Origin of the sequence: Flavobacterium zhairuonense (assembly GCF_004352915.1) — a bacterium.
Lineage (GTDB): Bacteria > Bacteroidota > Bacteroidia > Flavobacteriales > Flavobacteriaceae > Flavobacterium > Flavobacterium zhairuonense.
In genome coordinates this window covers 230,686-288,356 of the sequence record NZ_SJSY01000074.1, presented here as the reverse complement: position 1 = coordinate 288,356, position 57,671 = coordinate 230,686, and the positions used below count along the sequence as shown (strand labels likewise).

The 57,671-nt window shown below is 33.2% G+C and carries 58 protein-coding genes and 1 pseudogene (2 of these 59 only partly in view); 27 read left to right on the top strand and 32 right to left on the bottom strand.

The features are described 5' to 3' along the window. A protein-coding gene (locus EYY60_RS15610; RefSeq protein WP_132990246.1) for a HipA family kinase crosses the window boundary here: on the bottom strand, positions 1 to 29 show its start. The gene continues 754 nt to the left of window position 1, outside the view; the window shows 29 of its 783 coding nt (coding positions 1–29); its start codon is at positions 27 to 29; the stop codon falls past the left edge of the window. Between the two features lie 169 nt (positions 30 to 198). Further along, complete coding sequence (locus EYY60_RS15605; protein ID WP_132990245.1) at positions 199 to 1,047, bottom strand: NAD(P)H-hydrate dehydratase; 849 nt, start codon at positions 1,045 to 1,047, stop codon at positions 199 to 201. A gap of 234 nt (positions 1,048 to 1,281) precedes the next feature. Between EYY60_RS15605 and gcvT the strand changes: the two genes are divergently transcribed. The 4 genes from gcvT (at position 1,282) to EYY60_RS15585 (ending at position 6,037) form a co-directional block, all read left to right on the top strand. After that, on the top strand, positions 1,282 to 2,364 hold the full coding sequence (gene gcvT, locus EYY60_RS15600) for a glycine cleavage system aminomethyltransferase GcvT (RefSeq protein WP_132990244.1): 1,083 nt from the start codon (positions 1,282 to 1,284) through the stop codon (positions 2,362 to 2,364). A 305-nt stretch (positions 2,365 to 2,669) separates the two neighbouring features. Continuing rightward, positions 2,670 to 4,700: a S41 family peptidase gene (locus EYY60_RS15595; protein WP_132990243.1), complete on the top strand. Its 2,031-nt coding sequence runs from the start codon at positions 2,670 to 2,672 to the stop codon at positions 4,698 to 4,700. Positions 4,701 to 4,978: 278 nt separating this feature from the next. After that, entirely contained in the window at positions 4,979 to 5,692 is a 714-nt protein-coding gene (locus EYY60_RS15590) for a YebC/PmpR family DNA-binding transcriptional regulator (RefSeq protein ID WP_026729302.1), read from the top strand. Positions 5,693 to 5,833: 141 nt separating this feature from the next. Continuing rightward, a complete protein-coding gene (locus EYY60_RS15585; protein ID WP_132990242.1) occupies positions 5,834 to 6,037 on the top strand; it encodes a hypothetical protein in 204 nt (67 codons plus the stop codon). 78 nt (positions 6,038 to 6,115) lie between these two features. On the opposite strand, the gene EYY60_RS15580 is transcribed toward EYY60_RS15585, so the two are convergent. The 4 genes from EYY60_RS15580 to EYY60_RS15565 form a co-directional block, all read right to left on the bottom strand. Beyond that, on the bottom strand, positions 6,116 to 7,015 hold the full coding sequence (locus EYY60_RS15580) for a LamG domain-containing protein (RefSeq protein ID WP_162847896.1): 900 nt from the start codon (positions 7,013 to 7,015) through the stop codon (positions 6,116 to 6,118). A 389-nt stretch (positions 7,016 to 7,404) separates the two neighbouring features. After that, on the bottom strand, positions 7,405 to 8,331 hold the full coding sequence (locus tag EYY60_RS15575) for a LamG domain-containing protein (RefSeq protein ID WP_132990241.1): 927 nt from the start codon (positions 8,329 to 8,331) through the stop codon (positions 7,405 to 7,407). A 375-nt stretch (positions 8,332 to 8,706) separates the two neighbouring features. Then, positions 8,707 to 9,747: a PLP-dependent cysteine synthase family protein gene (locus EYY60_RS15570; RefSeq protein WP_132990240.1), complete on the bottom strand. Its 1,041-nt coding sequence runs from the start codon at positions 9,745 to 9,747 to the stop codon at positions 8,707 to 8,709. 72 nt (positions 9,748 to 9,819) lie between these two features. Continuing rightward, positions 9,820 to 11,880, bottom strand: a complete 2,061-nt coding sequence (locus EYY60_RS15565) for a S9 family peptidase (RefSeq protein WP_132990239.1) — start codon at positions 11,878 to 11,880, stop codon at positions 9,820 to 9,822. A 145-nt stretch (positions 11,881 to 12,025) separates the two neighbouring features. On the opposite strand from EYY60_RS15565, the gene EYY60_RS15560 reads away from it, so the two are divergent. Beyond that, entirely contained in the window at positions 12,026 to 12,346 is a 321-nt protein-coding gene (locus EYY60_RS15560; protein WP_132990238.1) for a YbaB/EbfC family nucleoid-associated protein, read from the top strand. A gap of 137 nt (positions 12,347 to 12,483) precedes the next feature. Here the strand turns inward: EYY60_RS15560 and EYY60_RS15555 are convergent, their stop codons facing one another. Next, positions 12,484 to 13,503 (bottom strand): threonine aldolase family protein, encoded by a 1,020-nt coding sequence (locus EYY60_RS15555; protein WP_132990237.1) that lies wholly within the window; start codon positions 13,501 to 13,503, stop codon positions 12,484 to 12,486. Between the two features lie 368 nt (positions 13,504 to 13,871). On the opposite strand from EYY60_RS15555, the gene prfB reads away from it, so the two are divergent. The 8 genes from prfB (at position 13,872) to hemN (ending at position 21,713) form a co-directional block, all read left to right on the top strand. Continuing rightward, a protein-coding gene (gene prfB / locus EYY60_RS15550) for a peptide chain release factor 2 (protein WP_132990236.1) occupies positions 13,872 to 14,970 on the top strand; the annotation gives its coding sequence in 2 pieces (ribosomal slippage) (positions 13,872 to 13,934 and positions 13,936 to 14,970; 1,098 coding nt in all). A gap of 94 nt (positions 14,971 to 15,064) precedes the next feature. Beyond that, complete coding sequence (msrB, locus tag EYY60_RS15545; protein ID WP_132990235.1) at positions 15,065 to 15,511, top strand: peptide-methionine (R)-S-oxide reductase MsrB; 447 nt, start codon at positions 15,065 to 15,067, stop codon at positions 15,509 to 15,511. Between the two features lie 338 nt (positions 15,512 to 15,849). Beyond that, the gene (gene lpxD, locus EYY60_RS15540; protein WP_132990234.1) at positions 15,850 to 16,848 is read left to right on the top strand and encodes a UDP-3-O-(3-hydroxymyristoyl)glucosamine N-acyltransferase; all 999 of its coding nucleotides are present in this window, start codon (positions 15,850 to 15,852) and stop codon (positions 16,846 to 16,848) included. 152 nt (positions 16,849 to 17,000) lie between these two features. Then, positions 17,001 to 18,629, top strand: coding sequence for an acyl-CoA carboxylase subunit beta (locus EYY60_RS15535; protein WP_132990233.1), 1,629 nt, complete (start codon positions 17,001 to 17,003; stop codon positions 18,627 to 18,629). Positions 18,630 to 18,752: 123 nt separating this feature from the next. After that, the gene (locus tag EYY60_RS15530; RefSeq protein ID WP_132990232.1) at positions 18,753 to 19,175 is read left to right on the top strand and encodes a DoxX family protein; all 423 of its coding nucleotides are present in this window, start codon (positions 18,753 to 18,755) and stop codon (positions 19,173 to 19,175) included. Between the two features lie 117 nt (positions 19,176 to 19,292). Further along, positions 19,293 to 19,640 (top strand): hypothetical protein, encoded by a 348-nt coding sequence (locus tag EYY60_RS15525; RefSeq protein WP_132990231.1) that lies wholly within the window; start codon positions 19,293 to 19,295, stop codon positions 19,638 to 19,640. A gap of 111 nt (positions 19,641 to 19,751) precedes the next feature. Beyond that, a complete protein-coding gene (locus EYY60_RS15520) occupies positions 19,752 to 20,228 on the top strand; it encodes a hypothetical protein (RefSeq protein WP_132990230.1) in 477 nt (158 codons plus the stop codon). Between the two features lie 120 nt (positions 20,229 to 20,348). Next, positions 20,349 to 21,713, top strand: coding sequence for an oxygen-independent coproporphyrinogen III oxidase (hemN, locus tag EYY60_RS15515; RefSeq protein ID WP_132990229.1), 1,365 nt, complete (start codon positions 20,349 to 20,351; stop codon positions 21,711 to 21,713). A gap of 4 nt (positions 21,714 to 21,717) precedes the next feature. Here hemN and EYY60_RS15510 read toward each other — a convergent pair whose 3' ends face one another. The 8 genes and pseudogenes from EYY60_RS15510 to EYY60_RS15475 form a co-directional block, all read right to left on the bottom strand. Then, the gene (locus EYY60_RS15510; protein WP_132990228.1) at positions 21,718 to 22,419 is read right to left on the bottom strand and encodes a sulfite exporter TauE/SafE family protein; all 702 of its coding nucleotides are present in this window, start codon (positions 22,417 to 22,419) and stop codon (positions 21,718 to 21,720) included. A gap of 95 nt (positions 22,420 to 22,514) precedes the next feature. Further along, complete coding sequence (locus EYY60_RS15505; RefSeq protein ID WP_132990227.1) at positions 22,515 to 22,964, bottom strand: FixH family protein; 450 nt, start codon at positions 22,962 to 22,964, stop codon at positions 22,515 to 22,517. A gap of 12 nt (positions 22,965 to 22,976) precedes the next feature. After that, positions 22,977 to 24,395 (bottom strand): cytochrome c oxidase accessory protein CcoG, encoded by a 1,419-nt coding sequence (gene ccoG / locus EYY60_RS15500; protein ID WP_132990226.1) that lies wholly within the window; start codon positions 24,393 to 24,395, stop codon positions 22,977 to 22,979. A gap of 5 nt (positions 24,396 to 24,400) precedes the next feature. Further along, the gene (locus tag EYY60_RS15495) at positions 24,401 to 25,342 is read right to left on the bottom strand and encodes a cbb3-type cytochrome c oxidase N-terminal domain-containing protein (RefSeq protein ID WP_132990225.1); all 942 of its coding nucleotides are present in this window, start codon (positions 25,340 to 25,342) and stop codon (positions 24,401 to 24,403) included. A gap of 1 nt (position 25,343) precedes the next feature. Further along, positions 25,344 to 25,537, bottom strand: a pseudogene (locus tag EYY60_RS15490) (CcoQ/FixQ family Cbb3-type cytochrome c oxidase assembly chaperone). A 7-nt stretch (positions 25,538 to 25,544) separates the two neighbouring features. Continuing rightward, a complete protein-coding gene (gene ccoN / locus EYY60_RS15485; protein ID WP_132990223.1) occupies positions 25,545 to 27,731 on the bottom strand; it encodes a cytochrome-c oxidase, cbb3-type subunit I in 2,187 nt (728 codons plus the stop codon). Between the two features lie 2 nt (positions 27,732 to 27,733). Further along, a complete protein-coding gene (ccoS, locus tag EYY60_RS15480; RefSeq protein ID WP_026729281.1) occupies positions 27,734 to 27,925 on the bottom strand; it encodes a cbb3-type cytochrome oxidase assembly protein CcoS in 192 nt (63 codons plus the stop codon). A gap of 116 nt (positions 27,926 to 28,041) precedes the next feature. Further along, a complete protein-coding gene (locus EYY60_RS15475; RefSeq protein ID WP_132990222.1) occupies positions 28,042 to 30,429 on the bottom strand; it encodes a heavy metal translocating P-type ATPase in 2,388 nt (795 codons plus the stop codon). 194 nt (positions 30,430 to 30,623) lie between these two features. Between EYY60_RS15475 and EYY60_RS15470 the strand changes: the two genes are divergently transcribed. Continuing rightward, positions 30,624 to 31,304, top strand: coding sequence for a Crp/Fnr family transcriptional regulator (locus tag EYY60_RS15470; RefSeq protein WP_132990221.1), 681 nt, complete (start codon positions 30,624 to 30,626; stop codon positions 31,302 to 31,304). On the opposite strand, the gene mazG is transcribed toward EYY60_RS15470, so the two are convergent. From mazG to def, 3 genes are all read right to left on the bottom strand, one after another. Further along, positions 31,305 to 32,075 carry a nucleoside triphosphate pyrophosphohydrolase gene (gene mazG / locus EYY60_RS15465; RefSeq protein ID WP_132990220.1) on the bottom strand — a complete coding sequence of 257 codons (771 nt, stop codon included), beginning with the start codon at positions 32,073 to 32,075 and terminating at the stop codon, positions 31,305 to 31,307. Between the two features lie 97 nt (positions 32,076 to 32,172). Further along, a complete protein-coding gene (locus EYY60_RS15460; RefSeq protein ID WP_132990219.1) occupies positions 32,173 to 32,655 on the bottom strand; it encodes a DUF5606 family protein in 483 nt (160 codons plus the stop codon). Positions 32,656 to 32,713: 58 nt separating this feature from the next. Continuing rightward, positions 32,714 to 33,304, bottom strand: coding sequence for a peptide deformylase (gene def, locus EYY60_RS15455; protein WP_132990218.1), 591 nt, complete (start codon positions 33,302 to 33,304; stop codon positions 32,714 to 32,716). A 203-nt stretch (positions 33,305 to 33,507) separates the two neighbouring features. On the opposite strand from def, the gene EYY60_RS15450 reads away from it, so the two are divergent. Beyond that, positions 33,508 to 35,730 (top strand): FUSC family protein, encoded by a 2,223-nt coding sequence (locus EYY60_RS15450; protein ID WP_132990217.1) that lies wholly within the window; start codon positions 33,508 to 33,510, stop codon positions 35,728 to 35,730. A gap of 41 nt (positions 35,731 to 35,771) precedes the next feature. Here EYY60_RS15450 and EYY60_RS15445 read toward each other — a convergent pair whose 3' ends face one another. From EYY60_RS15445 to EYY60_RS15425, 5 genes are all read right to left on the bottom strand, one after another. Then, a complete protein-coding gene (locus EYY60_RS15445; protein WP_132990216.1) occupies positions 35,772 to 37,265 on the bottom strand; it encodes a malate:quinone oxidoreductase in 1,494 nt (497 codons plus the stop codon). Positions 37,266 to 37,391: 126 nt separating this feature from the next. After that, positions 37,392 to 37,808 carry a Holliday junction resolvase RuvX gene (gene ruvX / locus EYY60_RS15440; protein WP_132990215.1) on the bottom strand — a complete coding sequence of 139 codons (417 nt, stop codon included), beginning with the start codon at positions 37,806 to 37,808 and terminating at the stop codon, positions 37,392 to 37,394. A 23-nt stretch (positions 37,809 to 37,831) separates the two neighbouring features. Beyond that, positions 37,832 to 38,113, bottom strand: a complete 282-nt coding sequence (locus EYY60_RS15435) for a type II toxin-antitoxin system RelE/ParE family toxin (protein ID WP_132990214.1) — start codon at positions 38,111 to 38,113, stop codon at positions 37,832 to 37,834. Beyond that, a complete protein-coding gene (locus EYY60_RS15430; RefSeq protein ID WP_132990213.1) occupies positions 38,109 to 38,348 on the bottom strand; it encodes a hypothetical protein in 240 nt (79 codons plus the stop codon). Before EYY60_RS15430 ends, EYY60_RS15435 begins: the two co-directional genes overlap by 5 nt. A 152-nt stretch (positions 38,349 to 38,500) precedes the next feature. After that, entirely contained in the window at positions 38,501 to 39,130 is a 630-nt protein-coding gene (locus EYY60_RS15425) for a PAS domain-containing protein (protein WP_132990212.1), read from the bottom strand. Between the two features lie 286 nt (positions 39,131 to 39,416). On the opposite strand from EYY60_RS15425, the gene EYY60_RS15420 reads away from it, so the two are divergent. Together EYY60_RS15420 and EYY60_RS15415 are read left to right on the top strand one after the other, a co-directional pair. Beyond that, complete coding sequence (locus tag EYY60_RS15420; RefSeq protein WP_132990211.1) at positions 39,417 to 40,232, top strand: 2,3,4,5-tetrahydropyridine-2,6-dicarboxylate N-succinyltransferase; 816 nt, start codon at positions 39,417 to 39,419, stop codon at positions 40,230 to 40,232. Between the two features lie 128 nt (positions 40,233 to 40,360). Further along, positions 40,361 to 41,110: a glycosyltransferase family 2 protein gene (locus tag EYY60_RS15415; protein WP_132990210.1), complete on the top strand. Its 750-nt coding sequence runs from the start codon at positions 40,361 to 40,363 to the stop codon at positions 41,108 to 41,110. Here EYY60_RS15415 and EYY60_RS15410 read toward each other — a convergent pair. Beyond that, positions 41,102 to 41,827, bottom strand: a complete 726-nt coding sequence (locus EYY60_RS15410) for a polysaccharide deacetylase family protein (protein ID WP_132990209.1) — start codon at positions 41,825 to 41,827, stop codon at positions 41,102 to 41,104. The two genes, EYY60_RS15415 and EYY60_RS15410, sit on opposite strands and share 9 nt — an antisense overlap. A 63-nt stretch (positions 41,828 to 41,890) precedes the next feature. Between EYY60_RS15410 and EYY60_RS15405 the strand changes: the two genes are divergently transcribed. Together EYY60_RS15405 and EYY60_RS15400 are read left to right on the top strand one after the other, a co-directional pair. Continuing rightward, positions 41,891 to 42,640, top strand: a complete 750-nt coding sequence (locus EYY60_RS15405) for a glycosyltransferase (protein ID WP_235832348.1) — start codon at positions 41,891 to 41,893, stop codon at positions 42,638 to 42,640. Positions 42,641 to 42,701: 61 nt separating this feature from the next. Next, positions 42,702 to 43,769 carry a glycosyltransferase family 9 protein gene (locus EYY60_RS15400; protein ID WP_132990207.1) on the top strand — a complete coding sequence of 356 codons (1,068 nt, stop codon included), beginning with the start codon at positions 42,702 to 42,704 and terminating at the stop codon, positions 43,767 to 43,769. A 35-nt stretch (positions 43,770 to 43,804) separates the two neighbouring features. On the opposite strand, the gene EYY60_RS15395 is transcribed toward EYY60_RS15400, so the two are convergent. The 3 genes from EYY60_RS15395 to EYY60_RS15385 form a co-directional block, all read right to left on the bottom strand. Then, positions 43,805 to 44,572: a Kdo domain containing protein gene (locus EYY60_RS15395; RefSeq protein ID WP_132990206.1), complete on the bottom strand. Its 768-nt coding sequence runs from the start codon at positions 44,570 to 44,572 to the stop codon at positions 43,805 to 43,807. A 452-nt stretch (positions 44,573 to 45,024) separates the two neighbouring features. Next, entirely contained in the window at positions 45,025 to 46,131 is a 1,107-nt protein-coding gene (locus tag EYY60_RS15390) for a glycosyltransferase family 4 protein (RefSeq protein ID WP_132990205.1), read from the bottom strand. A 196-nt stretch (positions 46,132 to 46,327) separates the two neighbouring features. Beyond that, positions 46,328 to 47,110, bottom strand: a complete 783-nt coding sequence (locus EYY60_RS15385) for a DUF5672 family protein (RefSeq protein WP_132990204.1) — start codon at positions 47,108 to 47,110, stop codon at positions 46,328 to 46,330. 191 nt (positions 47,111 to 47,301) lie between these two features. Here EYY60_RS15385 and EYY60_RS15380 point away from each other — a divergent pair, with 191 nt between their 5' ends. After that, a complete protein-coding gene (locus EYY60_RS15380) occupies positions 47,302 to 47,862 on the top strand; it encodes an L-threonylcarbamoyladenylate synthase (protein WP_132990203.1) in 561 nt (186 codons plus the stop codon). A 63-nt stretch (positions 47,863 to 47,925) separates the two neighbouring features. On the opposite strand, the gene EYY60_RS15375 is transcribed toward EYY60_RS15380, so the two are convergent. After that, positions 47,926 to 49,050, bottom strand: coding sequence for a cysteine desulfurase family protein (locus tag EYY60_RS15375; RefSeq protein WP_132990202.1), 1,125 nt, complete (start codon positions 49,048 to 49,050; stop codon positions 47,926 to 47,928). Between the two features lie 86 nt (positions 49,051 to 49,136). On the opposite strand from EYY60_RS15375, the gene EYY60_RS15370 reads away from it, so the two are divergent. After that, the gene (locus tag EYY60_RS15370) at positions 49,137 to 50,129 is read left to right on the top strand and encodes a hypothetical protein (protein ID WP_132990201.1); all 993 of its coding nucleotides are present in this window, start codon (positions 49,137 to 49,139) and stop codon (positions 50,127 to 50,129) included. A 151-nt stretch (positions 50,130 to 50,280) separates the two neighbouring features. Here EYY60_RS15370 and EYY60_RS15365 read toward each other — a convergent pair whose 3' ends face one another. Together EYY60_RS15365 and EYY60_RS15360 are read right to left on the bottom strand one after the other, a co-directional pair. Then, positions 50,281 to 50,832, bottom strand: a complete 552-nt coding sequence (locus EYY60_RS15365; RefSeq protein WP_132990200.1) for a Smr/MutS family protein — start codon at positions 50,830 to 50,832, stop codon at positions 50,281 to 50,283. After that, the gene (locus EYY60_RS15360; RefSeq protein WP_132990199.1) at positions 50,822 to 51,007 is read right to left on the bottom strand and encodes a hypothetical protein; all 186 of its coding nucleotides are present in this window, start codon (positions 51,005 to 51,007) and stop codon (positions 50,822 to 50,824) included. The genes EYY60_RS15365 and EYY60_RS15360 overlap by 11 nt, the downstream gene beginning before the upstream one ends. Positions 51,008 to 51,132: 125 nt before the next feature. Between EYY60_RS15360 and EYY60_RS15355 the strand changes: the two genes are divergently transcribed. Continuing rightward, positions 51,133 to 51,399: a DUF2752 domain-containing protein gene (locus EYY60_RS15355; protein ID WP_317128872.1), complete on the top strand. Its 267-nt coding sequence runs from the start codon at positions 51,133 to 51,135 to the stop codon at positions 51,397 to 51,399. A gap of 22 nt (positions 51,400 to 51,421) precedes the next feature. Here EYY60_RS15355 and EYY60_RS15350 read toward each other — a convergent pair whose 3' ends face one another. After that, on the bottom strand, positions 51,422 to 52,123 hold the full coding sequence (locus tag EYY60_RS15350; RefSeq protein WP_132990197.1) for a DUF1003 domain-containing protein: 702 nt from the start codon (positions 52,121 to 52,123) through the stop codon (positions 51,422 to 51,424). A 191-nt stretch (positions 52,124 to 52,314) separates the two neighbouring features. On the opposite strand from EYY60_RS15350, the gene EYY60_RS15345 reads away from it, so the two are divergent. The 4 genes from EYY60_RS15345 to EYY60_RS15330 all read left to right on the top strand — a co-directional run bounded on the left by EYY60_RS15345 (position 52,315) and on the right by EYY60_RS15330 (position 55,681). Further along, positions 52,315 to 53,106, top strand: a complete 792-nt coding sequence (locus tag EYY60_RS15345) for a serine O-acetyltransferase (RefSeq protein ID WP_132990196.1) — start codon at positions 52,315 to 52,317, stop codon at positions 53,104 to 53,106. Position 53,107: 1 nt separating this feature from the next. Further along, the gene (cysM, locus tag EYY60_RS15340) at positions 53,108 to 53,995 is read left to right on the top strand and encodes a cysteine synthase CysM (RefSeq protein ID WP_132990195.1); all 888 of its coding nucleotides are present in this window, start codon (positions 53,108 to 53,110) and stop codon (positions 53,993 to 53,995) included. A gap of 134 nt (positions 53,996 to 54,129) precedes the next feature. Further along, positions 54,130 to 55,116: an aldo/keto reductase gene (locus EYY60_RS15335; RefSeq protein ID WP_132990194.1), complete on the top strand. Its 987-nt coding sequence runs from the start codon at positions 54,130 to 54,132 to the stop codon at positions 55,114 to 55,116. Positions 55,117 to 55,270: 154 nt separating this feature from the next. Continuing rightward, on the top strand, positions 55,271 to 55,681 hold the full coding sequence (locus tag EYY60_RS15330; protein WP_132990193.1) for a hypothetical protein: 411 nt from the start codon (positions 55,271 to 55,273) through the stop codon (positions 55,679 to 55,681). A gap of 28 nt (positions 55,682 to 55,709) precedes the next feature. On the opposite strand, the gene EYY60_RS15325 is transcribed toward EYY60_RS15330, so the two are convergent. Then, positions 55,710 to 56,705: a sensor histidine kinase gene (locus EYY60_RS15325; protein ID WP_235832337.1), complete on the bottom strand. Its 996-nt coding sequence runs from the start codon at positions 56,703 to 56,705 to the stop codon at positions 55,710 to 55,712. 214 nt (positions 56,706 to 56,919) lie between these two features. Between EYY60_RS15325 and rlmD the strand changes: the two genes are divergently transcribed. Then, positions 56,920 to 57,671: the 5' portion of a 23S rRNA (uracil(1939)-C(5))-methyltransferase RlmD gene (gene rlmD, locus EYY60_RS15320; protein ID WP_132990191.1), read on the top strand. The gene runs 661 nt beyond the window's last position; only the first 752 of its 1,413 coding nucleotides appear in the window; its start codon is at positions 56,920 to 56,922; its stop codon lies beyond the right edge, outside the window.

The window sequence follows — 57,671 nt, the reverse complement described above, 5'->3', positions numbered from 1 at the left end:
ACCGTTCTGAGATCGAAGTTGTTTATCATTTTTTTTAAGATTCTAAGATGCTAAGAAACTGAGATTCTAAGTTTCTAATCTTTGATATTACAAACTTACAATTTTTGATTTTAGATTTCAGAGTGTAGATTTTAGATTTTCTTCTAAAATTGTTTAAGAAGATAATCTTTTTAAAGAATTATCTAATTGACACATTTTCTAATTATCTAATTCCAAGAAAGCTTTCCCAAGATATTTAATAATTGTAGAAGCTGTAAAAGATTCACAACCTGTTTTTGGTAAAGCTAAATCAGCTGTTAATCCATGAAGATAAACCCCAAGTTTTGAAGCGTATTTGGGTTCGTAACCTTGTGCCAAGAGGCTTGTTAGGATTCCGGTTAAAGCATCTCCACTACCGGCAGTTGCTAGAGCTGCATTTCCTGTTGTATTTTCGTATACCGAAGTTCTGTTTATGATGTAAGTAGGTGCGCCTTTCATGACTACAATGACTTTGTATTTTTCTGAAAAAGCAACTGTTTTTTGGAATTTCTCTGATTCAGAATTCCATTTGCCTATCAAACGCTCCAATTCTTTAGGATGAGGTGTCAAGATGGTGTCTTCTGGAACTAATTCTAACCAAGATAAATTTTCAGAAATAATGTTTAAAGCATCTGCATCAAGCACTAAAGGCACTTTGCTTATTCTTAAAAACTCAAATAAGGCTTTTTGTGTTCCGAGCTCCTTTCCTATTCCTGGACCAATTCCGATAGCCTGTGGCATGAACGGTAAATGAATCGTAGTAATGAAGTTTGTATTTTCATCGGTTACAGTCATCACTTCGGGAATGGAAATTTGAAGGATTTGATAACCGCATTTGGGTATAAAAGTCGTAACGAGTCCGCAACCTGATTTTAGGCAGGATTTTGAAGCTAAAACAGCCGCTCCAACTTTCCCGTAACTTCCGGCAATAATTACAGCGTGACCTTGTGTTCCTTTGTGTGCTTTGGAATCTACAGGTTTGTATATTTTTAGAATTTCTTCTTTTGTAATTAAATACGTAGATTTCATTTGAATACTTTTATATACTAAAATTACACAAAAAATTGAAATGATAATTCCTCTTTTGAAACTGTAACACTTAGCCCTGATAGTAGCGGCATCCTTTTTGTTTTTTCTTTAAAAACAAAAAGATATAGCGGATAGCAGGAAATAGCTCCTAATTATTGCGAAATTTATAATTTAAGGTATTCGAAATCGATATTTTTTGAATAGATTTGCAAAACAATTTTATAAAACTACACAATGAAAAATACAGCGCTTACGCACATACATGAAGGTTTAGGAGCAAAAATCCTTCCTTTTGCTGGTTACAACATGCCTATTACTTATGAAGGAGTTAATGCTGAACATGAAACGGTTCGTAATGGTGTGGGCGTTTTTGACGTTTCGCATATGGGTGAATTTTTGTTGACAGGCCCAAATGCTTTGGCTTTGATTCAAAAAGTGACTTCAAATGATGCATCGACGTTGACAATTGGAAGAGCACAATATTCTTGTCTTCCAAACAATGAAGGCGGAATTGTTGACGATTTGATTATTTATAAAATGAAAGAGGAAGAGTATTTACTAGTTGTAAATGCTTCGAATATTGAAAAAGACTGGAACTGGATTTCTTCTCACAATGATTTGGGTGTTGAAATGAAAAACCTTTCTGATGATTATTCATTATTAGCCATTCAGGGACCAAAAGCGGTTGAAGCAATGCAGTCTTTAACTTCTGTTGATTTGTCTGCTATTGTTTATTATCATTTTGAGGTTGGTGATTTTGCTGGTTTCAATGATGTAATTATCTCTGCAACTGGGTATACTGGTTCTGGTGGATTTGAAATTTACTGCAAAAATGCTGATGCTGAAGCAATTTGGAACAAAGTTTTCGAAGCTGGAGCATCTTTTGGGATTAAGCCAATCGGACTTGCAGCACGTGATACTTTGCGTCTTGAAATGGGATTCTGTCTTTATGGAAATGACATTAACGATACTACTTCTCCACTTGAAGCTGGTTTAGGATGGATTACGAAATTTACAAAAGATTTCACTAATTCTGAAGCGCTTAAAAAACAAAAAGAAGCTGGTGTTACAAGAAAATTAATTGCTTTTGAAATGCAAGAGCGCGCTGTGCCAAGACACGATTACGAAATTGTTGACGGTTCTGGAGCGGTAATCGGAATTGTAACTTCGGGAACAATGTCGCCTTCTATGAACAAAGGTATTGGTTTAGGATATGTGACAACTGCAAACAGTGCTGTTGACAGCGATATTTTTATCAGAATCAGAAAAAATGACGTTCCTGCTAAAGTGGTAAAATTACCGTTTTACAAGAAATAATTTCTAGTAAGTCCTAAAGTCGAAAGTCAAAAGTCATAAAGTTGTGAAATATAAAATTTTTGACTTTTGACTTAAAGAAAATTCCAAAAATGCATTGCAATTTTATAAAGTTGCAATGCATTTTTTTATGCCAATTCGGAAATTTTAATATTCAGTTTTAAAGTTTTTGCTGATTTTTATTACCGTTTTTTTTTATTTAATGTCATTCACAGATAAAATCTTTTACTTGTCGATATTCTTCGGAAATTACTGTCTTTTCTAAAAAAAATACCGTAATTTTAGTGTAACCGATGATTTACAGATTTATGAAAAACTTAGTAATAATATTTCTGCTGACTTCAACTACACTATTTAGTCAAAATAGCGACCATACATGTCAGATCTTAAATAAAATCAATGCACTTATTCAAAAAGAGCATATTCGGCCAAAACCGGTTGATGATAGCCTGTCTGTTTTTGTTTTTGATAATCTGATCAACGAACTGGATCCATCGCGAAACATTTTTTTTAAAAGTGAATACGATGAAATGTCAAAAAAATACCGTTCAAATCTAGACGATTTAATTTTGAACAACGACTGCAGTTTTCTAAATGATATTACTTCAAAATATCGAGCAGGCCTTTTGAGAACAAAAGCTGTTTTAGAAAAAATTCAGAACGCAAATATTGATTATTCTATTAAAGACACCATCCGATTTTATAAAAAAGCTTTTCCTTTTTATCTGAAAAAAGAAGATTTAGAAAAGGTTTGGCAAAAAAAACTGCGCTATCAGATTTTAGACGAAATCGCTGAAACCAGTGAAAATCTGGATTCGATAAAAGCAAACTTCAAATCAATTGAAGCCGCTTCTAAACAAATGATTTTATCGAATGAAATTTGCAGAATAAGCACTCTCTTAGAAAACAACAACAAGCAGGAGGAAAATCTATATAATTATTTCTGTACTTATTTTGATCCACATACTGCTTATTTCAGTGACGATTCTAAGACGAGCTTTGTTGCATCTTTGTCTAAAGAACACCTTTCGCTTGGAATGAGCGTAAATTTGAATGAAAAAAATGAAATAATTATCGCTGAAGTCGACCCAAATGGCCCTGCATACCAAACAGGACTGATTAAAAAGGGTGATCAAATTATTTCTATTTCAAATCAAAAGGAGACTTTAAAGGTCTCCTGTGCTTCATTGGAATTGATTTCAAACATGATTTTATCAGAATCCAATAAAAGTATTACGCTTACGCTGAAAAGAAACTCTGGAAAAAGCTTTGATGTTTACATTGAAAAACAAGTGATGAAAGATGAAGACAATTCGGTTTACAGTTTTATTATTGGAAAAGATAGTAAAATTGGTTACATCAAAATTCCGAGTTTTTATGCTGATTTAGACGAAAACAATCGAAAAGGTTGCGCCGATGATGTGGCACGCGAAGTAATGAAACTCGAAAGAGATGAAATAAAAGGCCTCGTAATTGATTTGATTGATAATGGCGGTGGTTCTATGGAAGAAGCTATCAAACTTGCAGGAATGTTTATTGATTATGGCCCGATTTCGATAGTGATTGATAATAAGAAAGAGAAATCTATAATAAATGATCCTTATCGCGGACTGATTTACAAAGGCCCAATTGTGGTTTTGGTAAACAGTAATACAGCATCGGCAAGTGAATTTTTTGCTTCTATTTTACAAGATTACAACCGTGCGCTTTTGATTGGCAGCAATACACTCGGAAAAGCAACTATGCAGACCATTCTTCCGCTTGACGAGGAAAAAAATACTGATTTTTTAAAAATCACAATCAATAAATTTTATCGCATTACGGGAAAAAGTCATCAATATATCGGCGTTAAGCCAGATGTTATTTTACCTGAATTTTATGAAGATGTTTATCAAAAAGAAAGTGATTTCCCCACTGCAATCAAAAACGATAGTATTCAATCTTTTTTGAAATACAGACTTTATGCAAAAAGAACTTTGATCGACAAACTGGCTAAAAACTCTACAACAAGGATGGCAGACAACTACTATTTTAACGACATTAAAAAAATAAATCTAAAGATTGACCAAATTGTAAATACGCCAAAAGCAGAACTTCCAATGACTTTGGACGCAGTTTTCAAACAAAAAAAACTTGTTAATTCGCTTTGGAAAGAAATCAATACTTTTAATGACGAAAATAATCCGCTAGATGTTTACAACTCAACTGTAAATCAATTTTTGCTCGGGGTTTACCCAAATGATAAAACAGCAAACCAATATCAGCTTGAAAATTTAAAAACAAATCCTTATTTGAATGAAGCTGTAAATGTCATCAATGAATTTAATGGTTCAAAATAGGAATTTTGTTTTATTTGGTTCAGGTTTCAGGTTTGAAGTTTAACCGCAAAGCACGCTAAGGTTTACGCAAAGTTCGCTAAGGTTTTACACAAAGCTTTGCGAACTTTGCGTTTATAAACACAACCTTAGATAAAAAACTTAGCATGCTTTGCGGTTAAATCAACGTAAGCCATTCAACTTGAAACTTGAAGCTTAAAACAATACAAAAAAAGAATAATTTTGTTTTTGGAAAAATAAGGAATAACCGTATTTTTGCATCACAAAACTAAAAATTAGAAATGGGAAGAGCGTTCGAATTTAGAAAAGGAAGAAAAATGAAACGTTGGTCAGCAATGGCCAAAACATTTACCAGAATTGGTAAAGATATCGTTATGGCTGTTAAAGAAGGCGGACCAAACCCAGACGCCAATTCTAGATTAAGAGCTGTAATACAAAATGCGAAAGCGGCCAACATGCCTAAAGACAATGTGGAGCGCGCGATCAAAAATGCAAGCAATAAAGATACTGCCAACTATAAAGAGATTTTGTTTGAAGGATATGCGCCTCACGGAATCGCAATCTTGATTGAAACTGCTTCTGACAACAACAACAGAACTGTTGCAAACATCCGCAGTTATTTCAACAAATGCAACGGAACTATGGGAACTCAAGGTTCTGTTGAATTTATGTTTGACCATACTTGTAACTTTAGAATTGCCAATAATGGCCTAGATGCTGAAGAATTAGAATTAGAATTAATCGATTTTGGTGCTGAGGAAGTTTTTGAAGACGAAGACGGAATCTTAATCTATGCTCCTTTTGGAAGTTTTGGTGCTTTGCAAAAAGAATTAGAAAACAGAGGTCTTGAAATCCTTTCTTCTGGTTTTGAGCGTATTCCGCAAATTACAAAAGAATTAACTGAAGCTCAAATCGCTGACGTTGAAAAATTGATCGAAAAAATCGAAGAAGATGATGACGTTATGAACGTTTATCATACGATGAAAGAAGAATAATATTTTAAGCATATACTCACTGAAAGCCTTGAATTTTTCAAGGCTTTTTTGTTTGTAATGATTTTAAACTAAAGCCTGATATTTGAGAAATCATTTTTCCTATTATATTTGCAAAACCTCAAACAAAAATTAAAATAAAATATGCAAACATCAAAATACACTAGAATCGCTGTAGTTGTACTGGTACTCCTTTTTTTAGCATTAAGCGTAATTAGCTGTAGTGCTCATGTCCATACAACAGGACCAGCGCCAACTGCTAAAAAAGTACCGCCAGGACAAGCTAAAAAAATGTCAGGAAGCAAAAGTGCAAAAGCTTACGCTCCAGGACAACAAAATAAAAATTAAAAAAAAGCCTTCTGAAAAACATCAGAAGGCTTTTTTGATTTATTCTATATTCAAAGTCAGTGAATTTTACAATCACATTTATTTTTTTGCTGGTTTTTTTGTTACTTTCAACAAATAAGTTCCTTCCGGCAAATCATCAATATTAGAAGCATTGCTACCCGTTATTTTTCTTCCTTGAGAAAAAACTTCGATTACCTTTTCTGTATTTCCTTCTGTTGTACTTGGCGTTACAACTGAATTTTTTGGAGGATTTTGAGTTTTTACAGGCGCAGATACATTTTTTTTCTCATTTGAAACCATTTCAGTTTTTGCACTTCCAGCTGGTTTTGAACTGTTGTATGATTCTAAAACTTGCTCATCTGTCATTGCGACATTATAAATTTTCAGATCGTCTATATCGGCATTGAGGGTCGTCGTTGTATTGATTTGTCCTAATCTCAAAATATAACCTTTAGTAGCTCGTACAATTCCGCTTGCTGATTTTAATAATTCACCGTTACGGTAAATTTTAGAATTATTGCCATCATAAGTAATATTATATTGATACCAAACTTCTTTTTGAAGTGGCACGGCAGCAATAACATTGTTAGCATCACCCCAGCCTACCAAACTTACATCTGAATTTCCTGAAACGACAGGTTGCTGCAATAAACCAAAAAATTGAGAATTTGATGGCGTTCCATAACCAAAAACATAATTTGCAGCATTGAGTGTATTAAATTTTATCCAAAAAGATATTGATCGAGGTTTATTATCCTGAGGAAGTTCCCCAACCATACCTTGCAACACTTTGTTTGTAATGCGTTGCGCCGCTTTTGCTGTCCCCATTCTGTCCGCAACAAAATTAGGAGTACCTAATAACGAAATTGTATTATCAGCGCTATTCAGAGTTCCATTGAAAGTAAATTCCTGAATAGGATTTTGGGCATTAGACGTTAAAAAAGTTACCAACATTACCGTAAGTACTAATTTTTTCATGGTTTCGATTTTTGGAGATTTTGGGGTTATATCTTTTATTAAAACAATTTTAATAATTTATTATGAAGAGAACCTTTTTTAAATAAAAACGATTCCTAATGTTCATTAAATAATTTTATTTATTTGTTAAAATTATAAATTTAATTCAAAGTCACAAAACATTTGTCGATAACGAGTACGATATTCTTATTAAAATTCAGAAAAACAAATGCAAAAAGAAGTTTTTCTTATAATTTGTAAAAACATCTTTACAAAAATCATCTTTACAATAAAAAAAAACCTTCTGAAATTCAAAAGGCTTTTTCTACTATCCAAAATAAATTGCTCACTAAACAATCTGATAAAAAATAAAAAAACTAAAAACTAACTATTAACCAAATTTTTAAATCTTATTTTGATGTCAATTTGTTCGCTGAACTATTTGTAATTTTCAACAAATAGGTTCCCTCTGGCAAATCTTTTATGTTCATTGAATTGTTTTCAAGAACCTTTTGCCCCTGCGAATAAACCTCAACATTTTTTTGTCCTCCACCACTTACATCACTGTTAACAACAATTGCACTTGATTGCGTAGTCTTAGCTGCAACTTTGGTTTTCCCTGTGACAGTTTTTCCAGGAACTGTTTTAGGCGCTACTTGTTCAACAGCAACAGCAATTATAGGTTTTGTTTCTTCATAAAGTGCAGCAACTTGCTCATCTGTCATGGCCACACTATATATTTTTAGATCGTCAATATCAGCATTGATACCCACAGTTGTATTTATTTCGCCTAATCTAAAAATATTGCCTTTTGTAGCGCGTGTTAAGCCACTTAAAGATTTTAACAGTACACCGTCACGATAAATTTTTGAAACTGTTCCGTCATAAGTTATCGTATATTGATACCAAGTTCCTTTAGCTAATGGAACAGAAACAATTATGTCGTTGCTTGCGCCCCATCCAGCCAGACTTAAATCTGAATTTGATGAAACTGTAGCCTGCTGAAGCAAACCATAATATTGTCCTTGATAGGCAGTGCCATAACCCAAAATATAATTTGCCTTAGAAACATCATTTAGTTTTACCCAAATACTTATTGTTCTAGCCGAGTTGTTTTGAGGAAGATCATCTATTACAGCTTCTAAAGATTTATTATTAAGGCGCTGTGCTCCATTAATATTTCCCTTTCGATCCGGAACAAAATTGTTTGCCCCCATGAAAGTGATGGTATTTTGAGTATTATTTAAAGTATTGTTGAAGTTAAATTCTTGAATAGGATTCTGCGCACTAGCATTCAAATAACTTACAAACATCAAAGAGAGTAGTAATTTTTTCATAGCGATAGATTTAGGAGATTAAACAACTTTGTGTCATTTTAACACTGCTAAACTATATTTTTATGCTTTCTAGCAAAAATTTTTTCGACAACGAACCTAAAAACTCGTTAAAATAACCAAAATTGATGATTTTTAACAGTTAATTGCATTTATTTATACTATCAGCAATACTATTAAATTTTTAAATTTACTTCAATCAAAATAAATATTTCTTACGTATAAATACGGTATTTACAAAAATACATTAAACATTCAAATTCGATATATTTTATAGAATAAGATGTTTTTCAACTTTTTAAAGATTTTTTTTTCGATTAGATTCAAAAAAAAACTCCATCACAAAGGATGGAGCTTTCTATGTATCTAAAAAATGTTTTATTTAACAAATTCAACTTTTTGAACTTCTTCTTCATTAATACTATCGAAGAATCCTTGTTCATTCATCCAGTCATCACTAAATACTTTACTCATGTAACGAGAACCGTGATCTGGGAAAATAGCAATGATATTGCTGTCTTTTGTAAACTCTCCTTCTTCAGCATATTGTTTGATTGCTTGCATTACTGCTCCAGATGTATATCCAACGAACAAACCTTCTTTACGAGTAATTTCTCTTGCAGAGTGTGCACTTTCTTCATCGGTTACTTTCATGAATTTATCAATAATATCAAAATCAGTAGCTGATGGAATCAAATTTTTTCCTAAACCTTCTATACGATACGGATAAATTTCTTTATTATCAAATTCTCTTGTTTCGTGATATTTCTTTAACACTGATCCAAAAGCGTCAACACCAAGAATTCTAATATTAGGATTTTGCTCTTTTAAGAATTTTGCAGTTCCTGAGATTGTTCCTCCCGTTCCGCTGCATGCAATTAAGTGTGTTATTTTTCCTTTTGTCTGTTCCCAGATTTCAGGGCCTGTAGTGTTGTAGTGCGCATCAATATTTAATTGATTGAAATATTGGTTGATATAAACAGAACCTTTTGTTTCTTCATGTAAACGCTTGGCTACATTATAATAAGACCTTTCGTCATCTGCTGAAACGTGCGCTGGGCAAACATAAACTTTTGCTCCTAAGCTTCTCAACATGTCAATCTTATCTTTTGATGATTTTGAGCTTACTGCTAAAATACAGTTATATCCTTTAATAATGCTGACCATTGCCAAACTAAATCCCGTGTTTCCTGATGTAGTTTCAATAATCGTATCACCTGGTGACAAAATTCCTTTTCTCTCAGCTTCTTCAATAATATATAATGCGATTCTATCTTTTGAGGAATGACCTGGATTAAAAGCTTCTACCTTTGCGTAGAAATTTCCTTCTAACTCTTCGGTGATTTTATTTAGCTTAATAAGCGGGGTGTTACCTATTAATTCTAAAACATTATTATAAGCGTTTATTTCTTCTTTCATAAAAAAATAGTTAATCGAGATGGTATTTAAAAATAACCTCGATAGGTTGCAAATTTAACAAAAAATTTTTAATTAGCTTTTAATTTTCTCTAAATCTAATAAAAAACTAAATTCTTTTGCCAGGTCCTTCAAAGCCTCAAAACGTCCTGAAGCACCGCCATGTCCAGCATCCATGTTGGTATCTAAAAACAAAAGATTTCCATTTGTCTTCATATTTCTCAATTTGGCTACCCACTTGGCAGGCTCCCAATATTGTACCTGCGAATCATGCAATCCTGTAGATACATACATATTTGGATAATCTTGCGCTTTTACATTATCATACGGTGAGTACGATAACATATAATCATAATATTTTTTGTTGTTTGGGTTTCCCCATTCGTCATATTCTCCTGTTGTTAACGGAATTGTATCATCTAACATTGTTGTTATGACATCCACAAAAGGAACTTGAGCAATTACTCCGTTGTATAATTCAGGAGCTTCATTTATGATAACTCCCATTAAAAGTCCTCCTGCTGATCCTCCTTCTGCATACAAATGTTTAGAAGAAGTATATTTCTCGTTTATTACAAATTTAGAGCAATCGATGAAATCTGTAAAGGTATTTTTCTTTTTTAACAGTTTTCCGTCTTCATACCATTGCCTTCCCAAGTCTTCTCCTCCACGTATATGAGCGATCGCATAAACAAATCCGCGGTCTAAGAGCGAAAGTCGTGTCGATGAGAAGTAAGTATCCATCGTAATTCCATACGAACCATAAGAATACAATAAAAGCGGATTTTTGCCATTTTTCTCCAATCCTTTTTTATAAATCATCGAAATCGGTACTTTTACACCGTCTCTTGCCGTTGCCCAAACTCGCTCTTCAACGTAGTTTTCTTTGTCAAATTTACCTCCTAAAACCTGTTGTTCTTTTAAGATTTCTTTGGTTTTAGTTTTCATATTAAAATCAATTACAGACGATGGCGTTGCAAGTGATTGATAACTGTAACGCAAAATATCGGTATCAAAATCAATATTTGTTGTCGTAAAAGCATTGTAAGTTTCGCTTCCAAATGGCAAATAATAATCTTGCTCACCATTCCATGGCATAATTCGGATATGATTTAGGCCGTTTGAACGCTCTTCTACGACTAAATAGTTTTTAAAGATTTCAATATCTTCCAATAAAACGTCTTCTCTATGCGGAATAACATCTACCCAATTTCTTTTTCCTGTTTTATTCTCAGGCGTTTTCATCAGTTTGAAATTGGTCGCTTTATCCTTATTAGTTAAAACATAAAACGAATCTTCGTAATGCGAAATACTATATTCTAATCCGCGAACTCGTGTCTGGAACACTTCAAATTCGCCGTCTGGATTATCTGAATTCAGAATTCTATATTCTGTCGTTAAAGTACTTCCAGAACTAATTACAATATATTTTTTAGATTTTTCTTTGTGCACAGAAACATTAAACGTATCGTCTACTTCATTATAAACCAAAACATCAGCTGCAGAATCTGTGTTTAATTTATGTCTGAAAATTTTATCGGCTCTTAAAGTAACTTCATCTTGTCTGGTATAAAACAAAGTATTGTTGTCATTTGCCCAGACAGAACTTCCTGTTGCATTTTCGATTTTATCTGAAAGAATTTCTCCTGTTTCTAAGTTTTTAACTTGAACTGTATAAATTCTTCTTCCAACAATATCGATTCCAAAACTTGCAAACTTATTATCTGGACTGATGCTTAAACCTCCTAATTTAAAATAAGCGTGCCCTTTTGCCATTTCATTGCAATTGAACAAAATTTCTTCATTTGCTGAAAGGCTTCCCTTTTTTCTGGCAAAAATTGGATAATCTTGGCCAGTTTCAAAACGTGTGATGTAGAAATATCCGTTATAAAAATAAGGAACAGATGAATCGTCTTCTTTGATTCTGCTTTTCATCTCCTCATACAATGATTCTTGCAAACCTTTAGTATGAGAAGTCATATTTTGGTAATATTCGTTTTCTTTGTTCAGATAATCAATTACTTCTGGATTTTCACGGTCATTCAGCCAAAAATAATTGTCAATTCTAATCTCTTTATGTTTTTTAAGTTTCTTTGGAATCTCTGTGGCTTTTGGAGCCATTATATTGTTTTGCATTGATTGAGCATTTATTTTTAAATACGAAGTGGCAAAAGTAGTACAATCAAAAGAGAACGAAAATTAATTTTTTCATAAAATATTCTATTGATTTACCATAGCAATATACTAATTTTGTCTGAAATAATTTAAAAAAGCAAGAAAAATGGATTTAATGGGAATGATGGGCAAACTTAAAGAAACCCAACAAAAAATTGAAGATACAAAGAAACGCTTAGATACTGTTTTAATTGACGAACAAAGCGCTGATGGATTATTGAAAATCACAATTACAGCAAGCAGAAAAATAAAATCAATCTCTGTTGATGATTCACTTTTAGAAGACAAAGAGCAATTAGAAGATTACTTAATTGTAACATTAAATAAAGCAATCGAAAAAGCTACAAACATCAACGAAAGAGAGCTTGATGCTGTGGCAAAAATGGATATGCCGATGATTCCTGGAATGGATAATCTTTTTAAGTAAGGGACAAAGGTTCAAAGGGACAAAGGTTTAAAGTTTTTCTTATTGGAGCCTAAAAAAAGACGCACAATTGTGCGTCTTTTTTTTAAACCTTTGTCCCTTTGAACCTTTGTTTCTATGCAACTTAGAACCTTAGTGACTTAAATCTTCGAGAAGATTTCCATCACATAAGTATGCATTACTTCTTTGTAATCTAAATGCGTAACGATTCGGAGTTTATTATGTCCTAATGAGCTTATAAGTATGTTTTTTTGTTTTAACTTTTCAATCAAAAGCGTATCGCTGTAGCCTTCTGCCAAAGAAAAAATTAGAATATTTGTTTCTACTGGCTCTACAGAAGCAATCCAAGATTTTGTACTCAAGATTGCACCAATTTCTTTTGCTCTGCGATGATCTTCAGCCAATCTTTCGATATTATTTGCTAAAGCATACAACCCTGCTGCTGCTAAATAACCAACTTGGCGCATTCCGCCCCCAAGTATCTTTCTGATTCTCAACGCTCTGTGGATATCAGCTTTACTTCCAAGGAGTACAGAACCAATTGGCGCCCCTAATCCTTTTGATAAACAAACCGATATCGTATCGAAAATTGCCCCAAACTCTTTCGGGTTTTGTCTTTTAGCAACTAATGCATTCCAAATTCTTGCTCCGTCTAAATGGAATTTTAAATTATGGGCATCACATACTTTTTTTATCTCTCTCAAATCTTCCAATTCATAACACGCTCCGCCTCCTTTATTGGTGGTATTTTCCACACAAACCAAACTTGTCAACGGACTATGATAAAATTCTGGGTCGTTGATTGCTGCGGCAACTTGCGAAGCGTTGATCATACCACGATTGCCATCCAGCAAACAACACGAAACGCCGCTGTTGAATGAAACTCCTCCTCCTTCATAATGAAAAACATGCGCATATTTATCTGCAATCAACTGCTCACCTGGTTGTGTATGCAGTTTGATAGCAGTTTGATTTGCCATAGTTCCAGACGGAAAAAAAAGTCCAGCTTCCATACCAAAAAACTCGGCTACTCTTGTCTCTAATTCGATAACCGTAGGATCCTGTTTGTACACATCATCACCAACTTGCGCATTAAACATGTACTGCAGCATTTCATATGTTGGTTTTGTAATGGTATCGCTAACTAAATTTATTTCCATATAAAACTGATATCTTTTTTTGGACAGCAAAATTACGTATTACTGTTATTTAATAATCGTAAGTTTTAATAAATTTTAACTTTCGATTACTATGTAACCAAATTAACGTTTTATTTATAAAAAACATATAAATCTAACATTAATAATTTAATCATCTTCCAATTCTCTTCTTTCAAACAAAAATCAACATCCTTTTATCACTTACAAAAAAACACAAAACAACTAAACACCAATCACTTATACAGGCATAATTGTATTCTAAATTATTTCTGGTATTCTGAAAACTAAATCTTATTTTTGTATAAAGAAATCGCGTTAAAAATCTAAAGTGATTTCAACAAAAAACATTTAAAACAAGTTATTAATTTATGACAACAGCCGAACAAGTAAAAGGTATTGTGGAGCGCCTTGGTGCGTTGAGGAGGTATCTTTGACGTTGATGCCAAGCTAATCGAAATTGCAAACGAAGAAGAAAAAACTTTTGCGCCAGATTTTTGGAACAATCCAAAAGAAGCCGAAAACATTGTAAAAAATCTTCGAAACAAGAAAAAATGGATTGAAGATTATGACAAAGCCGTATCACTAACAGAGGAATTACAGCTAGCTTATGATTTTTACAAAGAAGGCGAACTTTCTGTAGATGAATTGGATGAACAATACAATGGTGCGCAATCACATATTGAAAACATCGAATTCAAAAACATGCTTTCTGACGAAGGTGACAGCCTAAGCGCCGTAGTTCAAATCACTGCCGGAGCCGGCGGAACCGAAAGTTGCGACTGGGCAGGAATGCTGATGCGTATGTACATGATGTGGGGCGAAAGTTATGGTTACAAAATAAAGGAACTTAACTTTCAAGAAGGTGACGTAGCCGGAATAAAAACGGTTACTCTAGAATTTGAAGGAGATTATTCTTTCGGATATCTAAAAGGAGAAAATGGAGTACACCGTTTGGTCCGTATTTCACCTTTTGACAGTAATGCAAAACGTCATACTTCGTTCGTATCAGTTTACGTTTATCCCCTTGTTGATGACAGTATCGAAATTGATATTAATCCTGCCGATATTGAAATTACAACTTCTCGTTCAAGTGGTGCTGGTGGACAGAACGTAAATAAGGTTGAAACAAAAGTTCAATTGGTACACAAACCAACCGGAATTCAAATTCAATGCTCTGAAACACGTTCACAACAAGACAACAGGCAACGTGCGATGCAAATGCTTCGTTCTCAATTGTATGAAATCGAATTAAAAAAACAACAAGCACAACGTGCAGATATTGAGGCCGGAAAAATGAAAATTGAATGGGGTTCGCAAATTCGTAATTACGTAATGCAACCTTATAAATTAGTAAAAGATGTTCGTACAGGTTATGAAACCAGCGACGTTGACGGCGTAATGAACGGAAATATTGACCCATTCCTTAAAGCATATTTAATGATGATGGGCCAAAAAGAGGAAGAGTAAATAGTCTCAGTATTCAGTGATCCGTTTTTTGTGTTCAATCATAGTTTACGGTCGCAGTAAACTTGAAACCTGAAACTTTAAAACAAAAAAAGTTATGATAAAATGGGCCGATGTAATTCATTTTACAAATAAAGGAAATCCAGCTCCAGATAAAAGAGTGGAAAAAACGGAAGAAGAATGGAAACAAATTTTGACTCCGGAAGAGTTTCAAGTTACTCGATTGAAAGGAACTGAAAGATCTTTTAGCTCTGAACTATGCAGTTTATTTGATCCAGGAATTTATGAATGCAAGTGTTGTGCAACAGTTCTTTTTGATGCAAGTGAAAAATTTGAATCAGGAACAGGATGGCCTTCATTTACACAACCAATCAAAGAAAATGCAATTGCATATCACGCTGATAGATCATACGGGATGGTTCGCGTTGAGGTTGTATGCAATGCCTGTGATTCTCATTTAGGTCATGTTTTCCCTGACGGACCTCCTCCTAGTGGCCTGCGTTATTGTATTAACGCTGTTTCACTTTCTAAAATCAAAGATTAAAACAAAAAAACGATTCCTTTAAAAAGTGAATCGTTTTTTTTTTGTTTGAAAATTAAGTAGTTAAGACAAAATGTAAGTTAACGCCTATCAATAAAAAAAATCTTTTTTATTTTCTCAAAAAAGGCTAAGCATCTACTATTAAATGTAATAAAACTCATGCATAGCCAAATTCTAATATTAAAAAACTATCAAAATTTTAATATCTAAAATGTTAATTTTGTAATATTTAAATTGTTATTTTAAATATCTTTCAATAAACCTTAAAAAAATATTAGGTAATTAAAATGTAAATTATTTTATTTGGCAAAAATTAACCCTAAATTCTATAATTACAGTAAATGAGATCCTATTCAATACAAGAAATTAATGAAGTTATTAATGGCGTGATATATGGCTCAACTTCTCAAAGCATAACTGCAACTGAGCAACTTGAAAAGGCAACAACTTCGCAAATTTCATTTATTGGAAACAAAAAATACGAAAAATATTGGTCTGCATCAAACGCTTCCATTGCGGTTGTAAATGAAGACATTTCGATAGAACCAGGAGAAAATCGCGCATTCATTAAAGTAAAAAATGCTGATTTAGCTATGTCGCAAATCCTTAGCCTTTTTGCTCCTCCTACTCCTGTATTCCATAACAATATTCATAAAACAGCAACTATTGATGAAACGGCAATAATTGCAGAAGATGCTAAAATTGGGGCTGGCTGTTATGTTGGACCAAAAGTAGAAATTGGGGCTAATGTGACATTATATCCAAATGTGACAATTTTGGACGAATGCACTATTGGAAAAAACACAATAATTTGGTCTGGCGCTGTGGTTCGTGAACGCTGCCATATTGGGAACGACTGTATTATTCATCCAAATGCTACTATTGGTGCTGATGGTTTTGGATTTCGCCCTTGTAAAGAAAATGGACTTGTAAAAATTCCCCAAATTGGAAATGTAATTATTGGAAATGGCGTCGAAATTGGTGCAAACACCTGTGTTGACCGTGGAAAATTTAGCTCTACCATTCTAGGTGATGGTTGCAAAATTGATAATTTAGTTCAAATAGGGCACAACAGTAAATTAGGAAAATTCTGCATTATGGCCGGAAACAGCGGTTTAGCAGGATCTGTAACTTTAGGAAATGGCGTTATTATTGGCGGAAGTGCTTCAATAAAAGATCATACAAATATTGGTGATGGTGCTGTAATTGGTGCCGGATCTGGAGTTACTGGCGATGTTCCTGCAGGAAAAACAATGCTGGGTTATCCAGCAGTTGAAGCTAGAGATGCTTTAAAACAATGGGCAATTCTCAAACAAATGGTTTGTGGTTCCAAAAAATAAGTGCATTTTAAATATTTTAGAAAAACAGAAGTATGTGCTTCTGTTTTTTTTTGCCTTGATGTGACTAAAATCAGACAATCTCAAAACTTTCCATTTATTTCAATTGATTTTGTAAATTAGCCAAGACTATTTTGTAAAATCAATATTATACCATGGATTTAAACTTCAATAAAAACGAAGATCACAATAAATTACTACTTTCAGAATTAAAACAAAAATTTGCCAAAGTAAAATTAGGCGGAGGCGAAAAACGAATTGCCAAACTTCATTCAGAAGGAAAAATGACTGCTCGTGAACGCATCGCATATTTATTGGATGAAAATTCAGAAAATATTGAAATTGGAGGTTTTGCCGGCGAAGGAATGTATAAAGATCATGGAGGTTGCCCTTCTGGTGGTGTTGTCGTAAAAATTGGCTACATAAAAGGAAAACAATGCATTGTTGTTGCTAATGATGCCACAGTAAAAGCTGGAGCTTGGTTTCCTATTACTGGAAAGAAAAACCTTCGCGCACAAGAAATCGCCATCGAAAATAGACTTCCAATTATTTATCTTGTTGACAGTGCTGGCGTTTATCTGCCAATGCAAGATGAAATTTTTCCAGATAAAGAACATTTCGGACGCATCTTTAGAAATAATGCCCAAATGAGCAGCATGGGAATTACCCAAATCGCTGCCGTTATGGGAAGTTGTGTTGCAGGCGGTGCCTACTTGCCTATTATGAGCGACGAAGCTTTAATTGTCGATAAAACCGGAAGTATTTTTCTTGCGGGAAGTTATTTAGTAAAAGCCGCCATTGGCGAAACTATTGACAACGAAACCTTAGGAGGCGCTACAACGCATTGCGAAATATCTGGAGTTACTGATTATAAAGCTAAGGATGATAAAGATGCTCTAGATAAAATCAAAAATATCGTTGATAAAATTGGTGATTTCGACAAAGCTGGCTATAGCCGAATCAAAGCCGAAAAACCTGCCTTAAACCCAACTGATATTTACGGAATCCTGCCAAAGGCCCGTACAGAACAATACGATATGATGGAAATCATCAAACGTTTGGTTGATAATTCGGAATTCGAATCTTATAAGGAAGGTTACGGCCAATCATTGATTACAGGTTATGCGAGAATTGATGGCTGGGCTGTTGGGATTGTTGCCAATCAGCGAAAAGTGGTAAAGACCAAAAAAGGCGAAATGCAGTTTGGCGGTGTAATTTATTCTGACAGCGCTGACAAAGCGACTCGTTTTATCGCAAATTGCAACCAAAAGAAAATTCCGCTTGTGTTTTTACAAGATGTAACCGGCTTTATGGTGGGTTCAAAATCTGAACATGGCGGTATTATAAAAGATGGCGCAAAAATGGTGAATGCAGTCAGCAATTCTGTTGTTCCAAAATTCACAGTAATTGTCGGAAATTCATATGGTGCGGGAAATTATGCCATGTGCGGAAAAGCTTATGATCCAAGATTAATATTTGCTTGGCCAAGTGCTGAACTTGCCGTAATGGGTGGAACGCAAGCCGCTAAAGTTTTGGCACAAATTGAAGCTTCTTCCCTTAAAGCAAAAGGAGAAATTGTAGATGAAGCTAAAGAAGCAGAACTTTTCAATAAAATAAAAGCAAAATATGACGAGCAGGTTTCTCCTTACTATGCAGCGTCGCGATTATGGACAGATGCGATAATTGATCCGCTTGACACACGCAAATGGATTTCAATGGGAATTGAAGCTGCGAACCACGCTCCTATTCAAAAACCATTCAATTTAGGCGTAATTCAGGTTTAACATATTCCGAAATTCTCAAAACAAAACAAATAAACCCCAGAAAACTCATTTTCAACGACTTATTTTTAAATATGTGATTAAAATTTTGTAATTTTAATAAACAATTTTTAATCACATTATGTCATGGAAAATGTAAAAAGCTTGAATAAATGGGCGAATTCGCACACTTATTTGCCAATAGATTTAGTACGTATTGTATTGGGTGTTTTTTTATTTATGAAGGGAGTTTCATTTGTAACCAACGTTCAATATCTGCATGATTTAATTTCTCCAATCGATCAATTTGGAGGCGGAATGTTCTTACTGCATTATATCGCACCTGCGCATATGATTGGTGGAATAATGATCGTTTTTGGTCTGCTCACCCGTTGGGCAATCGCCGCACAGCTTCCTATTCTTTTTGGAGCCGTTTTAATTAACTTCATGGGAAGAATGCATTCTGAAAGCTTAATTCTTGCAATAGCAGTATTGGTGCTTTGCATTTTCTTTCTATTTTATGGCGGGGGAAAGCATTCCGCCGACTATTATTTTAAAATGCAACAATAATATATTTTATCCTCAGCTTATCTATTTAAGCTGAGGATAAAACAAAAAAGCATTTTTAAGAAGTAATTAGCACTTCAAAATTTCTTTTATTGTGTTTTATGAACTAAATTCGCCCCCATGAATTGGATTCGTAAAACTGTTTTATTTATATCACTTTTGATTATTGGCTTCTTTGCTGCTCAAGCAAGCGATGTTCCTATGCAAAAAATCGAGAGCCAAAAAACAGATACCAATTTCTCTAAAGACATTCCTGATTCTTCTGCATTTATTCAGCCACAAGCGAGTTATCAATTTGCTGCAAGCATTAAAACTGAATATCCAGTTGTAGCAAAATGGTTTGATTCTTTACTATCAATCGTACCTCAACATGAAACAGTTAAGTCTGTTTTTAATTTTACCCGTCAATTTTCGACTCAGAGCAAAAAAATAACACTCATGCTCTATGCCTTCCATTTTTTTTGGTAAATAAATCTGTGAAATTTTAACGCGAAAGGTATTTTCTTTCACACCCCTAAACAGTTTTCTGGATAGAAAACTATTTACAATTTCATAGTATTCATCAAAATAAAATCAAAAATGGAAACAAGTGTAACCATAATTGGTATTGTGATCGCGATTATTGTCGCGATTCCAATCTATTTTTCAGCACGATCGAGTGCTGCAAACAAAGCTAAAATCTTAAACATCAAGAAGAAATTTGACTCTGTAAATCCAGAAAATTTCAGCTTGACTGAATCGCAAAGCAACAAAACCCTTACTATAGATCAAAACAACAAAAGATTCATTGTGATGAATTTTAATCCAAATCAGCAGGAATCGACTTATGTCGATTTAAAAAATATTTCTTCCTGCAAATTGGTTTTGACCACAGATGGAAATTCAGATACCATCTTGAAAATTGATTTCGAATTTCAAGAAAAAGACAACGCAAAAAAAATCAATATACCTTTCTATGATTTTGACGATGACCGAATCAAACAGATTAGCGCTTATCAAGATCATGTCTTTGCAAAAAAATGGCTTAAAATCATCCAAGATTCTATTTCACGTTAGTTATTTAATTCAGAGAAGAGGCTCAAGTTTTGAGCCTCTTTTTTATGTTGCAATATGATATTTATCATTTTAATTTTTAAACGGTCGCTGTAATTTTGATTATCTCTAAATGTTTTATTTATGAAAATATCATTGACTCAAAAATATAACGTCCCAGGTCCAAGATATACAAGTTATCCAACTGTTCCGTACTGGAATGAAGAAAATTTCAATTTAGAAAAATGGACAACTTCTTTTCAAAAATCATTTTCAGAAAGCAATGCACAAAACGGAATCAGCTTATACATTCATTTGCCTTTTTGCGAAAGCATGTGTACTTTTTGCGGTTGCAATAAACGAATTACAAAAAATCATTCTGTAGAAGAAAAATATATAGATGCTGTTTTAAAAGAATGGAAATTATATTGTGAACTTGTTCCTGAAAAGCCTTTTATAAAAGAAATTCATTTAGGAGGAGGAACACCAACTTTTTTTTCGGCCAACAATTTAGAAAATCTTATAAACGGCATTTTTAAATTAGCTGATAAAGCACCAAACTATGAATTTAGCTTTGAAGGACATCCAAATAATACTACTTATGAACAGCTTAAAACATTATACAATTTAGGCTTTCGCCGAGTTAGTTTCGGCGTTCAGGATTATGCAGAAAAAGTACAAAAAGCCATTCATCGTATCCAACCTTTTCACAATGTTGCAAAAGTAACTTTCTGGGCTAAAGAACTCGGATATACTTCTATCAGTCATGATATAATTTTCGGACTTCCTTTTCAAACTTTGGAAGATGTTGTTGATACAATTGAAAAAACAAATTCATTAAAACCAGATCGTTTAGCTTTTTACAGTTATGCGCATGTGCCTTGGATAAAAGGAAACGGACAAAGAGGTTTCAATGAAGAAAATTTGCCGAAAGATGCCGAGAAAAGAATGCTCTATGAAACTGGAAAGACTTTGCTTTCTGCAAATGGATACCATGAAGTTGGGATGGATCACTTTGCATTGCCCTCAGACAGTTTATTTCATGCTGCACACAGCAAAAAAATGCACCGAAACTTCATGGGATATAGCGCTTCAAAAACACAGCTTATGATTGGTTTAGGTGTTTCATCTATCAGTGACAGCTGGTACAGTTTTGCACAAAACACTAAAAATCTTGAAGATTACTACCAAATCTTGGAATCAAATCAGCTTCCTGTTATAAAAGGACATATTCTAAATGCAGAAGATTTAATTATTAGAAAACACATCTTAAATTTAACTTGTGACCTTGAAACTTGCTGGAGCAGCGAATCTTTGTATTTTACTGAATTACCCGAAGTTTTATTGGCTTTAAAAGAAATCGAAAATGACAAGTTGATTGTAATTGAAGAAAACAGAATTAAAATTACAGAAGCTGGAAGGCCATTTGTCCGTAACATCTGCATGGCTTTTGATTTGCATTTAAAAAGAAAATCACCAGAAACAAATTTGTTTTCGATGACAGTTTAATGGATTAGTGGCAATTTGGGGATTGCTGAATAAACAAACTCATATTTGAAGGAGACAAATACGGAATTCCCAATCCTAATCCTCTTAGAATAAACAATACTCCAATAAAGACAGCTACATAAGGAATTGCCTTTTGAATTTTATTTCGGAATGGCAATTTTAATAACGAATGAATGTAAACTACAATAGTCATAAGTGGAATAGTCCCTAATCCGTAAAGCAACATATAGAGTGCGCCTAAACTTGAACTTTGCATGGCAATTGCACCAAATAAAGCCACATAAACCATTCCGCAAGGCAAAAAGCCATTCAACAAGCCAATTACAAAAAGTGATTTATATGTCCTTTTTTTGAACTGACTTCCTAAACTCGATTTGATTTTTGAAATTACTTTATAAACTGGCTTTGAGAAATTATATTTAGCAAATGTTTTTTCGGGAATCAAAACCACTGCAATCATAGCGATACCAATAAAAATTGATATTTTTTGCTGTATTCCTGCCATGAAAAAACCACGCCCTAATAAGCCAAAAATCAAGCCTATCGTAGCATAAGCAATCAAGCGGCCGAAATGGTAAGTGATAATCTGAATTACTTTTTTTGCTCCATTTCGATGATCAACTGGGAGCATTACCGCAATCGGTCCGCACATTCCAACACAATGCAAACTACTAATAAGTCCTAATATGAGTGCAGAATATAACATTCCTATTTAATTATGAATTATGAATTATGAGTTATATGTTTCAAGTTTGACTTTTGACTTTTGACTTTTGACTTTCGACTTTCGACTTACCAAAATTAGTTTATGTAGATCACCTCTTTAGTCAAATATTTTGTGCCGTTATATTGCCATTCCATATTAACATCCCAGCGTCCTTTAATCAATTTGTTTTTTGGAATTACTAAAGCTGAATTTGTTAAAGCAATTTTAGTATTAAAGTCAAATTTCTTATTAGAAGGACGATACAACAATATATTTCCAGTTACTTTATCACTTTCAAAAGTTACTGGAAAAGCTACTTTTACACCAGCATCGCTAGAGGTAATTGATGGTTTTTGCTGTAAATCATGCGCATTTTGAACACGAGCCATTTCTTCTTGAAAATGTGAATCATGTTTGTAATACTCTTCTACAACCAAATCATTGTCATACTTTGAATTAGACTGCACTTCGAAAACAAAATACAAAATAAAGCTCATGAAAAGAGCAAAAGCAATAACAATTCCTGTTCCCCAATTTATTTTCATAATCGTATTATTTTAATTAAAACTTCTTGGACCTAAAAAGTTTGTTTTTGTAGTTTCAAGCAATTCTTTGCCGTTGTAAACTCCAATTTTTACTGTCGTTTTATCACTTTCTAGAATGGCTTCATTGATTTCTATGAAAAGAGTTCCTTGAGCAGTCTCTTCTCTTTTAATTCTGAAATGTTTGTTTCCAACATTTTTAATTTCACCTTTCTGGTCAATCAATTCAAAATGAATATCATTGTAATCATTCATTGTTTTGTTAACGATTTTATAGGTATAAACATTACTTATATTTTCGCCTTTGTGCTGAAACAATTGTCCAGGTAAGCGCAAGATAATCGCCTCTACATTTGTTCTTAAAAATAACATCCCGACAAAAACACTCAACAAAATGCATAGAACAGCAGTGTATCCTTTCATTCTTGCCGTGAATTTAAAAGGCTCTTTTTTCGCTATTTCATCTTCAGAAGCATAACGAATTAGACCTTTTGGCAAGCCAACACTTTCCATTATATGATCACATTCGTCAATACATGCCGTGCAGTTTGTACATTCTAATTGAGTTCCGTTTCGAATATCAATTCCCATTGGGCAAACATGTACACATTGAAGACAATCGATACAGTCGCCTTTTCCGGTTAAAGAACGGTCTTCTTTTTTATTGAATTTTCCGCGCCCCGTTTCTTTTTCTCCACGAACAAAATCGTATGCAACATTTATGGATTTATTATCTAAAAGAACACCTTGAAGTCTTCCGTAAGGACAAGCAATTATGCAAACTTGCTCACGAAACCAAACAAAAACGAAATAAAAAACACTAGTAAAAATCAGCAATGCTATAAAATTACTGGCTTGTTTTACAGGACCTTGCTCGATCATCAAAAACAATTGATCACTTCCTACTAAGTAGGCCAAAAACACATTTGCAATACCAAAAGAAATCAAAAAGAAAATAGTCCATTTAAGAAGTCTTTTTCGGATTTTTTCGGCATCCCATTCTTGTCGAGCTAAACGCGATTGTGAGCCTCTGTCGCCATCGATCCAATATTCAATTCTTCTGAAAACCATTTCCAAAAAAATAGTCTGCGGACAAATCCATCCACAAAAAATCCTTCCAAAAACCACTGTGAACAAAATGACGAAAACAACACCTACAATCATTGATATCACAAAAAGATAAAAGTCCTGTGGCCAAAATGGGAAACCAAAAATATTAAAACGACGTTCCATAACATTGAACATCATAAATTGGTTTCCGTTTATTTTTATAAAAGGGTTTGCGACTAAGATGGCCAATAAAACATAACTGACAATCTTTCTATAATCATAGAATTTACCAGACGGTTTTTTAGGAAAAATAAATTTTCGATTACCACCTTCATCAATTGTTCCGATGGTATCTCTAAAAGCTTCGTCTGGTAAATTTGACATGATTTTTATTTTTTAACTTCTGTACTATCTTTTGTATTACTTGGCACTGCGTCTTTTTTCGGAGCACTTTCATCTACCCAAACTTCTCCTTCAGCTTCTTTAGGATCTTTAGGATTGCTTCCTTGCAAAGACAAGATATAACTGGCCACTTTTTGAATGTCTTTTGGCTTCATACCATTAGTTTTCCAAGAAACCATTCCTTTTCCGTCACGGCCTCCATTTGTAATGGTATGGAAAACATTTTTAATACCTCCACCTAAAATCCATTTATCGTCAGTTAAGTTTGGACCAATTTGCCCTCCAGCATCAGCTCTGTGGCATGCGGCACAATTTGTCAAGAAGATTTCTTTACCAGCCGCTAAACTTGGTGCATCAGTAAGCAGAACCACCGTTTTTTCATCCATTAAATCTGGAGCAGTTTTTAAATATTCCTCGACGTCAATTTTGGCTTGCGCCATTTCTTTTTTCAATTCTGTTTCTTGATTGTCTCCCCCAAGAATTTCATAATGAATAAGATAAATAGCGCCGAAAATGATACAGATGTAAAACAAACCCACCCACCAAGGCGGCAAATTATTATCAAGCTCCTTTATTCCGTCATAATCATGATCCATCAACAATTCGCCTTCTTTTTCCATAGGCTCTGTTTTGGTCAGTTTATGCATTAGTTCTTTGAACCAAGTACTTTCCGTTAAGCTCAAACTATTTTCATAATCCAATTTCGCTTTTTCTTCAGGCGACATTAATTGGTATAAGACCTTGTTTACTGCACTAAGTGTAATTTCAATTGCAACCAAGACAAATAGAAATACAAACAAAAAGACTGAAACCATTGGATATTTTATAAAAGCTGGCTTATCACCTGAATCAATAAAATACTCCATCAAAGCAAAACCGATGAAGAAAATAAGCGGTACTCTTACATATACTGGGAAAAATTTTTTCATTTTATTTATCTTTTGAAATTATACCAAGTCCTCGTTTAAAGGAATTTCACTCATTTCTTTAATCTTTTCCTTTTTGTATGAAAACACCCAAAAGGCCAATCCTACGAAAAACAAAAAGAAAATCATTAAAGAGAGAATCGGGTAAATTTCTACACCCGATATCGTCTCCATATTGTGTTTTATCTGTTCAAACATAATGCTGTTATTTAGAAGTTTCTTTTACCTTAATATCAGTACCAAGTCTTTGTATGTAAGCAATCAAGGCTACAATTTCTCTTTCATTCATTGGAACAAATTTTTCGCCTTTAGCTTCTGCTTTCTTTTTGCTATCTGCATAACTTTTCACGAAATCAGGATCATTTTCTAAGCTCTTCTCAATTTTAACAGCTTGATCTCTCAATGTTTTTTGAGCATTTGCAATTTGAGCCTCTGAGTATGGAACTCCAAGAGAAACCATCGCTTGCATTTTCTTTTGAGTCAATGATATATCCAGTGGTTTGTTGTCAAATAACCATTTATAACCTGGCATAATTGAACCTGCAGAAGTACTTTGTGGATTCCACATATGATTGAAATGCCAATTGTCATTATACTTGCCTCCTACTCTAAGCAAATCTGGACCTGTACGTTTTGAACCCCATAAAAATGGATGATCATAAACAAATTCTCCTGCCTTAGATTGTGGCCCATAACGTTCTACTTCACTTCTGAATGGACGTACTGACTGAGAGTGACAACCCACACAACCTTCTCTGATATATAAATCTCGACCTTCAAGTTCTAACGGTGTATAAGGTTTCACGCTTGAAATTGTTGGGATATTTGATTTTACCATAATTGTTGGAACAATTTGAATAATTCCTCCAATCAAGATTGCAATCGTAGCCAAAATCGTCAATTGAATAGGTTTTCTTTCTAGCCAAGTATGAAATTTCTCTCCTCTAAGTCTGTTGCCACTTATTGTTTGCAATGCTGGAGCTTGAGCCAATTCATCTTCAATTGTATCTCCTGCTTTAATAGTCATTATAATGTTGTATACTAAAGTCAGCATTCCAACTAAATACAAAGTACCTCCAATTGCTCTCATCCAGTATAATGGCATAATTGCAGTAACTGTTTCAAGGAAATTTCCATAAGTCAAAGTTCCATCTGGATTAAATTGTTTCCACATAGATGCTTGCTGGAAACCTGCCACATACATTGGAAGTGCATACAAAATAATCCCTAAGGTTCCAATCCAGAAATGGAAATTAGCCAGTTTTTTAGAGAACAAAGTGCTTTTTGTCATTCTTGGAATCAACCAATAAATAATAGCAAATGACATAAATCCGTTCCATGCTAATGCTCCTACGTGTACGTGTGCTATAATCCAGTCTGTATAATGCGCAATAGCGTTTACATTTTTGAAAGAAAGCATTGGACCTTCAAAAGTTGCCATTCCGTAGCCTGTAATTGCAACAACAAAGAATTTTAAAACTGGTTCTTCACGAACTTTGTCCCACGCACCTCTTAAAGTTAAAAGTCCGTTGATCATACCTCCCCAAGATGGAGCAATAAGCATTACAGAGAATACTACACCTAAATTTTGAGCCCAATTTGGCAAAGCAGAATACAATAAATGGTGTGGTCCTGCCCAAATGTAGATAAAGATTAATGACCAAAAGTGAATAATAGATAATCTATAAGAATAAATAGGTCGGTTGGCTATTTTAGGAACAAAATAATACATCAATCCTAAAAATGGTGTTGTCAAGAAAAATGCAACCGCATTATGCCCGTACCACCACTGCACCAAGGCATCCTGAACACCAGCGTAAACTGAATAACTTTTTAAAGCAGAAACTGGCAATTCGATATTATTAAAAATATGAAGTACAGCTACTGTTACAAATGTGGCCAAATAAAACCAGATCGCAACATATAAATGTCTCTCTCGTCTGCGAAGCATTGTACCTATCATATTAATTCCCATAACTACCCAGATCACGGCAATTGCAATATCAATAGGCCATTCTAACTCTGCATATTCTTTTGAAGAAGTATAACCTAATGGCAGCGTAATAGCGGCAGCAACAATGATCAACTGCCAACCCCAGAAATGCAGATTGCTTAAAAAATCACTGAACATTCTGGCTTTCAGCAAACGCTGGAGCGAGTAATATAAACCCGCAAAAAAGGCATTCCCTACAAAGGCAAAAATAACCGCATTTGTATGCAAAGGTCTCAATCGGCCGTAGCTCAACCAAGAGATTCCATCTGTCATGTTGGGAAAAAGGTACATAACCGCTAAGGTCAGTCCCACTAACATACCTACTACTCCAAAGAGGATAGTGGCATAAATGAATTTTTTTACAATTTTGTTGTCGTAATAAAACTGTTCCATTTCCATAATTATACTTGTTTTTCTTCGGTTGGTGAAATATTTTTCTGGGGAGTAATTTTGGTTTCGTCGTCAAAAAGCATTCTGACAGAAGGCGTATAATCATCATCATACTGTCCCGATTTGACAGCGATGATAAAAGCAATGAAGAACCCGATTGCTACGAAAATACTTACTGAAATTAATAGATAAATTACACTCATACCTTAAATTTATGTTAACAAAATTAGTAGGTTACTATTGTATAAAATATGATAATTATCATAGTACAAAGACTTATGATAAATTTAGTAAAAAAACTCCTCAGAATTATTTATAATCAATTTAAATTGCTCTTACTGAAATAGTTAGACATCAAAGTCACAAAACTTACGATCGTAATAGTGCTCAACGGCATAATGATCGCCGCTACTAATGGCAACAGATTACCTGTGATGGCAAAGGCAAGTCCCACGATATTATACAGCAGTGATAAAACGAAACTCATTTTAATAATCAGAATCGATTTATGCGATAATTTTAAAAAATAATCCAATCTTGAAAATTCATTTGCATCTAAAATTGCATCACAGGCGGGAGAAAAAACATTCACATTCTCTGAAATTGAGATTCCAATATTACTTTGCGCCAATGCTCCGGCATCATTCAAGCCATCACCAACCATCATAACATTCTGCCCTTCTTCTTGGAGCTTTTTAATGAATTCTAGTTTTTGTTCCGGTTTTTGATTAAAAATAAGCTCCGTACCTTTTGGAAGAATATTTTCAAGATTAGCTCTTTCTCCGTCATTATCTCCTGAAAGCACTTTTAGCTTGTAATTTTGGCTTAAAGTCGAAAATAACGTTGCAAGGCCATCTCTATATTGATTTTGGAAATTAAATTGTCCGTAATATATATCGTTTATTTTGACATGAAGAGCCGTTTTTTCAATTTCTGATGTATCTAAATCTGGGCTTTCAACAAATGTTGCCGAACCAACTTTTATTGTTTTACTTTCAGCTGTAGCCAATAATCCTTTTCCTGTGATTTCTTGAAATTCATCAATTTTGATTCGATTTGTTTCTGGCAGAAAATCATACAACATTCTGCTTAATGGATGATTTGAAGCACGTAGCACATTTTTCAATAAAATCATATTTTCCTCCGAAATCACAGTTCCTTCATAAATAATATTTGACTTTTTATTTGTTGTAATCGTTCCTGTTTTATCAAAAACAATAGTATCAACTTTTGCCAATTGCTCTATTACCAAAGCATTTTTAAGATACATTTTTTGTTTTCCCATAATTCTGAGAATATTTCCAAAAGTAAATGGAGCCGTTAGCGCCAGCGCGCAAGGACAAGCCACAATTAAAACTGCAGTAAAAACATTAAAAGCGGTATTGGCATCAATAAATATCCAATAACCAAATCCAGCAAAAGCGATCAATAATAATATCGGAGTAAAATATCGACTGATTTTATCTGTAATTGTTTTGTGTTTTTGAATGACTTTTTTCTGGAAAATTTCATTGCTCCATAATTGCGTAAGATAACTTTGAGAAACCGAATGCAATACTTCCATTTCGATAACTTTTCCAATCTGTTTTCCACCAGCGAAGACTTTATCTCCTGATTTTTTGGTAATTGGAACTGCTTCTCCGGTAACAAAACTATAATCAATTTCGGCTTTTTCGCTGATCAAAATACCATCAACTGGAATCAATTCTTGATTTCTGATCAATAATCTGTTTCCTTTTAAGACATCATAAATAGGTACACTTTCTTCAGAAGTATCTGAATTGATTCTTGTAACTGCAATTGGAAAATACGATTTAAAATCTCTTTCAAAACTTAAGAAACTATAGGTTTTGATTTGGAACATTTTTCCTAGAAGCATGAAGAAAACTAAACCTGTAAGACTGTCAAAAAAACCTCCTCCGTAATTCATTACGATATCAAAAGTACTTCTGACAAACATTACAATAATTCCCAGCGCAATCGGAATATCAATATTCAGCATTCTTGACTTTATACTTTTATATGCCGAAACATAATAACCGCTCGCTGAATATAAAAAACTTGGCAAAGCCAACAAAAAAATCAAAATCCTAAAAAAAGGCTTGTAATTATCCAACCAAAATTCTTTGATTTCGAAATATTCCGGAAATGATAGCAACATAATGTTTCCAAAACAAAAAAATGCGACTCCCAATTTATACGTCAAACTTCGGTCAACATTGCTTTTCCCTGTTTCATAATTTTCGAGACTGATATACGGCTCATATCCTATCGAACTCAGCAAATACGCTATCGATTTGAGCGAAACTAGCTCAGAGTTAAATGTAATTCGGACTTTTTTTTGTGGAAAATTAACTTGCGACATGCTAATTCCTGGCTGAATTCTGTTCAGATTTTCCAGAATCCAAATACAAGAACTGCAATGTATGTGCGGAATATTTAAAGAAACTATCGAAGTATTACCTTCTTGAAAATCGATTATTTTTGAAGCAATTGCTTCATTATCCAAAAAATCATATTTTCCTTGAATGTCTTGCGGAGTAGCACCTGGCGATTTTTCAAAATCATAATAGCAGGTTAAATCATGAAGGCTAAAAATTTCATAGACGGTTTTACAGCCGGCGCAACAAAACTTTTTTTCATCAAAATTGATTTCTTCATTTTTAGGAATATCGATTCCACAATGAAAACAGCTCTGCTCAGTCATAATTTGTTTCTTTTTTAATGTAACAAATATTCCAAATAAGAATTAACTATAAATATGACATTTATCATATGAAAATGAAATCAAATTCTAATTTAATAAAATAAAATAGGCAAATTACATCCGTAAAATTTTTCTTCTGATTTTAATGTTTTTCAATGCGAATATTGGTTAATTTTGCACTAAATTATATTACGATGAATAAATGTGATCAATGTATTGTACGCCAATTGTCGTCTTTAAAAGCCCTTAGTAAAGAAGAAGTTATCAAATTAGCGAATAGCAAAACAAGTTACTCGATTAAAAAAGGGGAAGCTATTTTTGAGGAAGGGGAAGTTACTAATGGAGTATTTTGCGTGAAAGATGGCGTTGGGAAATTATCAAAATTGAGCGCGAACGGAAAAGACCAGATTGTAAAATTGGTAAAGTCTGGCGAACTTTTAGGCCAGCGTTCTATGATCAGCAATGAACCAGCTAATTTATCTGCAAAAGCAATTGCTGATATGGAAGTTTGCTTTATTCCGAAATCTGAAATCATACATTTTTTCAATAACAACAATCAATTTTCATTGAATTTGATGCAATCTATTTGTGAAGATTTGAAAGAATCTGAAAACGACAAAATTGCTTTAGTCCAAAAAACTGTAAAACAACGTTTAGCCGAAACTTTATTGCATCTTCATGACGAATTTGGAGAAAATGAGGATAAAACCTTGAAAGTTCAACTTACTCGCGAAGAACTTGCAGGAATTATTGGTACAGCAACTGAAAGCTGTATTCGTTTATTATCTGATTTCAACAAATTAGAACTAATTGAACTTGTTGGAAAAAAAATTATGCTCAAAAATGTTCGAGCATTAAAAAAAATGGCCGAATAATTAAAGCTTTTTAGCTTCATTCCAAAAGACATCCATTTCAGCCAAAGTCATTTCTGAAAGAGGTTTTCCTAATTCACTGGCTTTGCTCTCTAAATATTGAAAACGCTTGATGAATTTTTTATTAGTTCGTTCCAAAGCATCTTCGGGATTTATATTTAAAAATCGGGCGTAATTGATCATTGAGAATAAAACATCGCCAAATTCGGCTTCAATTTTATCCTGATTTCCTGATTTTACTTCAACTTGAAGTTCTTCTAATTCTTCCTGTACTTTGTCCCAAACTTGATGCGGTTCTTCCCAGTCAAATCCAACACCTTTTACTTTATCTTGAATTCGGCTTGCTTTTACTAATGCAGGAAGACTTCTTGGAACACCTTCTAAAACTGATTTTTTGCCTTCTTTTAATTTGAGTTTCTCCCAATTCTGTTTGACTTCTTCTTCATCTTTTACAATGGTATCGCTGTAAATATGAGGATGACGATGAATCAATTTATCGCAAATTTCATTACATACATCAGCAATATCAAAATCATTGGTTTCTGAGCCTATTTTGGCATAAAAAACAATATGAAGCAACAAATCTCCGAGCTCTTTTTTAACTTCGTTTAAATCATTATCTAAAATAGCATCTCCAAGCTCGTATGTTTCTTCGATTGTCAAATGACGCAAAGTCTGCAATGTTTGTTTTTTATCCCACGGACATTGCTCACGAAGTTCATCCATGATAATTAATAACCTTTCGAAAGCTTTAAGCTGAAGTTCCTTGCTCATTTTAATGTTTTTTGAATTGTGACGGAATAGTGTAAAAGTAAAAAATCCTGTCAAGAAAACATCTCAACAGGATCAATATATTTAAAAGTAGTAACTACTATTCTTCTTTTTTAGCTTTTGCTTTTTTAGCAGGCGCTTTTTTAGGTTTTTCTTCTACTACTGGAGCTTCTTCAACTGTTTCTGCTGCAGCTGGCGCTAAATCTGTAACCAATCCTTTTACTTGAAGCGTATTGTACCAGTTTAATACTTTTTTAATATCAGAAGGATACACTCTCTCTTCGTCATAATCAGGCAAAATTTCTTTAAAATAAGCATTTAAAGTAGCATTGTCTTCTTTGTGCGAAATCGCTTGACCTTTATTTTCTTTAGTCGCAATTTTTTGCATTACTTCAGTTAATGGTTTTTCGCCTTCGTATGTATAAATTGAAATTTCTGACAATAAACTTACATTGCTTTTTAAGTTTACTGTGATTTTTTTTCCATCTGTTAATGATTCCGCCACAAAACCTGTACGAGTCTGAACTTTAAGTACATATAAACCTGGTTTCCCTGAAATGGCTAAAATTTTGTCTAAATTCATGTTTTATTAATATTAGTATTAGGAATTTTTATTGTATGTTTTCGCTGCTTCCGAATGATTATCTTCCTTTTTTAGCAGCTGCAAATTTCATTCTGTATTCTTGAAAAGTCTTTCCTTCGGTGATATTTTTCAATTTCTTTTGAATCAAACGCTTTTTCAAAGAAGATATTTTATCGGTAAACAAAACTCCCTCGATATGATCATACTCATGTTGAATAACTCTTGCTATCAATCCGTCAAAAACTTCGGTCTTCATCACAAAATCCTCTTCACAATACTCAATCGTAACGGTTGGTTTTCTATAGACATCTTCACGAACATCAGGAATACTAAGGCATCCTTCATTAAAGCTCCACTCTTCCCCTTCTTCCTTAACGATTTTAGCGTTGATAAAAGTTTTTTTGAATCCTTTTAATTCTTTAGCCTCATCAGACTCCACATCATCATCTTCACTAAAAGGAGTTGTATCAATAACAAACAAACGAATTGCTAAACCTACCTGCGGCGCAGCAAGCCCAACACCGTAAGCATTGTACATGGTTTCATACATGTTTGCTATTGTTTCTTTTAGGTTTGGATATTCTGGCGTAATTGCCACACCTACTTTTCTTAAAACAGGATCACCATATCCTACAATTGGTAAAATCATTTGTATTATTTTATTGCATTATCTACTGTAAAAACTGAATTTTAGTTTACCTCAATTCAGCTGGCAAAAATAGTAAAAAATAGTCTACGAATGATTTCAAACAACATATTATATCTTATTTTTTGCTCATATGTTAAAATCTCATCTATAATTATGCCAAATTAATTCGTACAATTCTTACCTTTGTTAGTAAACCTCTATATATGTTTGATCGCATCTCGAAATTCACGAACAGTACTTCTTTCTTAAACGCCTCAAAAGTAACTATTGCTTCTGTAGTTCCTGTTGTGATTTTAAATTTCTTTGGACATTTTGAGATTGGGTTTACCATAGCGCTTGGCGCTTTTTATACCTATCCAAGTGATATTCCAAGTTCGTTGAGCCACAAAATAAAAGGCCTTATTGTTGCTTCATTTATTGTCTCTGGAGTGACTTTACTTGTAAATTTTGCTTATCCGTACCCATTCTTATTTTATCCCTTCTTAGGTGTTTTATTGTTTTTATGTTCAATGATTTCGGTTTATGGACAACGTGCAACACTTGTATCATTTTCTGCCTTGTTGTCGATTTCATTATCATTTGGACATTTAAACCAAGGCTGGCAAGCGATTGAATATGCTGCATTTATTTTTATTGGAGGAATTTTATACCTAATTGTTTCGCTTGTTTTTCATTTTATACAACCTTATAAATATGTCGAATTAGAAATTGCAGAAGGAATAAAACTTACAGCAAAATATTTGAAATTAAGAGGTGATTTATGGAATCCCGAAGCCAATAAAGATGCCATTACAGAAAAACAATTAGCCGTTCAAGTTGAATTGAATTTGATTCATGAAGATTTAAGAAAAATGCTGATTGGAAACCAAAATGCATCTGGTACGACGGCTCAAAACCGTAAAATGCTTTTAGTTTTTATCACTTTAGTCGAAATTCAAGAGCTTGCGCTTTATACTTCATTTGATCACAGCAAACTTCATGAAAAATTTGCCAAACATCCCGAAGTACTTCGCACTTATCAAAATGTAGCCTACAAACTGGCATCGACTTTAAAAAAACTTTCTAAAAATGTACATCATATTGCAGTTTATGTCGATAAAAATGATCTGAAAAATGAATTGGACGCTCTTGAATTTGCCATTTTTGATTATGAAAAAAGCTTAGGAAAAGATGAAGCTTCAGAAGGCGTTTTGATGTTGACCAATATGCTGAATTATGCCAAAAACCAAGTTGGAAAAATCAAAATCATTCAGCGTGCTTTTTCGTTGGCAATGCAATCTTACAAACTAAAAGACAAGGACAAAGAGTTAGAAAAATTCTTGACTCCGCAATATTATCCGTTGCGCACATTGATTGAAAACCTAACTTTTTCATCTTCTATTTTCAGGCATTCGATACGATTGACAATTACAATTTTAATTGGTTTTTTAATTGGAAAAATACTTCCGTTTCAAAATGTCTATTGGATTTTGTTGACAATCGTTGTGATCATGCGTCCAGGTTATGGATTGACAAAAGAACGCTCTTATAACAGGATTTTCGGAACCATTTTGGGAGGTGTTATCGCCTTCGGAATTGTGTCTGTCATTCAAAATCACATTGCGTTGAGCATCTTTTCAATTGTCTGCATGCTTTTGGGAATCTCATTTACACAAATCAATTACAAAATCAGTGCAACCTTTGTTACTATGTACGTCGTTTTTATTTACGGAATTTTGACGCCAAATGTTGTTGAGGTAATTCAATTCAGGATTTTAGATTCGCTTGCAGGAGCTATTTTGGCCTTTATTGCCAATCAATTTTTATGGCCGGCGTGGGAATTTATAAATACGCCCATACATATTGAAAATTCAATTCGGGCAAATCGAAATTATCTTAAAGAAATTGCTGATTTTTACAATAAAAAAGGAGAAGTCCCAACTTCATATCGACTAGCAAGAAAACATGCTTTTGTTGAAATTGGCAATTTAATGACATCTTTTCAACGAATGATGCAAGAGCCAAAATCAAAGCAAAAAACAATGCCTTTGGTAAATAAATTGGTTGTGCTGAATCACTCTATTTTATCTGCTTTGGCGTCTCTATCAACTTATATTCAATCACATCAAACTACATCGGCATCAGATTCTTTTAATTATATTATCAAAACGATTTTATCTAATTTGGATCAGTCGATTTCTATTTTGAGAAACGAAATGATTATTAAGGATACGTTTTTCGACAAAGAAGACGTTACACTGCAATTTGAAGAATTAAAACGCAAAAACTTTACACGCCTCGCTGCGGACGATGAACTCGACAAAGAAACGCGCCAAGCCAAAATGCAGGAAGCTCAAATGGTAATTGAACAATTAATATGGATGAGCAATCTAGCCGAAAAGATTTTAAAAATTACAAAAGAGCTAAAAGCAACAAATCCAGATTAATTCATCTGGATTTGCTGTTTTTTTTATATATAACTTTAAGTTTAATTAAGCTTCAAAACTTCTGAAGTTTCTTTCCTAAGTTGAGCTAAAAGCTCTGGTTTGTCATTCAAAGTTTGACCATAAGAAGGAATCATTTTTTTCAATTTTGCCTCCCATTCTGGTGACTTAATTTGATTTGCAAAACATCTACTTACTAGATCCACCATAATTGCTACAGCAGTTGATGCTCCAGGCGAAGCACCTAAAAGAACTGCAAGAGTTCCATCGTGTGTATTGATTACCTCAGTACCAAATTCTAAAACTCCACCCTCTTTTTCATCTTTTTTGATTACTTGAACACGCTGACCTGCTTTTTCAAGTTTCCAATCTTTAGAACGCGCAGAAGGCAAATATTCGCGAAGTGCTTTCATTCTGTCTTTTGGCGACTGGCGCACTTGCTCGATTAAATATTTTGTCAACGGAATATTGTGATATCCAGCTGCCAACATCGGAATCAAATTGTTTGACTTTATAGACAATGGCAAATCTAAATAAGAACCATTTTTCAAGAAACGAGTTGAAAAACCTGCAAATGGACCAAAAAGCAATGCTTTTTCGCCATCAATTACACGGGTATCAATATGTGGCACTGACATTGGAGGAGCTCCAACGCTAGCTTTTCCGTAAACTTTAGCTTGGTGTTTTGCAATAACTTCTGGATTTGTACATTTCAACCATTGCCCACTTACTGGAAATCCTCCGTATCCTTTTCCTTCCGGAACATCGGCTTTTTCTAATAATGGCAATGAACCACCTCCTGCTCCAATAAATACAAAACCAGTATATGCTTTGCGTTTTTGTCCAGTAGAAAGATCCGTAATTTTGATTCTCCAAGATTTATCTTCGCGCTGTCTTAATTTTTTAACCTCGTGATTAAAATATAAACTTACGCCGTCTAATTTTTCAAGATAATTGAACATGCTTCTGGTCAAAGCCCCGAAATTAACATCGGTACCAATTTCCATATATGTAGCTGCCAATTTTTGATCATTTTCTCTGCCTTCCATCACTAATGGCATCCATTTTTTCAACTGCTCAAAATCAGTGCTGAATTCCATTTCAGAAAAAATTGGATTGCTTTGTAAAGCAGCGAATCTCGTTTTTAAATATTCAACGTTTTTATCGCCCCACACAAAACTCATATGCGGAACACTTTTTATGAAATTCTCTGGAGAAGGAACTTTTTTTTCCTGCACTAAATAAGACCAAAACTGGCGTGAGATTTCAAAAGATTCTGCTATGCTGATTGCTTTTTTAGGATCAATACTTCCATCTGCCTTTTCTGGTGTATAATTCAATTCACAAAAAGCAGAATGCCCCGTCCCTGCATTATTCCATGCATCAGAACTTTCTGCGGCGGCAACGTCCAATCTTTCGTAAATTTCAATTTTAATATCCGGTTGCAGCTCTTTCAAAATTAATCCAAGAGTCGCACTCATAATTCCAGCTCCAATAAGCACTACATCACTATTGGAACGTATTGTATTGTCAGGCATAACAGTATTTGTTTTTAAAAATGCAAAGGTACTTTTTTCAATCGCAAAAAAAAACTAAATTTTGCATGATAAAAGTTAGGAAATCATATTTTTTTCTAAATAAAGTGAAATTTTTAAGCCGTAAACCTAAAATCGATTAGAAGAAAGATAGTCTTGAAGCATAATCGTTGCAGAAATTTCATCGATCAGTCCTTTGTTTTGACGCTGTTTTTTGCTGAGTCCGCTGTCGATCATGGTTTGAAATGCCATTTTTGAAGTAAAACGCTCATCAACACGAACCACTTTCATGTCAGGAAAAACATTTGAAAAATGAGTTACAAAACCTTTTATAATAGAAGCACTTTCCGAAGGCTGTCCATTCATTTGTTTTGGTTCGCCAATTAAAACTGCTTCGACTTTTTCTTTGGCAAAATAATCTTTTAAAAAATCAATCAAAGTATGTGTCGGAATTGTAGTCAAACCTGATGCAATTATTTGCATTTCATCGGTAACAGCAATTCCGGTACGTTTTTGTCCGTAGTCTATGGAGAGAATTCTTGGCATTTTATTTTTTTAGCAGGTTTACTTTAAAACAATTCATTGTATTTTAGAATACCAATAATATAAACAATATCTATTTCTGATTCAATTCTAATAACTACAGTGTAGCCCTTAAAAACATAGTCTCTATATTTTTCTTCTTTAAAATAAATGGACTTTTTAAAGTGAAAAGGGCTTACTAAATCTTTTTTAATATTTTTAAGCAGATCCTTTTTAAATTTTCTTGCTGCAATTGGTTTATCTTTCGCTATATATCTTATCTGTTCTTTTAGTTGCAATATAAAATCTTCAGTAAAACTAACTTTAATATTTAGAGATAGTTTTTTCTAAGATTTCATCGACTTCCTCAAATGAATAAAACTTTGCCGTGCCGTTATCAATTTTAGCCGCTGCGGCTTCGAGCTTTCTTTTGTTTTTAATAAAATTAGGATCAACAAAATTATTCTCCTCAACTATCTTCAATTCATCAGAAGAAAACGAACTTAATAATTTCAAGATCTTATCTTTGATTTCTGGCTGAAATTCTAATCTAATTGCTTCCATAATATTTTTATTTTACAATACAAATATAGTGCATTTTCTACGCGAATTTTCCATATTTAACATTACAGCAATTGGATATTTAAAATAAAAAACCGCTTTAAAAAACTTCAAAGCGGATTCTTCCAAAATATTCAAAACCTAAAAATTCAAATCTACCTATTAAATAATCTTCTAAAAAAACCTCTTTCCTCCTCTTCTTCCTCTGCTTGCTGTTCATATTGCACAAATTTAGATTGTGATTTTTCATGCTCAAGAATCAACTCCTTAATATATTCAACGTACGTCCTCTTTTTCTCTTCCAGAAATCCGATTAAATATTTTTCACTGAATTCAACACCGCTGGCCGCTTCAATCTGCAAAAGTTTTTTATACAACGGCTCAATATGCAATGAAATCACCTCATGAGGAACCGATTGCCTTCTTCCAAAATAATTTACAATTACGCCATTCTCATCTTTTGCAATTTCAAAATCGGTAATAACCCAGTAATATCTGCCAGATTTTGCTAGATTTTTTACAATGGCATGAAAGTTTTTCCCTTGTTTCAGATTCTCCCAAAGCACTTTAAAAATAACTTTTGGCATATCTGGATGACGTATAATATTATGAGGTTGTCCCATTAATTCATAATCTTCGTAACCTGAAACATCGACAAAGACTTCATTAGCATATTCAATAATACCAAAGGCATTTGTTTTACTCATAATAACCTGTGTCTTGTCCCAAGTAACTTCTTTATCGATTATTGCAATTTTGCCTTGAAGTTGATTTTCCTGATTCATAATGTTGTCGTACTTATTAATTTGTTTTGGAGTAGTTCAATCAATTTCAATTGTTTTCATTGAAATTAACGGCGCGAAATTAATCTGAAGAAAAAAGACAAAATCTGATTTATGTCATATTTTGATATAAAAAAAACTTCTAGAGGTATTCCAAAAGTTATAGATTAATTTAGAAATTATTTTATTTATCAAATTCACAACAAAATGTTACACGCATAACACTTTCAAAAGGTTTTACTTTTTCGCTTTTGCACAAATACCTTATCTTTGCCAAAAATTAAAACTTATGAATTCTTTACAGACTATAATTGAACAAGCTTGGGAAAACAGAGCTTTATTACAAGAAACTGCTACAACTGATGCTATCAGAGAAGTTATCGAACTAGTAGATGCAGGAAAATTACGTGTTGCTGAACCTGTTGGCGAAGGCTGGCAAGTAAACGAATGGGTTAAGAAAGCGGTTGTAATGTATTTCCCAATTCAAAAAATGGAAACATGGGAGTCTGGTATTTTTGAATACCACGACAAAATGTTGCTAAAAAGAGGATATGCTGAAAAAGGAATTCGTGTAGTGCCAAATGCTGTTGCGCGTTACGGAGCATACATTTCTAGCGGTGTTATCTTGATGCCAAGTTACGTAAATATTGGTGCTTATGTTGACGAAGGAACTATGGTTGATACTTGGGCAACTGTTGGAAGCTGTGCACAAATTGGAAAAAACGTACACTTAAGCGGTGGTGTTGGAATTGGCGGCGTTCTTGAACCATTGCAAGCTGCTCCAGTTATCATTGAAGATGGTGCCTTTATTGGTTCTCGTTGTATTGTTGTAGAAGGAGTTCACGTGGGCAAAGAAGCTGTTCTTGGTGCTAACGTTTGCTTGACTGCTTCAACAAAAATTATCGACGTTACTGGTGATGAGCCGGTTGAAATGAAAGGTTTTGTTCCTGCACGTTCTGTTGTAATTCCTGGAAGTTACACTAAGAAATTTGCGGCTGGAGAATTCCAAGTTCCGTGTGCATTGATTATTGGTACTCGCAAACCATCTACAGATTTAAAAACTTCATTAAATAATGCACTTCGCGAATACGACGTTGCGGTGTAGATTTAAAAAAAATCAAATTAAAAATCCAAATTCCAATGTAATAATTGGAATTTGGATTTTTTTTTGCATTATCAGAAAAAAAAATTATACTATTGCACAAATTTTACAAGATTTAAAACTGCCCGTTTATGTCTACTAAAAATAAAAAATTATCTGTCATTATATTAACTTATAATGAGGAATCCCATATTAGTGATGCAATAAAATCTGTCGCATTTGCCGATGAAATAATTGTTTTAGATTCTCATAGCACTGATGCAACTGCTGAAATTGTTATAGATCTTGGCGCTGAACTTCTTTTTAGAAAATTCGATAATTATTCGAATCAAAGAAATCATGCCATTGAATCTGCAAAAGGTGAATGGATTCTTTTTCTTGATGCCGATGAAAGAGTTACTCCTGAACTTAGAGATGAGATTCTAGAGAGCATCCATTCAAATAAATCTGATGCCTACAGAATCTGGTTTCCTCACTTTTTTATGGACCGCTTCTTATTTCATTACACCGATAAAGTAACGCGCTTGATGAAAAATGAAAATCTTCGTTTTGAAAATGAAGTGCATGAGAAATTAGTTGTAAAATCAAAGCCGCCTGTACTTAAAAACTACATGATACACTACACCTATAAAGGTCTGTTCAATTTTATTTACAAAAAAGATAAATATGCATGGTTTCAGGCCAAAATGTCACACCAAAAAGGAAAAAAAGCAACTCTTTTTCTATTATTCTTTAAACCTTTTTACCGATTTTTCCATACTTACTTTGTAAAAAGAGTTTATCTTGATGGTGTTCCGGGATTAGCTGCCGCTTCGATTGATGCGTATGGCGTTTTTTCTAGATATGCAAAAATGGTATTGCTTGAAAAAGATCTAGAATAATTTCAATTTTCCAAATCGTATTTTCAATTTGAAAATCATTAAGTTATCGAATCCTTTAATATCAATACGTTTGATTTCATAATTGTCTTTAAATGGAAATGCATTAGGTCTATTTCCTATTTTTAACCCAAATTTCATCTTATTTTCCTTGAGTAATGTTTTGAAATTTGCATTTTCGACACCTTCTTTTTGGTAATTCCCGTACGGATATGCAAGTGCGGGAAATACTTTAAGGTTATGCTTTTTGATTTCCTCTTCGCAGTTTAAAAAATCATTTTCGATTTCTGCCGCGCTTAGCATTTCATATTTGTTATGCCCATACGAATGATAACCCAGCTCAATTATATCACTTGGCAATTCTTTTAATTGCTCCACAGACATAATTTTTTGCTCTGGTTCTCCTGTATCTTTATTCCATGAATCCGTTTTTCCTATGTATTTAAAGGGAATAAAGAAACTGGCTTTTAAGTTGTATTTTTTTAATAAAGGCAGAGCAAAAATTAACTGATTTTCAGTTACGTCGTCAAAAGTTAGGATAATGCTTTTTTGAGGAATCGTTTCCATTTTTTCTAATTCAGAAAAATGAAATGTCTTATAATTATTGTCTCTTAAATATTGAAATTGTCTTTCTAAATTTTGTACCGAAACTGTCAATTTATTACAATCTGAAGCAGATTGGCATACATTGTGGTACATTAAAATTGATAATTTAGACATTTTAATTAATTTTCGACAAAGTTATGGTTTTTAACATTATTTTTGGCGAAAAAATCAGAAATCGTGTTGGCCGAAAAAATAAGCATCATCTCTCTTTGTTACAATGACGAGACCTACATAAAAAAGCATTTCGACAATTTATCATTTGCCAATGAGATCATTCTAATTGACAATAACAGCACGGATAAAAGTGTTGAAATTGCAAAAGAATTGGGTGCGACTGTTATTACGCAAAACGACAAATTGAAAGCTGATTGTATAAAATCAGCAATTGAGTCTGCAAAAAACAATTGGGTAGTATTACTTAACTGTACAGATCATCTTTCTGAGAAACTCATAAACGAAATGAGTTCTGAAATTTCCAAACCAAAAACTCAAGCATCGTATTTTGCTGGGCAAACCTTATTTTTCTTTGGAAAAACAATAAAATATGGCGTGTTTTTAACCCGAAAGAAGCTCTTGATTTTTGACAAAACGAGACACTCCTTTACCCAAAGTGCATATAATAGCCTATTTAAGAGACCAAAACGCTTCAAAAACAAAATAGAATCTTTTGCATACAAAAATTTTGATGATTTTAGCAACAGAGTAAATATAGTACGAAAAGAAGAGGCTTTAGTTTTGTTTAAGAAAAACAAGAGACCCAATATTTATCATTTTTTTATAAAACCATTTTTCATTTTTATAAATCAATTTTTTCTGAAATTAGGTTTTCTTAATGGTCGTGAAGGATTTATTTTAGCTTATATATATGCTTTTTCTATATTAAAACGTTATTTTATCCTATGGCTGTTATATCGTAATATGGATTGATTTTTCTCAACACATTTTATAAAAAAGTTAAGCCTTAATCAAAATACTCAAACTATTTAAAATGAAAATATTAGTAATACAGCAGAAAAGAATTGGAGACGTTTTGCTAAGTTCAATCCTTTGCAATAGCTTGAAACAAGCTCATCCAGACGCCACAATAGACTTCATGTGTTATCCTAATTGTAAAGATGTTTTGCTTGGAAATCCAAATATTGATTCTATAATATTGCTTCCAAATGAAACGCGAAAATCATATCCTTCATTATTTAAGTTTTTTTTTGAGATTAGAGCCAAAAAATACGATATTCTTATAGATGTATACGGAAAATTAGAAACCAATTTAATAACATTATTTTCTGGTGCAACTAGTAAAATATCGTATTACAAGTGGTATTCTTCATTGTTTTACAACCATAATCTTAATCGACTGCCAAAAGAGGCTAAAACAAAATACGGTCAAGCAATCGATAATCGACTTTTATTGTTACAACCATTAAATCTGAATCCAAATTCGATCAATCCATATCCAAAATTATATGTTGATCCTAAAGAAAATGAAGAAGCATTAGCTTTATTCCAAAAGCATAATGTAGATCAAAACAAGAAAATTATAATGATCAGCCTTTTGGGAAGTGAGAAGATTAAAACATATCCTTTAGAATATATGGCTGAAATCGTTGAATATGTAGGCCAAAATAATGATGCCGAAATTCTATTCAATTACTTTCCGAGCCAAATCGAAGATGCACAGAAAGTACACAATTTATGTTCAAAGGCAACTCAGAAAAAAATACATTTTGACTTGCTAGCTGGCAATTTAAGTTCTTTTATCGCTATAATGGATCTGTGTGATGTCATTATAGGAAACGACGGAGGCGCTATAAATATGGCAAAGGCATTAAACAAACCTTCGTTTACTATTTTTTCTCCTCATGTTGACAAAAACGATTGGGCAACTTTTGAGGATGGCAAACAAAATATTTCTGTGCACTTAAATGACTTTAAACCCGAATTATTTAGCAAATTGGGCGATAAAGAAGTAAAGCCAAATACACTTCAATTGTATACTCAATTTACTCCTGATTTTTTCAAAGATCAAATCTCCTATTTTTTAAACGAGAATTTGTAGTCATCAATATTGTCAAGAAGCAAAGGCAGATCTTATTATTTTTTCCAGAATTTTAATTTCTTTTTCAGTCTTTGCTTTCTAGCGAATTTTTCTTGAAAGTCGCATGTCTCCTGCCACATTTTTTCAAAAATTTCAGCCTCTGTTTTGCTAGGATAAAGTTTAGCATACTCATTACTCATTACAGCGATCATATTTTTTTCAGGCGTCAAACGTCTCAAATTATGCATTCTTTGCTCAAAACTCATAGTCTCGTGAAAATCCATTCGGTTTAAATCGACCAAGAAGAATTCGTATTTATTGTCTGCAACCTTCTTTATCAAAGTATTTCCAGGAGAATGGTCTAGAAACTCAATTCCTTTTTCATGAAGATCAAAAGAAAATCTGGTAAACTGTCTTAAAATATTGTCTCCATCTGGATAATCTGGAATTAGTATAAGTTCTCTATAAGTTAATTCTGTTACTAAATGCTCACTTACATAATAACTGTCTTTTAAACCTAACGCATTAAAATTTTCAACGAATGCAATTGGTTCCGGTGTACCAATACCTTTACTCAACAGAATTGTAGCATATTCATAAGAACGTTCTGCCTTAGATTTTCTAAAAAACCTATAAACAACTTTATTTACCAAATTAGGAATCTTAAATGATTTAATATTAATTGTTTTACCATCAAGATCAAATAACTTAATAATGTTGCGTTGTCCGTTACCAAAAATAGTTCCAGAAACATTGAAATCTCTAGTAACACCAAGAATAGATGAGATAGCGTTTAAAAAAACGGGGTTTACTCTAAAATTCATTTATGATTTTTTATAGACGGCAAAAATACGCATAGAATATAATACTTCAAACGAATATGCTATTTCATATTCATTAAATCGCAATAAACATAGCGGTTTGCCGTAAATTGTTTTTTTGTTTGTTTTTAACTTCCAAAAACACATAATTCCTTTAAAAAAATACGCATTTTCAAAATGGAAAACGGACATTTTGCTTTTATATTACTTCAAAGCAAATTAAACTGAAATAAATATGTTTTCATCTTAGACACCAAAAAAGAAAAAAGGTTTAATCTTAAAATAAAAATGCATGATTTTAAAATTTGACATTAGTCGTTATTCAACTCAAACCACTTAACTTCATATTGATTTTCAAAAGATTCTGGAGAAACATGAAGATCTTATGTAAAAGTAAGAATATCTTTTGAGTTTTTTATTTCATAACAGAGTTTACCATATACAGTTTAAAATATTTATGAATTGATTAATGTTGTATAGGCTTCGGCTGTATTTCTTGCAATCACTGGAGCTATAAAACCTTTTTTAACAGCAAATTTACCATTTTCAACAAAACTGTTCTGCAAATTTTTATCCCTTAAAAGTAAATTTATATTATCTCCTAAACTTTTGAAATCTTTAATAGGAGCAATAAATCCATTAACACCATTTGTTATGATTTCTGGCACAATTCCTACGTTAGTTGAAACTATCGGAACGCCAATCAGCATAGCTTCTAAAACAGAAGTCGGTCCCCCTTCTCTTTGAGATGTCATTAAAAAAACGTCAAATTCCTTGTTTAAAGCAGATGCATCTTCAATGGTATTAGTAAAAACAACATAATCTTGAAGATTTTTTTCAGTAACGTGCTTTAAATATTCATTTGTACGTTTTGTATAATCTCCTATCTGAAAAAAAACAAGATCTTTTCTATTCAGTACATTTACTAAATAGTCTGCTGTATTTACAAACGTTTCTAAATCTTTTGCTTCTGTGTGATTTGCAATATTTCCAATTAAAAATCTGCCTTCAGCAACTTTATATTTTTCTCTCAAGCTAACTTTTGGCTTCTTATTTACGATTTCTAGAGGAACACAATCGGGAACAACCGTTAATTTTGATTTATTTGAAGCAGAAAGCGCTTCTGCAAAATTCTCTTTAACCGCATTTGAAACACAAAAAACAGCATGAATTGCTTTTGAATTATACTTGAAATTACTCAAAAAACTACTGCTCGCACTGATTGCTTTTTTAGAAAAAACAACTTTTGCATTTAGCTTTAAAAACAAATTACTTAACACATAAAACGTCAAAGAATTGCTGGTATGAAGATGAATTAAATCAGGCTTAATATCTTTTATCAATTCTTTAAACTGTTTATAATTTGAAAATTTTACAAGCTTTCTATTTTTAGCGGGAATAAATGAAATATTATTTTCTAAACATAGCTTTTCTAACACTGTATCTTTAATTCCGAAAACTACATTTTCAATTTCTAATTTATTCAATTCTGGAATACAATAAACTAATTGTTGTTCATTTCCGCCCCATGCCTTTGCTCCTGATATATGCAATACTTTCATAAAAAGATGATTTCACAGCTTGCAAATATAAAATAAAGTAGGAAAAATTATGTTAAAAATAAATCAAATCTAGTTCTTACATTAAAAACAATCTTTAAATTTTAGTGATAAAGTTTTTTAGGTGATGAATTGGCAAAGCAAAATCGCAATTGATCTTGCGTGATTTTGCTTTGCTTTTATTTTTATAAAAAAGTACTTAATACTTGTTAATTATAGGTTTCCAAAAATCGATCACTTTTGGCTTATTAATTCCATGACAACCAAAAGGGAGTTCGTTATTTGTAAGTTTCATTCCGATATTTGGTTTTCTATCTAATGCAAAATAAATTGCTTCTTTATAGTCTGGAATTTTAAAATTCTTTTCAAATTCAGGAGCTTTTAAGGACCAAAACACATCTTCTATAGCATAGATTTTCTTTTTTTCTTCTTTTAGAAAATCAGAAATAAATTGCTGATATTTTTTTGTTATTACATAATGCGACGCCACTTTACGCAATGAGAATCCACCGTTTCCTGATTTATAGAATATCTGATGTCTTTCTTGTTTTTTCTTAGACAGCTTTCGAACTAATTTATGATAGTACTTTAAAAACACAGTATCTTCCGGAGTTGCAAGCCACGGAGCTCCAATATAATCATATCCTTTTTGGCACCATTTTGTCAAGTCATCCTTAAAAACAAAAGCATCTAATTGGTAAATCAAAATGTATTCAGAATCCAAGAAGCTTTCGTAAAATAGTGGCGACAAAAGCAATTCATTATAACCGTCAATAGAAGTAAAATATTTTTTCGGAAAACTTTTAGCCGAAATATTCTCAAACTTGCTAGTCAAATAAGAATGATTTAATCCTTCTGGATGCACAATTACAATTTCATAGTCTTTCAAGACTTTGCAACATTGCAAAAATGATTTTTCTTCGAGTTCACCAAAATATTCCTTGTAAACAGGAATAATTACTTTTACTAATTTTTGAGACATGTGGTATTTTGTGGTATTTTAAGATTAATCTGCAAGAATGCGATTTGAACCACATTCTTGTTTTTGGACATTTTAACTTAAGCAACAAAAATAATCTTATAAATTACAAAAACTCGATTATTGTAAATAATTTTAAACTTTATACGAAGAAGAAATATTAATTTTGCAATAAAATTACATTCCATTTTACAATGAACGAAGAAATAATCAATGCTTACGAAGTAATTAAAGAAGGAGGAATTATTCTTTATCCAACTGACACTGTTTGGGGAATTGGTTGCGATGCGACTAACCCTGAAGCTGTTGCAAAAATTTACAAATTAAAACAACGTGCCGAAACACAAAGCATGATTGTTTTGATGAACGGAGAAAAGATGATCTATAATGTTTTCAAAAACATTCCCGAAGTTGCTTGGCAAATCTGGGATTTATCAGACAAACCAACAACTTTGATTTTGGATGACGCTAGAAATGTTGCGCCAAATATTATTGCAGCAGATAAATCATTGGGTGTTCGTTTGGTAAAAGAGCCTTTCTGCTTCAAGTTGATGGAAAGAATGAAGAAACCTTTAGTTTCTACTTCTGCTAACATTTCAGGACAACCTACTCCAATTGCTTTTAAAGATATTAGTCCGGAAATAGTTAATGGCGTTGATTATGTTGTGAAACTGAATCAAGATAAAATAAACGGAAAATCATCTACAATTATAAAATTGACGAACGATTCGCAAGTAAAAGTGATTCGTAAATAGTTTTTTTTTTCAAGTTTCAAGTTTCAAGTTACAAATAGAACGTGGAACCTGAAACTTGAAATTTTAAACCGTTTTCAAACTCTCAATAAGCCAATCTATATCTTCTTTTGTGTTGTAGTGGCTGAATGAAATTCGGAGATTTGGTAATTTTAGATCCGCCTCCGAAAGCATTTCTTTTAAAACATGAGAAGGTTTTATGCTTCCTGACTGGCAAGCGCTTCCTCTTGAAACCGCAATTCCTTTCATATCGAGACTAAACAAAAGCATCGAAGTTTTGTCTGAAGAAAAAGGCAGAATTATATTGATGATATTGTAGAAATCCTCTTTTTTACCGTTAATTCTAAAACCAGGAAAATGAATTTCCAACTGTTGAATCAAGTACGATTTTAACCCCGAAATATAAGTTCTTTCTTGATCGAGATTTTCATACGAAATTGATAATGCTTTTGCCATTCCCGCAATTTGATGAACAGCTTCGGTTCCGGCACGCAGACCTTTTTCTTGCTCTCCTCCGAAAATCAACGGTTGTAAGCCCGAATTTCTTCGCACAAATGCAAATCCAATTCCTTTTGGTCCGTGAAACTTATGGGCACTTGCTACGATAAAATCAACTGGGATTTTTTGAAGATCAATTTCTGTTTTCCCCACAGACTGTACTGTATCTGAATGAAACAATGCATTATACTGCTTGCAAATAACTCCAACTCTTTCAAGATCTAAAATTGTCCCTGTTTCATTATTTACATGCATCAAGCTTACAATTGTCTTTTTATCTTCTGAAAGCAAATTAGACAAATGCGTCAAATCAATACTTCCATCTGGATTAACATTTACGTAATCAACCAGGATTCCGTAATCAGACTCCAGCGCTAAAACACTATATAAAACAGCGTGATGCTCAATTTTTGAAGTAATGATTCGCTCGACTTTTAAATCTTCAACAGCAGAACGCAGAATCCAGTTGTCGGCCTCAGTACCGCCAGAAGTAAAAATAATTTCTTGTGCGGCACAATTTAAATGCTTGGCAATGCTTTTTCTAGAAAGTTCCAAAATGGTTTTTCCATTTCGTCCAAAACTATGTGTAGAAGATGGATTCCCAAAATCTTCTGTCATAACTTTTGTCATTTCCTGAATTACTTCAGGACGCATGGCACTTGTAGAGGCGTTGTCGAGATATACTTTTTTCATTGCTGCAAAGTTATGAAATATCAATTGTCCAATCTTCAATATCATTTGCCAAATTTTTCACTATTTTTGACCCAAATAAAATTACGATGAAAAAATATGCAAGCCTTCTATTATTTGCGCTTTTACTAAATGGTTGCGATGATGGTGATTTAACGGTAGAAAACATTGACTTTAAAGACATAACAGCAACAAGCTGCGACGCAACTAATACGTTAATTTACAAGCTTAAACCTCAGGAAGCTTTAATATTACAAATGCCTGAAAACCAACTTGCAACTCAACCTGACACTATAACTTACAATCTTGACAATAGCCAATATCGCTTTTTTTACAGAACGTATGATGGAACGGTATCAAAATCAAACATTTGCGATGCAATACCACCAGCTACGCCAAATATCAATCAAGAATGGTATGCAATTGGAGGAAAAATAGAAATTGTTACTACAGCTCTTTACAAAAGTCCTCCACCAACAGATGGACATACAGAAATTGAAGGTTATAATCACAATATTACCTTTAATGGAATTACATTTTCTAAACCAGGACCTACTCAAGTTGAAGATAATTTTGTTTTTGGAGATTTTAAAACTACTGTAACTCCTGTTGTTGTTGCGTTTACAGACGAAGTTGCAAAATATTGTGATGTACAGAATAAAGTTTACAACAATAATCTATCAAACTCATTAGTAATCGAAAATTTAGACAAAAACTTAATTAAACCAGAAGATACTCCAATAGGACAGCCTAGAAAAAGCTTGATCAATGCAAGCTCTGGAACTCCTGCAGTCATTTCAAATAATGTTTATTACAGAACTTATAACACGAATTTGCCAGAAGCAACAAAAGACTATTATTGTACCAACACAACACCTACGAGCCCAACCGTAAAAGATACTTGGGTAGGCGTTACAGGTGAAGCAAATGTAAGTGGAATTATAGAAGTGACCACCACCCATAACAATAATGTATACAAGCATAAAGTTGTTTTGAGAAACGCTAGTTTGAAAAAAGGCAACAATACTTTTAAACTTGCAACCGAATTTGTTTTAGGAACCGTAACTACTATTGCGCCCTAAATTACAATCTAAAAAAAACGAAGCAAAAAGCTTTTCATATTCTTACAAAAAAACATCCGTTTTTCAAACTGATTTTATAACAGAATCAAGTCGAAAAACGGATGTTTTTTTATGCTTTGAAAACAGCAATTTTAAGGCATGAAAAATCAGATCATTTATTGTTTTGCCTAAAATAAACTTCAGTTGCTCCAAGTCCATATTTTTGATAATTGGCATCTTGAAAATCTATTCCGTCGTAACGTCCCAATAAAAAATCAAGTTCGGCTTTAAGAATTCCTTCACCGACACCATGAATAAAAACAATTTTAGGAATCCTGTTTTTGATCGCAAATTCGATATGTCTTTTTGCAGTTTCAGTCTGCAAAGTCAAAATATCATAATTTGACATACCACGTTTATTTGGGACTAATTTTTCGATGTGCAAATCAAATTCTGGAACGGCAATATCGCGTTTATCTTTCTTTTCTTTTACAAAACTGCGTGGTTTTGGCTCTGTTTTTTCTTTTTTGATCTCATCTAAATCAATTCTTTTAATAGAATTCATTAAATCGCTGGTTTCTTGAATTTTAATTAATTCATTGACAAAAAATGTCATCATAAAACCATCTTCAGTTTCAATCAAAACTTCGTTATTTTTAACCGAAACCACCGTTCCATTTATAGCTTCGTCTAAAACCGAAACCTTGTCTCCTTTACTCAACATTATCTTCGTCTTTATCTTGATTTTTACTTGGCGTTTTTGCACTCAGTTGCATCATTCCATACATGAAAACTACAATTGCAACAATCATGATGTAGATATTTTTTTCTTCAGAAACTTGCTCATAAAGCGCTACTCCAATTGCAAGAATCATTATTAAAATTTTAAAGGCTTTCATTTTTTCTAGTATATAAGATTTCAAAAGTATGAAACTTTAAAATAGCAGTTTGCCAATTCTAAAATCACATCCAATATTTTTTTGTAAAATTGCAAAAAATACCTTGATTGAATTTCGAAAATTATATGGTTCCCTGCTTCTTCAAAATGCTCTTCGGATTTGACTGTTTAGGGTGTGGTTTTCAACGCGCCTTATTCTTACTTTTTCATGGCGAATTTTTAGGCGCTTTCAAAATGTATCCGGCACTTTATTCGACTCTTTTATTTTTCGGTTTTCTGCTTTTTTACTTTTTCGACAAATCAAAAAAATACAAAAAAGCAGTTTGGAATTTTGCTTTCATCAACCTCATTTTTGTTATCGCCGGTTATTACCTCAAGCATTTTTACTTCTGATTTTTGTCCCGAAGCTTCGGGATTATTTTTTGATCTGATTTAAAATGTCATTCATCATTTCGATTTGAACTTTTTGAATTTCGATTAATTCTTGTTGCTGGTGCATAATCAAATGATCAATTTTATCATGGATCATTCTGATCTCCAATTCCGATTTTAAGTTGATCATAAAATCTTTTTTTGCACGATTTCTGTCTTTTTCTTCCTGACGATTTTGACTCATCATGATCACTGGAGCTTGCAAAGCTGCAATACAGGACAAAATCAAATTAAGCAAAATAAACGGATACGGATCAAAACCTTTGTTCATCAAGATAAAAACATTGGAGCCAATCCAGATTACAATAAAAAAGACAAACGAAATGATAAAAGTCCAGCTTCCGCCAAAATCAGCTACTTGATCGGCCACTTTTTGTCCAAGATTTCGTGTTTCTTCTTCATCTTCAACAATACTTACTATTGATTTATCTTCTTTCAACGAAGAAATAACGTTTTTTTCAAGATCCGAAAGCATTCCAATTTCTCTTGACAAATAATTCGAAATATACTTTTGGCGGTATTCATTCAATTCATGCACTGATATGCAGTCATCATCACAAAACGAAGGGTGATCTTTCGTTATAAGACTCAAAATAGGATCGTGAATTGATTTTCCACAGATTTTCTCACTTTCTGAAAATTCAATACCAGAAATTGCGCTTTTAAAAGTTGAATTATTTTTCATTTTAGGGATTTTATAAAGCTAATTTAAGCAATTAACTTCTTAGGAGTTACATCTTAATTCATGATTCGGCAATCTTTTTAATATCACAAATACAAGTCGCAACACAAAATTTCTTTAGTTAATTCATGCCCTTATTTACAAAAAACGCCTTACTTTTAACGTTTCAAAATTATCCACTCAATTTTTCGATTGTGACAAAAGAAAGTATCATACAAAACATAAAGGCTCTAAAGAGCCATTCTAACATAAACTACGGTATTAAAACTAAAACAGAAGACTTTACCGAAAAGCTTTTTTATACTCTATTTGATTCGAATGCGGCTTTGGACGAAAGCATCAGTGATCTTGAAATTCGCTTTAAAGAAATTGCTGTTTTGGCTTGCAAAAAACCAGAAAATCTATGCGAATCAATTTGGGACAAGTTTCTTGAAAAACTTCCTGCAGTTTTAGAAAAACTAAATCAGGATGCTGAATATATTTTAGAAAATGATCCTGCATCAAACAGCATTGATGAAGTTTATCTTGGCTACCCAGGCTTTTACGCTATTGCCATTTACAGATTAAGCCACGAATTATACCTGCTTGATTTGTTGCTTTTTTCAAGATTGATGAGCGAATACGCGCATAGAATTACCGGAACCGACATTCACGCAGGAGCAAAAATTGCATCGCCATTTTTTATTGACCATGCTACAGGAATTGTTATTGGAGAAACGACAGTAATTGAAAAACATGTGAAAATCTACCAAGGTGTTACGTTAGGCGCGCTTAGCGTGAGCAAAGACATGAAAAACGCAAAACGTCATCCTACGGTTGAAAAAAATGTATGCATTTATGCAAATGCAACGATTCTTGGCGGCGAAACTGTTATTGGAAAAAATAGCATTGTGGGCGGAAATGCTTGGATCACCAAATCGATTCCTGAAGATTCTATCGTTTTAAATACGACCACAACTGAAGTTAAAATAAAAGAAAAAAAATAAAATGAGTCCACAAAAATTGCTAAACCTAATTGGAAATACTCCATTGATGGAAACTGTCAATTTGGTTAAAAATAAAAACGTAAAACTGCTGCTGAAACTTGAAGGGAACAATCCTGGCGGAAGCGTAAAAGACAGAGCAGCATATAATATGATTGCAGCTGCTTTAGAAAGAGGCGAAATTAAAAAAGGTGACAAGTTAATTGAAGCGACGAGCGGCAATACGGGAATTGCGCTTGCAATGATTGCACAACTATTTGGAATTGAAATTGAATTGGTTTTACCAGAAGATTCGACTAAAGAACGAACCCAAACCATGCGTGCATATGGCGCAACAGTGATTTTAACGCCTGCCGCAGAAGGAATCATAGGTTCAAGAGATTATGCCGACAAAAAAGTCGCTCAAGGCGGTTATTTGATGTTGAATCAATTTGCAAATGACGACAACTGGAAAGCACATTACAAGACAACTGGACCTGAAATCTGGAATGACACCGAAGGAACTGTAACTCATTTTGTTTCGGCTATGGGAACTACAGGAACTATTATTGGAACTTCGACTTATTTAAAAGAAAAAAATCCTGCGATTCAAATTGTTGGCGCACAGCCAAGCGACGGATCTCAAATTCCAGGAATTCGCAAATGGCCTCAAGAATATTTGCCAAAAATATTTGATGCTTCTAAAGTTGATACTGTAATCGATGTGAGCGAGGAAGAAGCTAGAGCAATGACAAAAAGATTAGCTCTTGAAGAAGGCGTTTTTGCAGGAATGAGCAGTGGCGGTTCGGTAGCTGTTGCTTTGAAAATTGCAGAACAATTAGAATCTGGAGTTGTGGTTGCTGTTATTTGCGACCGCGGCGACCGATATTTATCTTCGGATTTATTTGATTAGAAAAAGATGCTAAGTTTCTAAGCTACTAAGACTCTAAGTTTTCCATACTTTATCTACAAATTTAAGCATCTCAGTAACTTAAAATAAAAAAACTTAGCAACTCAGAACCTTAGCAACTTAGCACCTTAAAAAAAATGAACTACAGAAAACTAGGAAAAACCAACTTTAATATCTCTGAAATCTCACTTGGAACTTGGCAAGTTGGAGGAAAATGGGGATCAGGATTTGATGATAAAACAGCCGATGCGCTTATAAATACAGCAATTGACAACGGTGTTAATTTTATTGATACCGCTGATGTTTACGAAAACGGCTTGAGCGAAACTGCTGTTGGACGTGTGGTTCGTTCTCGTTCTGAACGCATTTATGTAGCGACAAAATGCGGGCGACAAATTAATCCGCATGTGAATGAGGGCTATCAACCAAAAGTGCTTCAAAAATTTGTTGAAGACAGCTTAAAAAGAACGGGATTAGAAACATTAGATTTGATTCAGTTGCACTGCCCTCCTACCGAAGTTTATTATCGCCCAGAAATCTTTGAATTGTTTGACCGATTAAAAGATCAAGGAAAAATTTTAAATCTCGGCGTAAGCGTCGAAAAGGTTGAAGAGGCACTAAAAGCAATTGAATATTCAAATGTGACTACTGTTCAGATTATTTTTAATTTGTTCCGCCAGCGCCCTTCACAATTATTTTTCTCTGAAGCAAAGAAAAAAGACATCGGAATTATTGCTAGAGTTCCATTAGCAAGCGGACTTTTAACAGGTAAATTTGATTCAAAAACTACTTTTGAACCTCAAGATCATCGTAATTTTAATCGTAACGGAGATGCTTTTGACAAAGGTGAAACATTCTCAGGAATCGATTATGAATTAGGGCTAAAAGCCGTCGAAGAATTGAAAGCTTTATTTCCAGAAAATTCAAACTTAGCTCCTATCGCTTTGCAATGGATTTTAAATTTCGAAGAAATTAGCTGTATTATTCCAGGTGCCTCAAAAGCGGATCACGTTTTGTCAAATTTATCTGTTTATGATCTTCCCAAAATAAATCCTGAAAAAATCGCTGCTATGAATGCGATTTATGAAAAATACATAAAATCTTCAGTTCACCATTTATGGTAGTTTAAGATGCTAAGATACTAAGATACTAAGTTGCTAAGGTTCTAAGATTTTGAACTCAGTAACTTAGTATCTTAGCAACTTAGTATCTCTTTCCCCACGCAACCTTTTTTGATTTTGTTCATCTACATATAAAACTAACCAACAATCACTTACCATGAAAAAATTAGGTTTTATACTAGCTGTAGTTTGTCTAATGCTTGCTTCTTGCAATAACGACGATGCCAATTCAAATGCTTCTCAGGAAGAGGATGCACAGAAATTAGAAAAAATGTATCAGGAAATTGTAGCGCTTTCGCAAGTAAATACGACACCTTGCACCGATTCTAAGGACTGGGATTTTACGGCAATTGGCACAAAAGCGTGCGGTGGTCCAGCCAAATACATTCTTTATTCTAAAAAAATAAATACGATCGATTTTTTAGCCAAAGTAAAATCATATACAGAAGCAGAAGCTGCATTTAATGTAAAATGGGGTATTTTTTCGACTTGTGACGTTCCTGTTCCTCCAGACGGAATTGGTTGTGTAGATGGAAAACCAACTTTTCTCCGTAATACTGCTTTTTGACAGGCGCTAAATTCTTTGCAACAAAAAACTAAAGCTCAAATTCAATCTTAAATTCGGCGCCTTTGTTTTTTCCTTCACTTATTGCAGTCAATGTACCTTTATGACGTTCGATGATCTTTTTGCATAGATAAAGACCAATTCCGGTTGACAATTCGTTTGCAGTTCCTAAACGACTCATTTTGGTGAATTTTTTAAACAATTCTTCAATTTGATTTTTATCAAATCCTACCCCTTTGTCGGCAACTGTAATAGTTAATTTAGAATCTTCATTATAAATTCGAACTTTGATTTCGCTATCAAAATAAGAAAATTTGATAGCGTTGCTAATCAAATTAACCAAAACTTGAACCAGCAAACCTTCATCTATTCTAAGTTCAGCTTCAGAAATTTCCAAACTCAGACTCATCGTAATGTTTTTATCTAAAAGTCTTTGCTCGACTTGTTCATTAATAAAAGACGCAATATTTGAAAAAACGACAGTTTTAGCTTCAGGGTTAAGATTTGCAACTTGATCTTGTTCTTTCAAAAGCTTTATAAAGTTATCGATATATCGAAATTGCAAACTTGTCGATTCACAAATTAATTCTGCCAAATGCTTCACTGACTCAGATGGATTTTCGCTTAAAATTAATCGTGCCAGTCCTTGTGGATTTCCAGCAAAATTTTTCAAATCGTGCGAAAGCATATAAATCAAATCTTGTTTTTCATTGATAAAACTTTCAGATTCATAAATTGATTCCTGAATGTTTCGCATTAACAAACCTGCTTCATCAGTATATTCAGTCGGTAAAACTGAAAGTTTTCGATTATTTCGGTAATCGTCCAGAGATTTTGATGCGATCGAAATGGGCTTGATTAATTTTTTTAAAATAAACAAAGTCAGAAGAGTTGCTATCAAAGTCATAATTAAAGCAAAAATCAAAATCGAAATTGCCGAAATGTTTTGCGTTGTAAACAACACAAAAAACAAAATACCAATTAAAGGGATATGTATTCCTATGAAGGCAACAAACAAAAATTTCAAGACATAGCTCTTTTTTAGAAAGCTTATTTGTGACAAATTATGATATAACTTCATAAAAAACAACAATAATATAGGTTAAAAATGCGGCATTTAGGGGAAATTACCAAAAAACAAAGTTAACTTTTAAACTTAATTTATGTGTTAAATTACACAATTTGATAAAATATTTTGAAAATTAAATTTATAAAAGTTTACAAACCCTTATTTTTGCGCTATGGGAAGAAAAAATACAGACAAAGTTGTCTTTCATCAAATTGAAGTATTAGACGCAGGTGCAAAAGGAGTTTCTGTTGCAAAAGCTCCAGACGGAAAAGTAATCTTTATTCCGAATGTTGTGCCTGGTGATGTTGTTGATGTGCAGACATTCAAAAAAAGAAAAGCATACTACGAAGGAAAAGCCGTAAAATTTCACGAATTATCAAAACACCGTATCGATCCAATCTGTGATCATTTTGGAGTTTGTGGTGGATGCAAATGGCAAAATATGAAATACAGCCAACAGTTGTATTACAAACAAAATGAAGTCAAAAATCATTTACAACGAATTGGAAAAGTGGAACTTCCTGAATTTGAAGAAATTTTAGGTTCAGAAAAACAGTTTTTCTACAGAAATAAAATGGAATTTTCGTTTTCAAACAGCCGTTGGTTAACTGAAAAAGAAATTGGAAGCACCGAAGATCTAGGAAACAGAAATGCATTAGGATTTCATATTCCAAAAATGTGGGATAAAATTCTAGATATCCAAAAATGCCACTTACAGGAAGATCCTTCAAATGCCATTAGAAATGAAATTAGAGCCTTTGCCAATGCGCATAATCTAGCTTTTTTTAATCCGAGAGAACACGCTGGATTATTAAGAACTTTAATGATTCGTACCGCTTCAACTGGCGAAATCATGGTTTTAATTCAGTTTTTTGAAGATGACAAAGCAAATCGTGAATTGGTTTTGGATCATTTATATGAAAA

Excerpts from the sequence above, each read along its gene's own strand:
- EYY60_RS15365 (WP_132990200.1), bottom strand. The coding sequence starts at position 50,832 with ATGTTGAGTAAAGGAGACAAGGTTTCGGTTTTAGACGAAGCTATAAAT.
- mazG (WP_132990220.1), bottom strand. The coding sequence starts at position 32,075 with ATGAGCAAGGAACTTCAGCTTAAAGCTTTCGAAAGGTTATTAATTATC.
- EYY60_RS15375 (WP_132990202.1), bottom strand. The coding sequence starts at position 49,050 with ATGAAAAAAGTATATCTCGACAACGCCTCTACAAGTGCCATGCGTCCT.
- EYY60_RS15355 (WP_317128872.1), top strand. The coding sequence starts at position 51,133 with ATGGTTCCCTGCTTCTTCAAAATGCTCTTCGGATTTGACTGTTTAGGG.
- EYY60_RS15420 (WP_132990211.1), top strand. The coding sequence starts at position 39,417 with ATGAATTCTTTACAGACTATAATTGAACAAGCTTGGGAAAACAGAGCT.
- EYY60_RS15580 (WP_162847896.1), bottom strand. The coding sequence starts at position 7,015 with ATGAAAAAATTAGTACTTACGGTAATGTTGGTAACTTTTTTAACGTCT.
- EYY60_RS15605 (WP_132990245.1), bottom strand. The coding sequence starts at position 1,047 with ATGAAATCTACGTATTTAATTACAAAAGAAGAAATTCTAAAAATATAC.
- EYY60_RS15555 (WP_132990237.1), bottom strand. The coding sequence starts at position 13,503 with ATGGAAATAAATTTAGTTAGCGATACCATTACAAAACCAACATATGAA.
- EYY60_RS15390 (WP_132990205.1), bottom strand. The coding sequence starts at position 46,131 with ATGAAAGTATTGCATATATCAGGAGCAAAGGCATGGGGCGGAAATGAA.
- EYY60_RS15530 (WP_132990232.1), top strand. The coding sequence starts at position 18,753 with ATGGAAAATGTAAAAAGCTTGAATAAATGGGCGAATTCGCACACTTAT.
- cysM (WP_132990195.1), top strand. The coding sequence starts at position 53,108 with ATGAGTCCACAAAAATTGCTAAACCTAATTGGAAATACTCCATTGATG.
- def (WP_132990218.1), bottom strand. The coding sequence starts at position 33,304 with ATGATTTTACCAATTGTAGGATATGGTGATCCTGTTTTAAGAAAAGTA.
- ccoN (WP_132990223.1), bottom strand. The coding sequence starts at position 27,731 with ATGGAAATGGAACAGTTTTATTACGACAACAAAATTGTAAAAAAATTC.
- EYY60_RS15475 (WP_132990222.1), bottom strand. The coding sequence starts at position 30,429 with ATGACTGAGCAGAGCTGTTTTCATTGTGGAATCGATATTCCTAAAAAT.
- EYY60_RS15585 (WP_132990242.1), top strand. The coding sequence starts at position 5,834 with ATGCAAACATCAAAATACACTAGAATCGCTGTAGTTGTACTGGTACTC.
- EYY60_RS15510 (WP_132990228.1), bottom strand. The coding sequence starts at position 22,419 with ATGTTATATTCTGCACTCATATTAGGACTTATTAGTAGTTTGCATTGT.
- hemN (WP_132990229.1), top strand. The coding sequence starts at position 20,349 with ATGAAAATATCATTGACTCAAAAATATAACGTCCCAGGTCCAAGATAT.
- EYY60_RS15380 (WP_132990203.1), top strand. The coding sequence starts at position 47,302 with ATGAACGAAGAAATAATCAATGCTTACGAAGTAATTAAAGAAGGAGGA.
- gcvT (WP_132990244.1), top strand. The coding sequence starts at position 1,282 with ATGAAAAATACAGCGCTTACGCACATACATGAAGGTTTAGGAGCAAAA.
- EYY60_RS15385 (WP_132990204.1), bottom strand. The coding sequence starts at position 47,110 with ATGTCTCAAAAATTAGTAAAAGTAATTATTCCTGTTTACAAGGAATAT.
- EYY60_RS15470 (WP_132990221.1), top strand. The coding sequence starts at position 30,624 with ATGAATAAATGTGATCAATGTATTGTACGCCAATTGTCGTCTTTAAAA.
- EYY60_RS15450 (WP_132990217.1), top strand. The coding sequence starts at position 33,508 with ATGTTTGATCGCATCTCGAAATTCACGAACAGTACTTCTTTCTTAAAC.
- EYY60_RS15350 (WP_132990197.1), bottom strand. The coding sequence starts at position 52,123 with ATGAAAAATAATTCAACTTTTAAAAGCGCAATTTCTGGTATTGAATTT.
- EYY60_RS15430 (WP_132990213.1), bottom strand. The coding sequence starts at position 38,348 with ATGGAAGCAATTAGATTAGAATTTCAGCCAGAAATCAAAGATAAGATC.
- EYY60_RS15505 (WP_132990227.1), bottom strand. The coding sequence starts at position 22,964 with ATGAAAATAAATTGGGGAACAGGAATTGTTATTGCTTTTGCTCTTTTC.
- EYY60_RS15445 (WP_132990216.1), bottom strand. The coding sequence starts at position 37,265 with ATGCCTGACAATACAATACGTTCCAATAGTGATGTAGTGCTTATTGGA.
- EYY60_RS15520 (WP_132990230.1), top strand. The coding sequence starts at position 19,752 with ATGGAAACAAGTGTAACCATAATTGGTATTGTGATCGCGATTATTGTC.
- EYY60_RS15395 (WP_132990206.1), bottom strand. The coding sequence starts at position 44,572 with ATGAATTTTAGAGTAAACCCCGTTTTTTTAAACGCTATCTCATCTATT.
- ccoG (WP_132990226.1), bottom strand. The coding sequence starts at position 24,395 with ATGTCAAATTTACCAGACGAAGCTTTTAGAGATACCATCGGAACAATT.
- lpxD (WP_132990234.1), top strand. The coding sequence starts at position 15,850 with ATGAGATCCTATTCAATACAAGAAATTAATGAAGTTATTAATGGCGTG.
- EYY60_RS15575 (WP_132990241.1), bottom strand. The coding sequence starts at position 8,331 with ATGAAAAAATTACTACTCTCTTTGATGTTTGTAAGTTATTTGAATGCT.
- ccoS (WP_026729281.1), bottom strand. The coding sequence starts at position 27,925 with ATGAGTGTAATTTATCTATTAATTTCAGTAAGTATTTTCGTAGCAATC.
- EYY60_RS15525 (WP_132990231.1), top strand. The coding sequence starts at position 19,293 with ATGAATTGGATTCGTAAAACTGTTTTATTTATATCACTTTTGATTATT.
- EYY60_RS15415 (WP_132990210.1), top strand. The coding sequence starts at position 40,361 with ATGTCTACTAAAAATAAAAAATTATCTGTCATTATATTAACTTATAAT.
- EYY60_RS15330 (WP_132990193.1), top strand. The coding sequence starts at position 55,271 with ATGAAAAAATTAGGTTTTATACTAGCTGTAGTTTGTCTAATGCTTGCT.
- EYY60_RS15590 (WP_026729302.1), top strand. The coding sequence starts at position 4,979 with ATGGGAAGAGCGTTCGAATTTAGAAAAGGAAGAAAAATGAAACGTTGG.
- ruvX (WP_132990215.1), bottom strand. The coding sequence starts at position 37,808 with ATGCCAAGAATTCTCTCCATAGACTACGGACAAAAACGTACCGGAATT.
- EYY60_RS15425 (WP_132990212.1), bottom strand. The coding sequence starts at position 39,130 with ATGAATCAGGAAAATCAACTTCAAGGCAAAATTGCAATAATCGATAAA.
- msrB (WP_132990235.1), top strand. The coding sequence starts at position 15,065 with ATGATAAAATGGGCCGATGTAATTCATTTTACAAATAAAGGAAATCCA.
- EYY60_RS15460 (WP_132990219.1), bottom strand. The coding sequence starts at position 32,655 with ATGAATTTAGACAAAATTTTAGCCATTTCAGGGAAACCAGGTTTATAT.
- EYY60_RS15410 (WP_132990209.1), bottom strand. The coding sequence starts at position 41,827 with ATGTCTAAATTATCAATTTTAATGTACCACAATGTATGCCAATCTGCT.
- EYY60_RS15595 (WP_132990243.1), top strand. The coding sequence starts at position 2,670 with ATGAAAAACTTAGTAATAATATTTCTGCTGACTTCAACTACACTATTT.
- EYY60_RS15560 (WP_132990238.1), top strand. The coding sequence starts at position 12,026 with ATGGATTTAATGGGAATGATGGGCAAACTTAAAGAAACCCAACAAAAA.
- EYY60_RS15535 (WP_132990233.1), top strand. The coding sequence starts at position 17,001 with ATGGATTTAAACTTCAATAAAAACGAAGATCACAATAAATTACTACTT.
- EYY60_RS15370 (WP_132990201.1), top strand. The coding sequence starts at position 49,137 with ATGAAAAAATATGCAAGCCTTCTATTATTTGCGCTTTTACTAAATGGT.
- EYY60_RS15360 (WP_132990199.1), bottom strand. The coding sequence starts at position 51,007 with ATGAAAGCCTTTAAAATTTTAATAATGATTCTTGCAATTGGAGTAGCG.
- EYY60_RS15335 (WP_132990194.1), top strand. The coding sequence starts at position 54,130 with ATGAACTACAGAAAACTAGGAAAAACCAACTTTAATATCTCTGAAATC.
- EYY60_RS15565 (WP_132990239.1), bottom strand. The coding sequence starts at position 11,880 with ATGCAAAACAATATAATGGCTCCAAAAGCCACAGAGATTCCAAAGAAA.
- EYY60_RS15400 (WP_132990207.1), top strand. The coding sequence starts at position 42,702 with ATGAAAATATTAGTAATACAGCAGAAAAGAATTGGAGACGTTTTGCTA.
- EYY60_RS15495 (WP_132990225.1), bottom strand. The coding sequence starts at position 25,342 with ATGAAAAAATTTTTCCCAGTATATGTAAGAGTACCGCTTATTTTCTTC.
- EYY60_RS15570 (WP_132990240.1), bottom strand. The coding sequence starts at position 9,747 with ATGAAAGAAGAAATAAACGCTTATAATAATGTTTTAGAATTAATAGGT.